Here is a 57,671-nt window from a genome sequence, read left to right on the forward strand (position 1 = left end):
ACTGTTTGGTTCTAAACCAATTCGTTTTAATCCATTGATGTAGTTGTCATGAAAAGCGGAAATTGTGTAAGGGTTACCGAGGGCGCTGTGATGAAAAGAAATGAATGCATAAGGGTGGTGACAGTCGATACTGGCGCGATACTTTTGATAGTTTTTCCAGAGTGACATAAACACTTTTCCATAGTCGGCAGGAAACCACTGAACCTGTAGGTAATTATCTTTATGATCAACCACGCGGTTCTTCCAGCCAAGTCGGGCAGTTCCTTTCATTCGTTGTCGTGGTATCCGGGCATATTGTTCTTTTAAATATGCCGCTCTGGTTGATGCACCAGAGCGATTACGCCAACCTTCAGGGGCCTTACCATCAGTCTCGTTATAGATCCTGACCACAGCACTGTCTGGGTTATACGGGTCTTCAAATACATCCGTCACCCAAAGTGTTAACGCCTCACTTTCGCGCACCCCACCACCGTGCATAAGCAGAAGAATTAATTTATCTCTTAGTGCCACTCGTGGATCGCCAGAGCCACCAACACCACACATATAGAATTTTTCCCAGTGCATTTCGGGAAATGCTATAGCATCATGTTCAGCTATTGTGAGAGGAGTACGGCCTTTGATCGTTCTCGCCTTACGGATGGTTTTGTTAACAGTTTTATCTTCAATATGACCTAAAAAATCGTTCTGATTTTTGCGATACCATGCGGCGTAATTTAACCTCTGTTCATGCCGGGTCGCTTCACACAACGGATTCACAGACTCTACACCTTGTTTGTGTGCCAGCCAGTCGGTGAAGGCAGTCAGTCGTTGAATATGTTTATTCACGTTACTGGTTGAGGCCGGCACCCAATACAAACCTGAAGGGTCAATCCCATTCTCGCCAATCGTTCCAGTATATAAACGCTTAGAAAAAGTCTGGAAGAGCAGCATTGGGTCGTCAAAGTCGCCTCTATTTGCCTCCATGTAATCCAGCAATAAGGACACAGCCTGGAGGACCCCATTCATTACCGAGTGGCTTACATCGTCGGCTTCTAACTTAAGCAGGTAATCTGTTACCACACTCAACTCTCCCTGCTCTGTCAGAAGGATAGGGATTTGGCTTTTGATACCAGTGTTATCTTCTACAATCGTTGCCCTGACTTTAACTGATGACAAATCATGTTTTCCTTTAAGTAGAATACACAATACACACTGTATACTTTGCTTAGTTTTGGGGTGAAAAAAAAGCAGATCCATCTGCTTTAGTACACTTTATACACATTTAAGTTAACTGTATATAAACAAAGGCTGGCCTGTTTAAGCAGCGGGTAGTCGATTACTTCAAACCGGCAGCTTCACGCAGCAGAGCGGCTTTGTCGGTTTTTTCCCATGGGAAATGTTCGCGACCAAAGTGACCGTATGCTGCGGTTTCTTTGTAGATTGGGTGCAGCAGATCCAGCATCTGAATCAGGCCGTATGGACGCAGGTCGAAGAACTCGCGCACCAGCAGGGTCAGCTGTTCTGAAGGCACTTTTTCAGTACCGAAGGTTTCAACCATGATGGAGGTTGGCTCTGCCACGCCGATGGCGTAGGAAACCTGGATCTCACAGCGGTCAGCCAGGCCTGCAGCAACGATGTTTTTCGCCACATAGCGTGCAGCGTAAGCAGCAGAACGGTCCACTTTTGATGGATCTTTACCGGAGAATGCACCGCCACCGTGACGCGCCATGCCGCCGTAGGTATCAACGATGATTTTACGACCGGTCAGACCGCAGTCACCCATTGGGCCGCCAATCACAAAGCGTCCGGTTGGGTTGATGAAGTATTTGGTTGCGCTGCTCAGCCATTCGGTTGGCAGAACAGGCTTGATGATCTCTTCCATCACTGCTTCCTGCAGGGATTTCTGATCGATATCTTCGGCATGCTGGGTAGACAGAACCACCGCGTCAATGCCGACGATTTTGCCGTCGTCGTACTGGAAGGTCACCTGGCTTTTTGCATCCGGGCGCAGCCATGGCAGGGTGCCGTTTTTACGCACTTCAGCCTGGCGCTGCACCAGACGGTGCGCGTAGGTCACCGGTGCTGGCATCAGCACGTCGGTTTCGTTGGTTGCATAGCCGAACATCAGACCCTGGTCGCCCGCGCCCTGTTCCAGCGGATCGGCACGGTCAACGCCCTGGTTGATGTCTGGAGACTGTTTACCAATTGCGCTCAGAACCGCGCAGGAATTGGCATCAAAGCCCATATCAGAATGTACATAACCGATCTCACGTACCGTGTTACGGGTGATCTCTTCGATATCAACCCATGCGCTGGTGGTGATCTCACCGCCAACCAGAACCATGCCGGTTTTGACATAGGTTTCACACGCTACGCGCGCTTTCGGATCCTGAGTCAGGATCGCATCCAGCACCGCATCGGAGATTTGGTCAGCAATTTTATCAGGATGTCCTTCTGATACGGACTCGGACGTAAACAGGTGTTTTGCCATGTTTTATTTCACCTAAGAGGAATTTGGTTAGCTCAAGCTGCTGTGTGGAATAGCCAAAGGAGATAATTCTACCAAGGCCGCAGGTTTTTTGACACTGGCAGTATGAGTGTTAATCAGTATAGATGGATTAACATCTGGATGGCTATTTTAGGTCACTTCTTCGCCCGATTTCCAGTTTTTTTTGACAACGCTCTCACTGAGTTGAATTCATTACTGGAAATTTTTCCTGACGCTCCTGGCAACCCGCGTATTTATCTTTTGCTTTTTACCCCTGTTCTCGGTATAAAACGCGGCGCGCGGCTCATACCAAAAAAGCGCTCGATGAACTCATCGTGTCGCCACTTCCAGCCGGGTTAAGCAGTGAACTTTTAGCTTTGGCTTGTGGTCCGTTTCAGCAGAGGCGGCCGTGGAGGTGATACGAGATAATGAACCATCGTTTTCCGCTAATTCAGCGCAGCCGTTCTGGCGCGCATTTGATTCCCGCAACCCGCATTTCTAGTCTGCAAACCTGCCGATGTTATACCCATCTCGGCGCTTCTCAGGATTCCAGGGCCGGTCACGCTTTGTGAAAACTGAACAAGGGCGCTCTTGTTAATACAAGAGTTTTCTCGTGGTTTCGCCGAACCTTGTCATACAGAGTTCGGATACGTGTTTTACAATGATATGAATAAGAAACCGGTCGCACGGTCTGGATTTCAGCATACTCTGCTGGGAAACGGAGCCGTTTATGGGTTGTTATCGCCGTATAACGCTGCGATAGTAGTCAACTGTTTTACACTTAATACAAAGAGTTGAGGTTCGCTATGTCTGACGACATGTCTTCTTTTTCGCCTTCGTCAGCGGGCGAACAGGGTGTACTACGTTCCATGCAGGAGGTTGCGATGAGCTCCCAGGAAGCCAGCAAGATGCTGCGCACTTACAATATTGCCTGGTGGGGCAATAACTACTACGACGTCAACGAGCTGGGCCACATCAGCGTCTGCCCGGACCCGGACGTCCCTGAAGCGCGCGTGGATCTCGCCAAACTGGTGAAAGCACGTGAGGCGCAGGGCCAGCGTTTGCCTGCACTGTTCTGCTTCCCGCAGATCCTGCAACACCGTCTGCGTTCTATTAACGCCGCGTTCAAACGCGCGCGTGAATCTTACGGTTACAAAGGCGACTACTTCCTGGTTTACCCCATCAAGGTGAACCAGCACCGCCGCGTCATTGAATCCCTGATCCACTCCGGCGAACCGCTGGGCCTGGAAGCGGGTTCAAAAGCAGAGCTGATGGCCGTACTGGCGCATGCGGGCATGACCCGTTCAGTGATCGTCTGTAACGGCTATAAAGACCGTGAATACATTCGTCTGGCGCTGATTGGCGAGAAAATGGGCCATAAGGTCTATCTGGTTATCGAGAAGATGACAGAAATCGCCATCGTGCTGGAAGAAGCCGAGCGCCTGAACGTGGTGCCACGTCTTGGCGTGCGTGCGCGTCTGGCCTCGCAGGGTTCCGGTAAATGGCAGTCCTCCGGCGGCGAAAAATCTAAATTCGGTCTGGCGGCAAACCAGGTACTGCAGCTGGTGGAAATTCTGCGCGAGCGCGGTCGTCTGGACAGCATTCAGCTGCTGCACTTCCACCTCGGTTCGCAGATGGCCAACATTCGTGATATCGCCACCGGCGTGCGTGAGTCAGCGCGTTTCTACGTTGAGCTGCACAAGCTCGGCGTCAATATTCAGTGCTTTGACGTGGGTGGCGGCCTGGGCGTGGACTATGAAGGTACCCGCTCGCAGTCCGACTGCTCCGTGAACTACGGCCTGAACGAATACGCGAACAACATTATCTGGGCGATTGGCGATGCCTGTGAAGAGCACGGCCTGCCGCACCCGACGGTGATCACCGAGTCTGGCCGCGCGGTGACCGCGCACCATACGGTGCTGGTCTCTAACATCATCGGCGTTGAGCGCAGCGAAATCACCGAAGCGACGCCTCCGCAAGACGATGCCCCGCGTTCGCTACAAAGCATGTGGGAAACCTGGCAGGAGATGCACGAGCCGGGCACGCGCCGTTCACTGCGCGAATGGCTGCACGACAGCCAGATGGACCTGCATGATATCCACGTCGGCTACTCTTCAGGCACCTTTAGCCTGCAGGAGCGCGCGTGGGCCGAGCAGCTTTATCTGAACATGTGCCATGAAGTGCAGAAACAGCTGGACCCGAGCAACCGTGCGCACCGTCCGATTATCGACGAATTGCAGGAACGTATGGCGGACAAGATTTACGTCAACTTCTCGCTGTTCCAGTCGATGCCGGATGCCTGGGGTATCGATCAGCTGTTCCCGGTTCTGCCGCTGGAAGGGCTGAATCACGCCCCGGAACGTCGTGCGGTGCTGCTGGACATCACCTGTGACTCCGACGGTGCCATCGACCACTATGTTGACGGCGACGGTATCGCAACGACCATGCCAATGCCGGAATACGACCCGGAGAACCCGCCAATGCTGGGCTTCTTTATGGTCGGCGCGTATCAGGAGATCCTTGGCAACATGCATAACCTGTTCGGTGATACCGAAGCGGTTGACGTGTTTGTCTTCCCTGACGGCAGCGTGGAAGTGGAGCTGTCTGACGAAGGTGACACCGTGGCGGACATGCTGGAATACGTGCAGCTGGATCCGAAAACCCTGCTGACGCAATTCCGCGATCAGGTGAAAAACACCGGTCTGGATGACGCGCTGCAGCAGCAGTTCCTGGAAGAGTTTGAAGCGGGTCTGTACGGGTACACGTACCTGGAAGACGAGTAGGTTGACCTCCCTCTCCCTGTGGGAGAGGGCCGGGGTGAGGGGCAAAGGCCGCACAATGCCCTATACTCACTTGAACCCGTATGAATTAACGGCGATAATTCGCCCCAATAAGCGATTTACGAATCAATCCCTTCCTCGTCGGGTTTAACGACGCGGAGGGGATTTTTTTTCATCTGTTTTTAACGCATCGACTTTAAAAGAGGTCAGGACATGAGCACTTTAGGTCATCAGTACGACAACTCTCTGGTATCTAACGCGTTTGGTTTTTTACGCCTTCCGATGAACTTCCAGCCGTACGACAGCGATGCTGACTGGGTGATCACCGGCGTGCCGTTTGATATGGCCACATCAGGCCGTGCGGGCGGTCGTCACGGCCCGGCGGCGATCCGTCAGGTTTCCACCAACCTGGCCTGGGAGCATAACCGCTTCCCGTGGAACTTCGACATGCGCGAACGCCTGAACGTGGTGGACTGCGGTGACCTGGTGTACGCCTTCGGTGACGCCCGTGAAATGAGCGAAAAGCTGCAGGCCCACGCCGAGAAACTGCTGGCTGCCGGTAAACGCATGCTCTCCTTCGGTGGCGACCACTTCGTGACCCTGCCGCTGCTGCGCGCCCACGCGAAACACTTCGGTAAAATGGCGCTGGTGCACTTCGATGCGCACACCGACACCTACGCGAACGGCTGCGAGTTCGACCACGGTACCATGTTCTACACCGCACCGAACGAAGGTCTGATCGATCCTAACCACTCCGTGCAGATCGGTATCCGTACCGAGTTTGACAAAGACAACGGCTTCACCGTGCTGGACGCCTGTCAGGTGAACGATCGCGGCGTGGATGACATCATCGCGCAGGTTAAGCAGATCGTCGGTGATATGCCGGTGTACCTGACCTTCGACATCGACTGTCTGGATCCGGCGTTTGCCCCGGGTACCGGTACGCCGGTGATCGGCGGGCTGACCTCAGACCGCGCCATCAAACTGGTTCGCGGCCTGAAGGATCTGAACATTGTCGGGATGGACGTGGTGGAAGTGGCGCCTGCCTATGACCAGTCCGAGATCACCGCGCTGGCCGCGGCGACCCTGGCACTGGAAATGCTCTATATCCAGGCTGCGAAAAAAGGCGAATAAGCCTTACGCGCTGAGTGCTGCTGCGCGACGCATGCGCAGCAGCAACATTCCCCCCGCCAGCAGGGTGATAATCTGCGACACCACCAGCACGGAAAAGCCAGAGCTGACCGACCCCACCGATCTCATCACCATCCCCATCAGCAGTGGAATAAAGGCGGCACAGATATTGCCGATCCCATTAATGATGCCGTACGCGCTTCCCACCGCCTCCCGCGGGGCGTGATGTTGGATCACCGCCGGAATGGCCGCGCCCTGAAGTCCCCAGAAGACGTTAGCCGACAGCATAAACAGCGCCAGCCAGGCAGGCTGATGGCTGAGCATCAGCGCGATCACGGATAACGCCGTCAGCGCCCCGCCCGCGACAAACAGCAGCGGTGCCTGTTCCGGTCGCATTTTATCGAGCAGTACCCCGCCAAGGAATTTTGAGCCCAGGCTCAACAGGAAGGGGATGGCCGCGAGCATGCCCGTGGCGTGCAGCGAGAAGTGATGTTCGTCGCGTAGCCACGCCGGGAGCCAGGCGCTGCTCCCCCAGAGATAGCTCAGCGTGGCGATTTCAACCAGCAGGATCCAGCCCAACAGCGGGGTTTGCCACGCAAGCATCACTGTCTCTGCGAGCCCCCGTTTGTGCATTTTTACTGTACCGCGCGGTGCCGGCAGGAAACGCCAGATCAGGCCGCCACCGAGCACCAGGTTGATTGCCGCCAGCGCATAAAACGATCCGGCCCAGCCCAGATGGGCCATCAGCCAGGTCACCAGCGGAAAGCCCACGGCCAGACCGAGTGAGACGCCCAGTGCGGTCACGGCGTTGGGTTTGCCAACCTCTTCCGCACGAAAGTTATCGCCGATAAAGCGGGTTTTCAGTGAAAAGAGCGGTCCCTCAGCGATCCCCAGAATCACACGGGCGATGAGCATTCCCATTAGCGATCCGAGTAAGGGAGAAATGGCGCAGACCAGAGCCCAAATCGCAATGCTGCTTAATAATCCATGTCGATAATGCAGTTTGCTTTCGATAACCGGTGTTAATAATAAAGCCGATAATCCATAACCCAGAAGAAAGCAGGTCATTAACATTCCCTGTAACATTCTGTTTTCATTTAACTGAAAATGTTCGGCAAATTCCGGGTTTAAAATCATCACCGAGATATTTACCCGGTCAATGTAGGAAATAATAATGAGAAATAACAGTGCAATTGTGCCTTGCCATCTTGCCGTCATATTGCCCGCCTTATGCGTTCTCGCATTTATATTTTTATCAATGTGATTGTCACGGATGTAAAATGGTTCACCAGTGAAACTTGTTGTTTTTAAAGATGTATTTTTAAATGAGTTTCATGGGTGAAACACGATGCTTTTTCAGTTGTTTATTTTTAAGGAAGAAAAAGAAAAGAAGTCAATGTTTTTTATTTGCGCTTTGAGTTCATCACTAAAACGTATTCATTCACGCCTTAATAATGAAAATTTCATATCGCTGCATTTTTTCGTGATCCCTTGCACACTTAGCTTATTAATTGTCGATTGATTAACAAATTCGTCACATTGACGCTTGACGAAACATTCATCGCTTTTATATTGACCGTATTAAATAAGAAACAGAGTTTCATATATGAAACAAAAGCCTGGAGGATCGTGATGAGCTGGATAGGCGTATGTGACGCAGAACAAGTACAGGAAGATTTCCCTTTTAGCGGCAACGTTGAAGGTAAAGAGATCGGCGTTTATTTAATCGACGGCGAATATTACGCGCTGGAAGACGTATGCCCGCACGCCTATGCGCTGCTGAGTCAGGGCTTTGTCGAGGACGGCAAAGTGGAATGCCCGCTGCACGAGGCGGTGTTCGACGTCAAAACCGGCCAGTGCCTGCACGGCCCCGGCGGCCGAAACCTCAACCGCTACCCGGTTCGGGTATTTGAAAACCAAATCCAGATTACTTTTGTCGAGGAGACCGTGGCATGAGCGACATCCTGAACTTCAACCCGGCGCTGCCCGAAAGCCGCCAGTTTACGCCCCCGGCAGAGGGCGGGAACGGCGCCATTCATAAACCGGGTGAGTATCAGAACCTGATCTGGCAGACCCGCAGCCGGGTGCCGGAAAACTGGGAAATGAGCCTTATCGCCACGCTGGAAGATCTCTTTGAGCAGGGCGTTGAAACCTTGCCGGAGCTGGTCAACGGGCTGAACGCGGTGCGCATGCATGACCAGCAGGGCGAGCCATGGAGCGACGCCAGCTTCCAGGCATTCTTACAGGTTAACGGCTACTGAGGACGACGTGATGACAACTACCGTACAAAACTATCTCGATAAAGGTCTGCGTGGCCTCTGGTATCCGGTGCTGGCGAGCTGGGAAGTGCAGTCTGCGCCCGTGGGCATTACTCGTCTGGGCGAACAGATTGTGGTCTGGCGCAATAAAGATGGTCAGGTGCAGGCGCTGGAAGACCGCTGTCCGCACCGCGGCGCGCGTCTGTCGATGGGCTGGAACCTTGGCGACCGCATCGCCTGCTGGTATCACGGCGTGGAAGTGGCGGGAAACGGTGAAGTGAAAGACGTGCCCGCCGTGGACAAATGTCCGCTGGTCGGCCAGCAGTGCGTGCGCAGCTATCAGGTGCAGGAGGCGCACGGTGCCATCTTCCTGTGGTTTGGCGTCACCGCCGATCAGCAGCCGGACGAGCTGACCTTCCCGGATGAACTCGCCGACACGGAACATTTCAGCAACTTCCTCTGCACCGCAGCCTGGAAATGTAACTACCAGTACGCGCTGGAAAACGTGATGGATCCAATGCACGGTACGTATCTCCACTCCTCCTCGCACTCGATGGCGGAAGGGGATCGCAAAGCCGACATGGTCCTGCAGCCGACGAAGACCGGCTTTATCTTCGAGAAAAAAGGGCAGAGCGGCGTCAACTTCGACTGGGTGGAGCTGGGCAATAGTGGCACCTGCTGGATGCGACTCTCCATTCCCTATAAGAAGCGTTTCGGACCGGGTGGCCACTTCTTCATCGTTGGCATGGTGGTGCCGGAAGATAACGACAACTGCCGCGTCTTCTTCTGGCGTATCCGCCGCGTACAGGGCTGGCAGCGCGATATGTGGCGCTTCATGTACCGCAACCGCCTGGAAAAGCTGCACTGGGAGGTGCTGGAGCAGGACCGCGTGGTGCTGGAAAGCCTGGCGCCAAACGCCCGCGACCATGAATACCTGTACCAGCACGATGTCGGCCTCTCGCGCCTGCGCCGCATGATGCAAAAGGCCGCTAAAGAGCAACTGGCGATGCGTGAAGCGCAGCAGGGAGCGGCCTGATGAATGCGCTGCTGAGCGGAAAACGCATTGTGGTGACCGGCGCCGCGCGCGGGCTGGGCTATCACTTCGCCAGCGCCTGCGCGGAGCAGGGTGCCGCGGTGGTGATGTGCGACATTCTTGAAGGCGAGCTGGCCGAAAGCGCACACGCTCTGCGGGCACAGGGTTTTACGATCGAATCGCACGTTATCGATCTCGCCGATCCGGCCTCCATTGAGCAGGTGTTCAATGCGATTGGCGAGCAGGGGCAGATTGACGGGCTGGTAAATAACGCGGCGATGGCGACCGGCGTGGGCGGCAAAAACATGCTCGATTACGACCCGGATCTGTGGGACCGGGTAATGCGCGTCAACGTCAAAGGCACCTGGCTGGTGACGCGCGCCGCCGTGCCGCTGCTGCGCGATGGCGCAGGGATCGTGAACGTGGCGTCCGACACAGCACTTTGGGGGGCGCCGCGCCTGATGGCCTACGTCGCCAGCAAAGGGGCCGTGATTGCCATGACCCGCTCAATGGCGCGCGAGCTTGGTGAAAAGCGTATTCGAATCAACGCCATCGCGCCGGGGCTGACTCGCGTCGAGGCAACGGAATATGTTCCCGCCGAACGACACCAACTCTACGAAAACGGCCGGGCGTTAACGGGGGCACAGCAGCCGGAAGATGTCACCGGCAGCGTGGTCTGGCTGTTAAGCGATCTGTCGCGGTTTATCACCGGGCAGCTGATCCCGGTCAACGGCGGTTTTGTCTTTAACTAAGGTAGGGCGATGATGGCAAACGATCAGGAAGTGAAGTATCTGGTACCGGGGCTGGAGCGTGGCCTGCAGCTGCTGTTAGCCTTTGGCGAGCAGCATCGCGAACTGACCTTTGCCGAGCTGCACCGGCTGGTGGATATGCCGAAGGCCACCGCCTACCGCGTGGTGCAGACCCTGGAGTATATGGGCTTTCTGGAGCGCAACACCCGTACCAATACCTTCTCGCTCGGCATGAACGTGCTGCGTCTGGGTTTTGAGTACATCGCCTCGCTGGATGTGGCGCAGGTGGGTCAGCCGGTGATTGAACAGCTGCGCGACGTAAGCCAGTGCAGCAGCCATCTGGCGATCCGCGACGGGCGCGACATCATCTACATCGCCCGCGTCAGCGCCGCCGGGTCACGCATCAACCAGGTCAGCATTGGTACCCGTTTGCCGGTGCACTGCACCTCGCTTGGCCGCATGCTGTTGACCGATATTTCCCGCGCCGATTTCGAACAGCTGTTCCCGCAGGAGCGCCTGCCGGGCAACACACCGGGTCAGCTTCACGACCGTGAAGCCCTGTGGCAGATGGTGCAGCAGGACAAAGCCCGCGGATACGTGATCGGTGAATCCTTCTTCCGCCACGGTATCTCCTCCATCGTTTATCCGGTGTTTGACCGAAGCCATCGCGTGGCGGCGGTAGTGAGCATTCTGGTGCCGTCGGAAGAGATCCCACAAGCCGACCGCGAGCGACTGCAAAACGAGGTTCGTCTGGCGGCGGACAAAATTTCTGGCTTCTTAGGGTATTTATCACAGGCCAGTTAAATCAATGAGTTAACGTCAGGCGCTTTGCTGCGTCGGGCATGTTTTACGCCCAATTTGGGCCAGATGAGGCAACGAAAGATGAGTGTAACCGGAATTGAAAAGCTGGAATTTGGCGTTGAAGACCTGACGCACTGCGCCAAATTTATGCGTGATTTTGGCCTGACGGGCGATGCCAGCGGCCAGCGTTTTACCACCCTGAGCGGCGCGCGCGTGGAACTTAACCCGATCGACAGCCCCGATCTGCCCCCGGCGTTTGAAGCGGGCAACACCCTGCGCCGCATGACGTGGGCGGTTGCCGCACAGTCAGATCTGGATGCGCTGCGCCCGAAGCTTGCGCAGCAGCCCGGCTTTCGCGAAGTGGGTGATGCCCTGGAGTGTCTTGACCCGAACGGCATGACGCTGCGTGTGCAGGTCAGCCAGCAGACCGAGGTGGAACTGAATGTTGAGCCGATCAACCAGTGGGGCGACGCTCGCCGTATCGATACCCCCAGCCCGGTTTACGATCGCGCCCAGCCCATTAACGTGGGGCACGTGGTGTTCTTCGTGGAGGAGCTCGCGGCGGTGGAGACATTTTACCGCGAGGTGCTCGGCTTTCAGGTCTCTGACCGCTACATCAACCGCGCCGTGTTTCTGCGCTGCGGCGTGCGTGGGGGTCATCACAACCTGTTCCTGCTGCAGCTGCCGAACCGCAAGCGCGGCCTGAACCACGTGGCCTTTACCGTGCGCGATATTCACGAAGTGATCGGCGGCGGGATTGCGATGAACAAAAACGCCTGGAGCACGTTTATCGGACCCGGCCGCCATCCGGTGTCGTCAGCCTACTTCTGGTACGTCAACAGCCCGACCGGCGGGGCGTTCGAGTATTACACCAATGACGACTACCTGACGGAAAACTGGCAGCCGCGCGAGCTGGAGCATTCGCTGGTCTCCTTTACCGAGTGGGCGGTGGAAGGCGGGATCGATCACGACACGCGCCGCCAGCAGAAAAAACCGGAGGCGGTATGACGTCGCGCATTGTCATTATTGGTGGTGGTCAGGCGGGAGGCTGGGCGGCGAAAACCCTGCGCGACGAGGGCTTTGACGGTGAGATCTGCGTGGTGGCGGAAGAGGCGTGGGATTTCTATGAACGTCCACCGCTGTCGAAGGCGGCTCTGCTGGAGACGGACGTGACGCTTCCGCGACTCTTTACTGAAGAGGCTCAGCAGGCGCTGAATCTGACCTGGTACCGTCCGCTGCGCGCGGAGCAGATTGACCGCAATGCGAAAACGGTGCGTTTGAGCAACGGCGAACATCTTAGTTACAACATACTTTTAATTGCCACCGGAGGGCGCGCGCGCTTGCCGGGCGAGGCATGGTCTGTGCATCCGCAGGTCTACACCCTCCGCCACTGGCAGGACGCGCAGCGCCTGAAACGTCGGCTTGTGGAAAGTCAAACGCTGGCGATTGTGGGCGGCGGCTGGATAGGCCTGGAGATTGCCGCTTCTGCGCGCAAAAGCGGCGTCGCGGTCACCCTGTTCGAGCAGCAGCCTGCGCTGTGCATGCGCTCGGTGAGCGGCGAGGTATCGCAGCGCTTAGAGACCATTCACCGTGAGCAGGACGTGGAGATCCGAACCGGCTGCGGCGCGCTGGAGCTGGAGGACGATAACGGCCTGCCGGTCATTCACTGTGATGGCAAACGTGAAACCTTTGATGCGGTGGTGGTAGGGATCGGCGTCGATCTCAATCTGGAACTGGCGCGTGACGCGGGGCTGCAAACCGAACGCGGGATCGTGGTGGATGCGCAGGGCCGCACGTCGGATCCGTCCATCTTCGCTGCCGGGGATGTGGCACAGCATCATCATTACGGCCTGTGTATTCAGTCCTGGGCCTTCGCCCAGAATCAGGCGGTGGCGGCGGCAACAGCGATGCTTAACCCCGATGCCGCAGGCTATGACGACGCGCCGTGGCTATGGTCGGATCAATACCAGCACAACATTCAGATCCTCGGCATTCCGCAGCCGGGCAGCCGCACCATAGTGCGTGAAGACGCGCTGTACTTCTCGCTGGACGAAAACGGGCGCCTGACGCAACTGGTGGCGTTCAACGATGCGCGCACCGTCAAGCTGGCGAAGCGCTGGATGGCGGCCGGGCGGGATTTATCAGACGTGCCGCTCGCCGACCCGACTTTTTCACTGATGTCATTGCGATAGCTAACCCGCACCCGTAGGGGGAGACATGACCACATTAGAGACTAACACCGCGCCCGTTGAGGTGAGCGGTGAGGGGACCCGCACGCCTGAAAAAGCGGTGCGCTGGGCCATCCCGCTGTCGCTGCTGGCCTGCGTGCTGCTGGCGTTTTTCGACAAAATCAGCATTGCCGCGCTGTTTTCTGACGGCCACTTCCAGCAGGCGATGGGCATCGATTTTGACACCACGCGCCTCGGCATTCTGATGAGCGCCTTCCTGTTGAGCTACGGCTTTTCATCGGTCTTTCTCAGTGGGCTGGGGGACAAAATCGCTCCGCTGCGCCTGCTCACCGGGATGATGGTGGTGTGGTGCGTGCTGATGGTGGCGATGGGCTTTACCCATAACTACACGCTGATGATCGTGCTGCGCATTCTGCTGGGCGTGGCGGAGGGGCCGCTGTTCCCGCTGGCCTTCGCCATTGTGCGCCACAACTTCCCACAGCATCTGCAGGCGCGCGCCACCATGCTGTGGCTGCTGGGCACGCCGGTAGGGGCGGCGATTGGCTTCCCGCTCTCACTCTGGCTGCTGAACACCTTCGGCTGGCAGAGCACCTTCTTCGTGATGGCGATGCTGACCGTACCGGTGCTGATCTTCGTGCGCGTCGGTCTGCGCGGGATCCGTCTGGAGGCGAAAAGCGGTACGTCACAGACCTCCCGGGACGAACGGCGTGCCGCACGGCGCGAGCTGTTTGTCAGCCCGCACTTCTGGATCATCTGCATCTTTAACATCGCTTTCCTGACCTACCTGTGGGGCATTAACGGCTGGCTGCCGGGCTACCTGATCAAGGGGAAGGGCATTCACCTGGAACATGCGGGCTGGCTGTCGTCGATGCCGTTCATCGCCATGCTGGCGGGGGAAGTGATTGGCGCATGGCTCTCTGACCGGGTCGATAAGCGCGCAGCGGCTTGCTTCATCTCCATGGCGGGGGCCGCTGTCGGGCTCACGGCCGTAATGCACCTCGATACCCCGCTGACCATCATTGCGGCGATGAGCTTCAGCACATTCATGTGGGGCACCGGGGCACCCAACATTTTCGCCCTGCTGGCAAAGGCTACCCATCCAAGGGTGAGCGCCACGGCGGGCGGCATTTTCAACGGGCTGGGAAACTTTGCGGGCGCGCTGTCGCCAGCGGTGATGGGCGCGCTTATCGCCTTCACCCACAGCATGGATTCCGGGCTGATTTTTCTGGCGGTGATGGCGGCGGTGGGCTGCGTCCTGTTACTGCCGCTGCTGAGACGTTACTGAGGAGAGTGTCATGACTGATTCAACCGTAACCAACCCATCTGGCATCAAACCTGACCACCTGACGATGGAAGAGTGGGTCGAGTCCCGTATTGCGCGCTTTGAGGGCCGCAAATACGACTGGAACGCGCTGAAGTTCCAGGCCGATTTTGACCCGAAATACCGCCGCGCGCAGATGCGCTATATCGGCACCGGTGCTACCGGCGTGGCGAGCGACACCAACACCGTACAGGCGGAGCATTTTACCTTTTCCACCATGGTACTGCCGTCGAAGTGCGAAGGGCCGCTGCACCTGCACGACGATGTGGAAGAGGTGTTCTTCATGCTCAAAGGGCAGATCACGCTGATGATCCAGGACGGCGATAACTACACCGAAACCGTGCTGCGCGAGCGTGACCTGATCTCCGTTCCGCCGGGGATCTATCGCGGGCTGTTTAACCACGGCGAAGAAGAGGCGCTGATGTGCGTCATGCTGGGCACCAACAAGCCGGAAATTCCGACCTACCCGGCGGACCATCCGCTCTCGAAAGTGAAGCGGAACTAAGGGGGCATGATGACGGGTTTTCGTGAACAGGGAAGCGGCATTCCGCTGATGCTGCTGCACGGGATCAGCTCTGGCGCAGCCTCCTGGCACAAGCAGATGGCGCTGAACGGTTTTCGCGTGCTGGCGTGGGACATGCCCGGTTATGGCGAAAGCCCGATGCTGGCCGCGGAACGGGCGAACGCGGGGGATTACGCCGATGCGCTGGCGGCGATGCTTGACCGGGCTGGCGTGTGGCAGGCGGTGCTGGTGGGCCATTCACTCGGGGCACTGGTTGCCAGCGCCTTTGCGGCGAAATATCCGGATCGTGTGCTGCATCTGGTGCTGGCGGACGCCGCGCAAGGTTACGGCCGCGACGCGCCGGAGCAGCGCGAGCAGGTCTGGCGCAGTCGCGAGCAGCAGATGGCACTCGGCGGCGAAATCCTCGCGCAGACCCGCGCCGCAAAACTGCTGCGTCCCGGCGCGCGTGAAGTGGATATCGCCACCGTGGCAGCGGGCATGCGCAGGCTTCGCCCCGAGGGCTACCTCGCCGCCGCGTGGATGCTGGCGCACGACGATATTCATGGCTGGCTGAAGCGCTATTCAGGCAACTTTGAAGTGTGGTGCGGCGAGCAGGATGCGATCACGCAACCCGAGCTGGTGCAGGGGCTGGCGCTGCGCTACGGCATGCCGTTTATCGCCATTGCCCAGGCGGGACATGCCAGCTATCTCGATAACGACGCGTTTTTTAACCAACAGCTTTTACGTATTAACGAAGAGGTGCGCGATGAATGCACAAATTGACGGACGCGTAGCGGTCGTCACCGGCGGTTCTTCTGGTATTGGCTTTGAAACGCTACGCCTGCTGCTGGGCGAGGGGGCAAAAGTGGCCTTCTGTGGCCGCGATCCGGATCGCCTCGCCAGCGCCCATGCCGCGCTGCATAACGAATACCCCGACGGGGAGGTTTTCTCTTATCGCTGCGACGTGCTGAACGCTGACGAGATGCAGGCCTTCGCGGATGCCGTTCAGGTGCGCTTTGGTGCCGTGGACATGCTGATCAACAACGCCGGGCAGGGATACGTGGCGCACTTCCATGACACCCCGCGCGAAGCGTGGCTGCATGAAGCTGAACTCAAACTGTTTGGCGTGATCAACCCGGTGCAGGCGTTTCAGCCTTTGCTGGAGCAGTCCGACATCGCTTCCATCACCTGCGTGAACTCCCTGCTGGCGCTGCAGCCGGAGGAGCACATGATTGCCACCTCTGCCGCCCGCGCTGCGCTGTTGAATATGACACTGACGCTCTCAAAAGAGCTGGTGGGCAAAGGCATCCGCGTGAATTCGATATTGCTGGGCATGGTGGAGTCCGGGCAGTGGCAGCGTCGCTTTGAAAACCGGACAGACAAAAGCCAGAGCTGGCCGGAGTGGACGGCGGAGATCGCCCGCAAACGCGGTATTCCGATGGCGCGTCTCGGCAAGCCGCAGGAGCCCGCGCAGGCGCTGCTGTTCCTCGCCTCGCCGCTGGCTTCGTTTACCACCGGTGCGGCACTGGACGTTTCCGGCGGCTTTTGCCGCCATCTGTAAGGACACATCATGAAAAAGATTATGTTGATTGGTTTTGGCGCCATGGCGCAGGCGGTGATTGAGCGCCTGCCCGCTGGCGTGGCTATCGGCTGGATTGTGGCGCGCGAGGCCCATCATGCGGCGATTCACGCGCAGCTTGGTGATGCGGTAGTGGCATTGACCTCACCGCTGGAATGCGCGCAAACGCCCGACCTGGTGCTGGAGTGCGCCAGCCAGCAGGCGGTAGCACAGTACGGTGAGGACATTTTACGTCGCGGCTGGCATCTGGCGGTTATTTCGACCGGCGCACTGGCGGACAGCGCGCTCGAACAGCGCCTGCTCAACGCCGGCGGCAGACTGACGCTGCTCTCCGGGGCGGTAGTCGGTATCGACGGGCTGGCGGCGGCAAAAGAGGGCGGGCTGGCGCGCGTGACCTACCAGTCGCGTAAAAGCCCGGCCAGCTGGCGCGGCAGCTATGCCGAGCAGCTTATCGATCTTAATTCGGTAACTGCTGCGCAGGTCTTTTTTGAAGGCAGCGCCCGCGAGGCGGCACGACTGTTTCCGGCCAACGCCAACGTGGCGGCCACCGTGGCGCTCGGCGGCGTGGGAATGGACGACACGCGCGTACAGCTGATGGTCGACCCGTCAACGAAACGTAACACCCACACGCTGCACGTTGAAGGCGCGTTTGGTGAATTCCATCTGGAGCTAAGCGGTCTGCCGCTTGCCTCTAACCCGAAAACCTCCACCCTGGCGGCACTCAGCGCGGTACGCGCCTGCCGCGAGCTGGCCATGAGCTGAGGAGTGACGATGGACGATCTGAAGATATTTATCGGCGGCCAGTGGCGACACGGTGGCGGCAACCCGATGCAGAGCTATTTCCCGGCAGACGGGTCGATCAACGCGACGTTGAATGCGGCCAGTCCCGACGATCTGCATGATGCGTTCGAGGCTGGCGAGCGCGCGTGGCGCGATCCCACCTGGCGCCACAGCCTGCCGCATATGCGGGCGAAGATCCTGCACAAGGTGGCAGATCTCATTGAATCCCGTGTCGACGAGCTGGCGCAGATGCAGAGCCGCGATAACGGCAAGCCGCTGGCGGAGGCCCGCGGGCTGGTAATGAGCGCGGCGGGAACGGCGCGCTATTTCGCCGCCGCCTGCGAGCTGCTGGAAGGGGAACTTCCGACGCCGCGCCAGCCGGATTTACTGACCCTGAGCCGCTATGAGCCGCTCGGCGTGGTGGCGGCCATCACGCCGTGGAACTCGCCGATTGCCAGCGAGATGCAGAAGGTCGCTCCGGCCATTGCCGCGGGTAACGCGGTGATCCTCAAGCCCGCCGAAGCCACGCCGCTGATGGCGCTGGAGCTGGCGCGGATATTTGAACAGGCCGGGCTGCCCGCCGGACTGCTGAGCGTGCTGCCGGGCAAAGGCTCGGTGATTGGCGATGCGCTGGCACGCCACCCTAAGGTACGCAAAATTTCCTTTACCGGCGGTACCACCACGGGCCGTCACCTGGCCCACGTGGCGGCGGAAAAACTGATCCCGGCATCGCTGGAGCTGGGCGGAAAATCGCCGACTATCGTGCTGGAGGATGCGGATATCGAGCAGGCCGCGCGCGGGATCTGCTACGGCATTTTCAGCTCGGCGGGGCAGGCGTGCATCGCCGGTTCACGGCTGTTTATCCACGAGAGCCTTTACGCCCCGCTGATGGCGCGGCTGCTGGAGTTAACCCGCGGTCTGCGCGTCGGACATCCGTTTACCGACGGTGTCCACGTTGGGCCGCTGATCAATGAAAAACATCGTCAGAGCGTACAGGCGTACGTTGAGCTGGCAAAGCGTGAAGGGGGCCGCGTGCTGTGCGGTGGGGAGATCCCGGCCGATCCCACGCTGGCAAGCGGCAGCTTCTTCCTGCCAACGATTATCGAAGGGCTGAGCAACAGCGCCCGTGTCTGCCAGGAGGAGATCTTTGGCCCGGTGCTGGTGGCGATGCCGTTTCGCGATGAAACCTCGCTTATCCGCGAGGCCAACGACTCGGTTTACGGCCTGGCCGCCGGGATCTGGACACGCGATACCGGGCGCGCACTGCGCTTAAGTGAGCAGCTTGAGGCCGGCACGGTGTGGATCAACACCTACAAAGTGTTTGCGATTTCGACCCCGTTCGGGGGCTTTAAAGAGAGCGGTCTGGGCCGCGAGAAGGGCATTCAGGGGCTGAAAGCCTGGATGCAGCAAAAGAGCATTTATCTGGCGACGGGTAACAGCGTCAACCACTGGTGCGACTGAGAAAGGGTGAGCAATGAGCGAAATGATAACCGTCGGCGACGCCATCGCCAGAACGCTGGAGCAGTATCAGGTTGAGGCCATCTACGGCGTCATCTCTATTCACAACCTGCCCATCGCGGATGCAGTAGGGCAGCGCGGCAACATCCGCTTTGTACCGGCACGCGGCGAAGCGGGGTCTGTCACCATGGCTGATGCCCACGGACGTTTTTCCGGCCTTGGCGTGGCGCTGACCAGCACCGGCGCGGGCGCGGGTAACGCCGTAGGCGCGCTGGTGGAGGCGATGAACGCCTGCACGCCGCTGCTGCACCTGACCGGGCAGGTAGAAAAAGCCTGGCTGGATGCCGACACCGGGTTTATCCATGAAACCCGCGACCAGCTGACTTTCCTGAAGGCCAGCTCAAAACGGGCGTATCGCATCAGCAATGCCAGTCAGGCGATAGCGATTTTGCATAAAGCGATTCAGGAGGCGCAGACACCGCCGTGCGGGCCGGTCTCCGTGGAGATCCCGATTGATATTCAGGGGGCGAAAATTCCGCTGTCGCTGGTGACCGCTCCGGTGAAACCGGCGTCGGTTTCGCCGGTAGATGTCGGGAGTGTTAATGCGCTTTGGGCGCAACTCAAGCAGGCGAAACAGCCGCTGCTGTGGCTGGGCGGCGGTGCGCTGGGCTGCGCGGACGCAGTGAAAAAGCTGGCGGATGCAGGTATCACCGTGATCTCCAGTACTCACGCGCGCGGCGTACTGCCGGACAGCCATCGCGCCAGCCTGCGGGCATTCCACAACTCGCCATCGGTTGAAGCGCTGATCGCGCAGTGTGACTTTACGCTGATCGCCGGTTCACGTCTGCGCAGCAATGAGACCCGTTCATGGACGCTCGAACTGCCTTCTCCGCGCGTACAGATCGATATCGACCCGGCGGCGGCAAGCCGTAACTATCTGATGGATAACACGCTGGTAGCCGACTGCTCAGCGTTGCTGAGCGCGCTGGCTGAAAAAGCACAGGGGCGTGAATGGGGGAATGCTCAGTGGGATGGTCTGGTTCAGGAGGCGGTGACACAGGCAGAACGTGGGCTGCGTGAACAGTGCGGCGCCTATGCGCAACTCAACGATGCCATAGAGAAAGCGCTACCTGAAGATGGCCTGCTGGTGCGCGATATTACCGTTTCCGGCAGCCTGTGGGGCAGCCGACTGTTCCGCGCCAGGGGGCCGCTGATGAATATTCACTCTCTGGCCGGGGCAATTGGCATGGGCCTGCCGATGGCGATTGGCACCGCGATTGCCAACCCACAACGCAAAGTGGTGGGGTTGGTGGGGGACGGCGGTCTGAGCCTGAATCTGGGCGAACTGGCGACGCTGGCGCAGGAGAAGGCCAACGTGACGTTGCTTATCATGAATGACGGCGGCTACGGCGTGATGCGCGGTATACAGGACAAGTATTTCGGTGGCCGTCAGTACTATAACGAGCTGCATACGCCGGACTTTACCCTGTTGGCACAGGCGATTGGCCTGCAGGCATGGAGCGTTGAGCGGGCAGAGGATTTTGATGCGGTGATGACGGAAGCGCTGGCTATGCCGGGACCGTCGGTAGTGGAAGTGCGGATGGGACAAATTGGCGCGCTGAAGTTTGCCGGGCCGCCGCAGAAGACGCTTTACTAGCTGTCGTGCCCGGTGGCGCTGCGCTTACCGGGCCTACGTTTCGGGTAGTAGGCCGGGTAAGGCGAAGCCGCCACCCGGCTTGTTTTATCAGAACACGTTAAACGGGTATTCCACGTAAGCGCGGATCTCATCCCCGCCCACGTTGTAATCGCTGGCGTTGCTGGAGACGCGCAGTACGGAATAACGCAGTTTCAGCTTCAGATCTTTCGCCGGGCCGTCCTGCACCTGATACTGGATCTGGTTAAACCATTCATGCTCTTTGCCGTTACTGGTTTCAGCGGTTTTAATGTTGTCGCCACGCACGTAGGCGGTGGTCCAGCTCAGACCCGGCAAACCGAGACCGCCAAAGTCCAGCCCGTAAGACGCCTGCCATGAACGTTCGTCTTCACCATTAAAATCAGACCAGTAGGAGTTCGCCAGCCAGATGGTGTTGCCGCCGTCACCAACACCGCCCTGGTCGCGGTAGCCGCCATAGTTGTAGCCGGTGCTTCCGCTGCTCTGCTGGTACGCCACTTTGAACGTATGGATATCCCAGATGTAGCTCGCCGCCAGGCTCCAGATGGTGTTGCTGCGGCCCGTGTCGAGGCTGTCTGCGTAGCCCTGATCCAGACGCGAGTTGTAGCCGTTAAAATCGAGTACCAGCTGCTGGCCAGTGCTGAACGGCTGTTTGAAATTCATGCCCAGATATTGCTTGTTCATCACCTCTTCATTATGGGAGGCGTACAGCGCGCCGCTGAACTGGTCATTAAACTGGTAGCTCGCCCCGCCGAAGGAGAAACCCTTGAGGCCGCTGTCGTGGCGATCGTCACTTTTACGCTGCTCGTCGGTGAAATAACCGGCGTTGATTTCCAGACCGTCGATCTCCTTAGAGGTCAGCATGGTGCCGGTGTAGCTTTCAAACAGCAGGCGGGAACTGTCGGCGTTAATGATTGGCAGCTCGGGACGCTGATTACCGTAGCTGAGTACGGTATTCGAGATGCGCATTTTGGCGGTCGCGCCAAATTTCGCCAGATCGGATTTTGCGCGTCCGTCGTCTTCCTGTTTAAAGAAGTCAATGCCACCTGCGCCGCTCTTACCGCGGCCACCGTCCAGACGCACGCCATACTGCGCAATGCCGTCCACGCCAAAGCCAACCACTCCTTCGGTATAACCTGATTCAAAGGTGGCGATGATACCCTGACCCCATTCTGCTTTATCCTGCTGGCCCTGATTATAATCACGGCTGATATACGCATTGCGTAAAAACAGATCTAAATGGCTGTCATTAATAAAACCCTGGCTGTCTGATTGTTGGCTTGCAACGGCAGGTAATGTGACAAATATGCTTAACGCAACTAACGATAATTCTTTTTTCACGGAGGGAACGTCTCTGTCTTAATATATTAATTTGAATTACTGCGGATTCGATAATTACCCGAAAAGTAACCGATTGCAATAATTATGTGACCAGACATTTCAATGGTGAAGGGCAGGTGTGACGGGGCTTTTGTGGGTATTACCGATATGTGCGGTTAAGTTAGCAATTCATGCGAAATAAAAAGGAGGCAAATTTGCCTCCTTCCAAAATTATTTAATTCCGTCTGCGGCCATACGGTCGCGAATATGTTGTGCACGCGCTTCTGAGGTCGGGTGATCATCAAACATGGAGCTTTGACGTCCGGCTTCCAGTTTAGCCAGCTTTTCAAAACTGGTGGCTAAACCTGCTGGATTGATACCGCGTTTGCGCAACAGATCGTAGGAGTAGTCATCCGCTTCGGATTCCTGACGTTGAGAGAACTGGGAGTTAACCAGCTTTTCGCCCACATCGCCAAGCTGTGACTGGGACAGGCTGCCCACAATACCGCCCGCAGAAGCCGCCGCCGCGCGGATGGCGTTAGTGCCTAAGGCGACCTGCATCCCTTTCTTCACGTGGCCGAGGGCAACGTGGCCCATTTCATGGCCGATCACCGCTTCCACTTCGTTGTCGGTCATCATGTCCATTAACCCGCTGTAAACGCGGATACAGCCGTTCGCCATGGCAAAGGCGTTCACGTCTTTCGCGACGTACACTTTATAGTTCACCGGCTGACCGTTAATGTTATCGCCAAGCGCAGAGGCAATTTTATTCAGACGCTGCGTGTAGGGACTGTTGGCCGGGGCAATCGTAGCCTTTCCATCCATATCTTTACAGGCCTGGTCGCTCAGGGCTTTAACCTGCGCGTCGCTCAGGGAATAGGCCTGAAAAGCTTCTGCGCCTGAGGACATCAGGCCGTTAGAATCCATATTCTGACAACCGCTCAGCAGGAACGTTGTACCCAGGGCCAGCACTAATGCACGCATTTTCATGAGGTTGCTTCCGTACTCGTTAATCTGAATAAAATCCGAAAAGTACACCGACAGCGAAGCCGGGGTCGGGCTAAGTATAAGGAATATCGACGGGCCCGGGCGAGCAGATTGCGCAACATGCGAGCATGATCCAGAGATTTCTTAAGCGGCAAAAGAATGCTCCATGTACATGGCATGCCGCTTGGGTTACATTGTTGGCACTTTTTTCCGGCGTAGCCCAAAACGCGCTGTCGTCAAGGGCATGGCCTTTAACAGTCCGATCTGGAGTTAAAATGTCCTCACGTAAAGAGCTTGCTAATGCTATTCGTGCGCTGAGCATGGACGCAGTACAGAAAGCCAAATCTGGCCACCCAGGGGCCCCTATGGGTATGGCTGATATCGCCGAAGTCCTGTGGCGTGATTTCCTGAACCACAACCCGCAGAACCCGGCATGGGCTGACCGCGACCGTTTCGTGCTGTCTAACGGCCACGGCTCAATGCTGATCTACAGCCTGCTGCACCTCACTGGCTACGATCTGCCTATCGAAGAGCTGAAAAACTTCCGTCAGCTGCACTCCAAAACTCCGGGTCACCCGGAAGTGGGTTACACCGCAGGTGTTGAAACCACGACCGGCCCACTGGGTCAGGGTATTGCGAACGCGGTGGGTATGGCGATTGCTGAGAAGACTCTGGCGGCGCAGTTCAACCGTCCTGGTCACGACATTGTTGACCACTTCACCTACGCGTTCATGGGCGACGGCTGCATGATGGAAGGCATTTCTCACGAAGTGTGCTCCCTGGCAGGTACCCTGAAGCTGGGCAAACTGGTTGCGTTCTACGACGACAACGGTATCTCCATCGACGGTCATGTTGAAGGCTGGTTCACTGATGACACTGCGGCACGTTTCGAAGCCTACGGCTGGCACGTTGTGCGTGGCGTTGATGGCCACGATGCTGACTCGATTAAACGTGCAGTAGAAGAAGCGCGTGCGGTCACTGACAAACCATCCCTGCTGATGTGCAAAACCATCATCGGCTTCGGTTCGCCGAACAAAGCAGGCACCCACGATTCCCACGGTGCGCCACTGGGCGACGCGGAAATCGCGCTGACCCGTGAAGCGTTGGGCTGGAAACACCCTGCATTCGAAATCCCATCTGAAATCTATGCCCAGTGGGATGCCAAAGAAGCGGGTCAGGCGAAAGAAGCGGCCTGGAACGAGAAGTTCGCGGCTTACGCTAAAGCCTTCCCACAGGAAGCGGCTGAATTCACCCGTCGTATGAAAGGTGAAATGCCGTCTGACTTTGACGCGAAAGCGAACGAGTTCATCGCTAAGCTGCAGGCGAACCCATCTAAAATCGCCAGCCGTAAAGCGTCTCAGAATGCGATCGAAGCGTTCGGTCCATGGCTTCCAGAATTCCTCGGCGGCTCCGCTGACCTGGCACCGTCTAACCTGACCCTGTGGTCTGGCTCTAAGCCAATCAACGAAGATGCGGCTGGTAACTACATCCATTATGGTGTACGTGAATTCGGTATGACCGCTATCGCGAACGGTATCTCCCTGCACGGTGGTTTCCTGCCGTACACCTCTACCTTCCTGATGTTCGTGGAATATGCCCGTAACGCCGTGCGTATGGCTGCGCTGATGAAACAGCGTCAGGTGATGGTTTATACCCACGACTCCATTGGTCTGGGCGAAGATGGTCCAACTCACCAGCCGGTAGAGCAGGTTGCTTCTCTGCGTGTCACCCCGAACATGAGCACATGGCGTCCATGTGACCAGGTGGAATCTGCAGTGGCATGGAAATATGGCGTTGAGCGTCAGGACGGTCCAACCGCGCTGATCCTCTCCCGTCAGAACCTGGCGCAGCAAGATCGTACCGAAGAGCAGCTGGCGAACATCGCCCGCGGTGGCTACGTGCTGAAGGATTGCGCGGGACAGCCAGAGCTGATCTTCATCGCAACCGGTTCTGAAGTTGAGCTGGCTGTTGCAGCCTGGGACAAACTGACTGCCGAAGGCGTTAAAGCGCGTGTGGTTTCCATGCCGTCTACCGATGCGTTCGACAAGCAGGATGCTGCTTACCGTGAATCCGTACTGCCTAAAGCCGTTTCCGCACGCGTGGCGGTTGAAGCGGGTATCGCTGACTACTGGTTCAAATACGTGGGCCTGAACGGCGCTATCGTCGGTATGACCACCTTCGGTGAATCTGCTCCGGCAGAGCAGCTGTTCGAAGAGTTCGGCTTCACCGTTGAGAACGTTGTCGCTAAGGCTAAAGAACTGCTGTAATTGCCGTTTTGCCCGGTGGCGCTTACGCTTACCGGGCCTACAAATGGCTCGAAAGTAGGCCGGGTAAGCGCTAGCGCGCCACCCGGCTTTTTTGTAAGCATTATTCCACCTAAAATGTGACGCAAGTCATATAGCTCGCTTATTCATCTGGACAGACATTCCTTTTATTCCCCGATTCGCTTATTCTTGCTGAAGCGTTTCAGTCGATTAAATGTTCGACAATTGACCAATCAATCGCAGTTTGTGATAGCAAAGATTCCCCTTCGGGCGTAGCTGGATTACTCTTTCAGCCACCTCGAACTCAGGGATAGCTTTGCAGGAGATCTATGACCGTACGCGTAGCGATTAATGGCTTCGGTCGCATCGGGCGCAACGTGGTTCGTGCTTTATATGAATCCGGGCGTCGGGCGGAAATTACCGTGGTGGCAATCAATGAACTGGCGGATGCTGCGGGCATGGCGCATTTATTGAAATATGACACCAGCCACGGACGCTTTGCCTGGGACGTGCGCCAGGAAAGGGATCAGCTGTTTGTCGGTGACGATACGATCCGCGTACTGCATGAGCGCAGTATTGCCGCGCTACCGTGGCGTGAACTGGGTGTGGATGTGGTGCTTGACTGTACCGGCGTATATGGCAACCGCGAACACGGCGAAGCGCATCTCACCGCCGGCGCGAAAAAAGTCCTGTTCTCTCATCCCGGCAGTAACGACCTCGACGCAACGGTCGTTTTCGGCGTCAATCAGCATGAGCTACAAGCCGAACACCGTATTGTCTCCAACGCCTCCTGCACCACCAACTGCATTATTCCGGTCATTAAACTGTTAGACGATGCATATGGCATTGAATCCGGCACCGTGACCACGATTCATTCCGCCATGCACGATCAGCAGGTCATCGACGCCTACCACCCGGATTTACGACGCACGCGTGCTGCGAGCCAGTCAATCATCCCGGTGGACACAAAACTGGCTGCCGGGATCACCCGAATTTTCCCGCAGTTTAATGACCGTTTTGAAGCGATTGCCGTGCGTGTACCGACGATAAACGTCACCGCAATTGACCTCAGTGTGACGGTAAAAAAACCGGTAAAAGCCTGTGAAGTCAACCTGTTGCTGCAAAAAGCGGCACAGGGGGCATTTCATGGTATAGTTGACTATACGGAATTACCGTTGGTCTCAGTGGATTTTAACCACGACCCGCACAGCGCCATTGTTGATGGCACGCAAACGCGCGTCAGTGGCGCACACCTTATCAAGACGCTGGTCTGGTGTGATAACGAATGGGGCTTTGCTAACCGAATGCTCGACACCACGTTAGCAATGGCTGCCAAAGGTTTCAGGTAAGACGCATCGTGCGTCTGCAAAACTTTAAGAATCAACGAGAGGATTCACCATGTCTGTAATTAAGATGACCGATCTGGATCTGGCTGGTAAACGCGTTTTCATCCGTGCGGATCTGAACGTGCCAGTTAAAGATGGCAAAGTGACCAGTGACGCGCGTATCCGTGCATCTCTGCCAACCATCGAACTGGCTCTGAAGCAGGGTGCGAAAGTGATGGTGACCTCCCACCTGGGTCGTCCAACTGAAGGCGAGTACAACGAAGAGTTCTCTCTGCTGCCGGTTGTTAATTACCTGAAAGACAAACTGTCCAGCCCGGTTCGCCTGGTAAAAGATTACCTGGATGGCGTGGAAGTGGCTGCCGGTGAGCTGGTGGTGCTGGAAAACGTTCGCTTCAACAAAGGCGAGAAGAAAGACGACGAAGCACTCTCCAAAAAATACGCGGCGCTGTGCGACGTATTCGTAATGGATGCATTCGGTACTGCGCACCGTGCGCAGGCGTCTACCCACGGTATCGGTAAATTCGCAGACGTTGCGTGCGCTGGTCCTCTGCTGGCTGCGGAACTGGATGCGCTGGGTAAAGCACTGAAAGAGCCTGCTCGTCCAATGGTTGCCATCGTGGGTGGTTCTAAAGTTTCTACCAAACTGACCGTTCTGGATTCCCTGTCTAAAATCGCTGACCAGCTGATCGTTGGCGGTGGTATCGCGAACACCTTCGTTGCCGCTCAGGGCCACAACGTTGGTAAATCCCTGTATGAAGCAGACCTGGTTGACGAAGCCAAACGCCTGCTGGGTACCTGTGATATCCCGGTTCCAACCGATGTTCGCGTTGCCACTGAGTTCTCCGAAACGGCGACTGCTACCCTGAAATCTGTAAACGACATCAAAGATGAAGAGCAGATTCTGGACCTGGGCGACGTTTCTGCACAGAAACTGGCTGAAATCCTGAAAAACGCAAAAACTATCCTGTGGAACGGTCCTGTTGGCGTGTTCGAATTCCCGAACTTCCGTAAAGGGACTGAAATTGTTGCTAACGCTATCGCAGACAGCGAAGCGTTCTCTATCGCAGGCGGTGGTGACACCCTGGCAGCAATCGACCTGTTCGGTATCGCTGACAAAATCTCCTACATCTCCACTGGTGGCGGCGCATTCCTCGAATTCGTGGAAGGCAAAGTTCTGCCAGCAGTAGCAATGCTCGAAGAGCGCGCTAAGAAGTAAGCCATTCAAGGGCAGGGAAACCTGCCCAATTTTCAGCGCGCTTTAAAAGCTCGCACCTTTTCTAACGGCCGAAGATACAGGACTAAGCAACATGTCTAAAATTTTTGATTTCGTAAAACCTGGCGTGATCACTGGTGATGACGTTCAGAAAGTGTTCCAGGTAGCTAAAGAAAACAACTTTGCTCTGCCAGCAGTTAACTGCGTGGGTACTGACTCCATCAACGCCGTACTGGAAACCGCTGCAAAAGTTAAAGCACCGGTTATCGTACAGTTCTCTAACGGCGGCGCTGCGTTCATCGCAGGTAAAGGCGTGAAAACTGACATTCCTCAGGGTGCTGCAATCCTGGGCGCTATCTCTGGTGCGCACCACGTACACCAGATGGCTGAACACTACGGTGTTCCAGTTATCCTGCACACTGACCACTGCGCGAAGAAACTGCTGCCGTGGATCGACGGTCTGCTGGACGCGGGTGAAAAACATTTCGCGGCTACCGGTAAGCCACTGTTCTCTTCTCACATGATCGACCTGTCTGAAGAGTCTCTGGAAGAGAACATCGAGATCTGCTCCAAATACCTGGCGCGCATGTCCAAAATGGGCATGACCCTGGAAATCGAACTGGGTTGCACCGGCGGTGAAGAAGACGGCGTGGACAACAGCCACATGGACGCTTCTGCTCTGTACACTCAGCCAGAAGACGTTGATTACGCTTACACCGAGCTGAGCAAAATCAGCCCACGCTTCACCATTGCAGCGTCCTTCGGTAACGTACACGGCGTTTACAAACCAGGTAACGTGGTTCTGACCCCAACCATCCTGCGTGACTCTCAGGAATACGTGTCCAAGAAACACAACCTGCCGCACAACAGCCTGAACTTCGTCTTCCACGGCGGTTCCGGTTCTTCTGCTCAGGAAATCAAAGACTCCGTAAGCTACGGCGTAGTGAAAATGAACATCGATACCGACACCCAGTGGGCAACCTGGGACGGTATCCTGCAGTACTACAAAGCGAACGAAGCTTACCTGCAGGGCCAGCTGGGCAACCCGAAAGGCGAAGACCAGCCGAACAAGAAATACTACGATCCACGCGTATGGCTGCGCGCAGCGCAGACGTCCATGGTGACCCGTCTGGAGCAGGCATTCAAAGAGCTGAACGCGATCGACGTTCTGTAATTTGAGCTGCTGACAGCATCAGGAGGCCCGCAAACGCGGGCCTTTTTTTATGCTTTTTCAATACCCTGTCAGAGCGGTTTTTGTGATCTGTTTGGCAAAACTTGCGCTTTTTGTTTACCCTTTACGGACCTGCCTGTCTCCATGGGGGATGGATTTGTGTTTTGGTTTAACAAAAGGAAGAATAAATGGAACAACTCGATGTTGTAGACAGCATCAATAACGCCGGTAACTGGCTGGTGCGCAACCAGGCGCTGCTGCTGAGCTACGCCGTGAATATCGTCGCGGCGATTGCCATCATCATCGTCGGGATGATCGTGGCGCGTATTGTATCGAATGCGGTCAACCGGGTGATGGTAGCGCGACACATTGACGCTACGGTGGCTGACTTTCTCTCTGCGCTGGTGCGCTATGGCATCATCGCGTTTACGCTGATTGCTGCACTGGGGCGCGTGGGGGTACAGACGGCATCCGTCATCGCCGTGCTTGGTGCCGCGGGTCTGGCTATTGGTCTGGCGTTACAGGGCTCGCTCTCAAACCTGGCTGCAGGCGTTCTGCTGGTCACCTTCCGTCCATTCCGTTCCGGTGAGTATGTTGATCTGGGCGGCATTGCCGGTACCGTACTGCAGGTACAAATTTTCTCTACCACTCTGCGTACCGTTGACGGGCGTATCGTTGTGGTCCCGAACGGGAAAATCATCGCGGGCAACATTATTAACTTTTCTCGCGAGCCGGTGCGCCGTAACGAGTTAATTATCAGCGTGGCGTATGATTCCGATATTGATCAGGTGAAATCGCTGATTGCTAACATCATCGCCTCCGACGATCGCATTCTGAAGGACAAAGAGCAGACCGTGCGCCTGCACGAGCTGGGTGCTTCCTCTATTAACTTCGTGGTGCGTATCTGGAGCAAAAGCAGCGATCTGCAAAACGTGTACTGGGACGTGCTGGAGCGAATCAAACGTGAGTTTGACGCCAACGGCATCAGCTTCCCGTATCCGCAGATGGACGTAAACGTCAAAAAAGTAAAAGAAGCCGAATAACGTCACCCGTAGGCCCGGTAAGCGCTAGCGCCACCGGGCTTTTATTTTATTAGCTATGCTAATACCCAATTAATATTATCAATTTCCTCTAATGTTCTTCTCGCAGTATAGTCTGCTCCAAAGACAACTCAGCGAGATTAATGTCATGTTATCGTATTATTTTCAGGGTCTTGCGTTAGGCGCAGCCATGATCCTTCCCCTCGGTCCGCAAAATGCGTTTGTCATGAACCAGGGGATTCGCCGCCAGTATCATCTGATGATTGCTCTGCTGTGCGCGGTAAGCGATTTACTGCTGATTTGTGCCGGGATTTTTGGCGGGAGTGCGCTGCTGATGCAGTCACCCTGGCTGCTGACGCTGGTGACCTGGGGCGGGGTCGCCTTCCTGCTGTGGTACGGATTCGGTGCGTTAAAAACGGCAATGAGTAGTAACCTGGAGCTGGCCAGCGCCGAAGTGATGAAGCAGGGGCGCTGGAAGATCATCGTCACCATGCTGGCGGTAACGTGGCTTAATCCGCACGTCTATCTCGACACGTTTGTGGTGCTCGGGAGCCTGGGTGGGCAACTGGACGTTGAGCCGAAGCGCTGGTTTGCCCTGGGCACGGTGAGCGCCTCCTTCCTCTGGTTCTTTGGCCTCGCCATTCTGGCGGCGTGGCTGGCACCCCGTTTGCGTACCGCTAAAGCCCAGCGGATCATCAACACGCTGGTGGGCGTGGTGATGTGGGTCATTGCCTTTCAGCTGGCGAAAGAGGGGATTCATCATGTTCAGGGATTGTTCAACTAAGCGTTGTCTTATGGACAACTGAGCAGGACCCGCTAAGCTTGCTGGCATGCGCCCTGTTGTTAGGGCACTCTTCGCAACATGGAGGAATGACAGTGAAGTTTAACGTGATGGCCCTGGCGGCATTAGTAAGTTTGGGTGCGGTGTCTGTTCAGGCGAATGAATTGCCAAATGGTCCGCACATCGTCACTTCCGGCACCGCCAGCGTGGATGCGGTACCGGATGTTGCGACGCTGGCAATTGAAGTCAACGTGGCCGCGAAGGATGCCGCTTCCGCCAAGAAGCAGGCTGACGATCGTGTTGCGCAATATCTCTCTTTCCTGGAGCAGAACGGTGTTGCCAAAAAAGACATCAGCTCTGCGAACCTGCGTACTCAGCCTGATTACGACTACCAGAACGGCAAAAGTATCCTGAAAGGCTATCGCGCGGTGCGTAGCGTTGAAGTGACCGTTCGCCAGCTGGATAAGCTGAACTCCCTTCTGGATGGCGCGCTGAAGGCGGGTCTGAACGAAATTCGTTCCGTCTCACTGGGCGTTGCGCAACCGGAGAAATACAAAGACGAAGCGCGTAAAGCGGCAATTGACGATGCGATGCATCAGGCGCAGCAGCTGGCCGCTGGATTTAAGAGTAAGCTCGGCCCGGTGTATAGCGTGCGTTACCACGTCTCTAACTATCAGCCAAGCCCGATGGTACGGATGATGAAAGCCGATGCGGCGCCGGCATCTGCTCAGGAAAGTTATGAGCAGCCGACCATTCAGTTCGACGATCAGGTTGATGTGGTGTTCCAGCTGGAGCCGACGCAAACTCAGCAAACTGAGACGGCTAAGGCGCAGTAATTTGCCCTGACCCTAACCCTCTCCCTGTGGGAGAGGGAATTCAAGCGATTAATCCTGTCTCAACACCTTGTGCCCGTATGCCAGCAGCGCGTCGGTGACGTTGCGCATCATGCGGCTTTCCGGCGCAAAACGGTGCCAGTAAAGCATCCGGCGCTGATACAGCCCCGGCGTCAAATCAATCAGCTCACCGCTTTTCAACTCCTTTTCAATCTGCAGGTGCGGGATCATGCAGCAGGTGGTTCCCTGACGCGCAAGCTGCACGAAGGCCTCAGACGAGTTCACGATGTGGCACGGCACGCTGCCCGGTGGCAGGTCAAAGTTTTGTTGCAGGAAAGCCTGATGCATATCGTCCAGATGGTCGAACGCCACGGCAGGCGCCTTAAGCAGCGCGGCGCGGGTGACGCCATTGGGGAAGTAGCGCTCCGCAAAGGCTTTTGAACCGACAAACAGGTAATCCAGCGCGCCCAGTTGATCCACCAGGCAGCTTGGCAGTGCCTGAGGCTGAATACTGACTGCCCCGACCACTTCACCGCGACGCAGGCGTTCCTGGGTGCGGGTTTCATCTTCAACCTGCAGATTAAGACGGATAGGGGAATCGGCCAGGACCGGGGCGAGGGCGGGCAGCAGCCAGGTTGCCAGACTGTCGGCGTTCACCGCCAGCGACAGCAACAACGGCGTAGAACCCGTTTGTTCATCACCCAGCCATTCGTCTTCCAGCAGTTCAACCTGACGCAGCAGGGCGAGGAGCTTTTGTCCTTGCTCTGTTGGACGCGGTGGCACGGTACGCACCAGCAGTGGCTGCCCGAACATGTTTTCAAGCTGTTTGATACGCTGTGATACGGCGGACTGAGTAATACACAGCTTTTGCGCTGCGCGCTCAAAACCGCGTTCACGAATAACTGCATCAAGTGCCTGTAGTGTTCTGTAGTCCGGACGTTTCATTGCTCTGGCTTACTCCTTAATTTTGCTTAATCTGCACTATGACACAATTTTCCCTTTGTGGCAGACGAATTCCACCTCACGTGTTCTATAATGCGCCCTAAGTTTTCATACCACAGGCAAAACGATCATGACGCAGGATGAACTGAAAAAAGCAGTAGGATGGGCCGCGCTCCAGTACGTGCAACCGGGTACTATCGTCGGTGTAGGTACGGGGTCGACGGCGGCACACTTTATCGATGCGCTGGGCACGATGAAGGGGCAGATCGAGGGCGCGGTTTCGAGCTCCGATGCTTCCACGGAAAAGCTGAAAAGCCTCGGCATTACCGTTTTCGATCTGAACGAAGTGGACCGTCTGGGGATCTACGTTGATGGCGCGGATGAAATCAACGGGCATATGCAGATGATCAAAGGCGGCGGCGCAGCGCTGACGCGTGAAAAGATCATCGCCTCCGTGGCCGATAAATTCATCTGTATCGCGGACGCCTCCAAGCAGGTCGACATTCTGGGTAAATTCCCGTTGCCGGTTGAAGTGATCCCAATGGCGCGCAGCGCCGTGGCACGTGAGCTGGTAAAACTCGGCGGACGTCCTGAATACCGTCAGGGTGTGGTCACCGATAACGGCAACGTGATCCTCGACGTTCATGGCCTGGAAATTCTCGACGCGATCGCGCTCGAAAACGCCATCAACGGCATTCCGGGCGTGGTAACAGTAGGGTTATTCGCCAACCGTGGCGCGGATGTTGCGCTGATCGGCACGGCTGATGGCGTGAAAACCATCGTAAAATGATCTGACGGGGGGAGTCCTCCCCCCGCTAAAAAAATTTTGAAAAGCTAAATTCGGTGACTTGTGTCACGTTTTTTGCCCCTCTCTTGCTGAACCTTCCGCATTCACAAATATTTACAGCATTTTACTCTGCTATTTTGCGCTGTATGACTTTTCTTCAGAGTGCCGACGCAAACGTTCATATTGCTGCAATAGTTTTTTTTGATATGTTGGCTAAGCGGATTTCAATCCAGCACAACATCAGTTCAGACAAAAAAACAGGGTCGGGTAAATGGCAAAGGTATCACTGGAGAAAGACAAGATTAAATTCCTGCTAGTAGAAGGCGTGCATCAAAAAGCACTCGATAGCCTTCGCGCGGCAGGTTACACCAACATCGAATTTCACAAAGGCGCGCTGGATACTGAAGAGCTGAAAGCGTCCATCCGTGATGCCCATTTCATCGGCCTGCGATCCCGTACTCACCTGACTGAAGATGTTATTGCTGCGGCGGAAAAGCTGGTCGCTATCGGCTGTTTCTGCATCGGTACCAACCAGGTTGACCTGAATGCTGCCGCAAAACGCGGTATCCCGGTCTTCAACGCCCCGTTCTCCAACACCCGTTCCGTGGCGGAGCTGGTGATTGGCGAACTGCTGCTGCTGCTGCGTGGTATTCCGGAAGCCAACGCCAAAGCCCACCGCGGCGTGTGGAACAAACTGGCCGCGGGCTCTTATGAAGCGCGCGGTAAAAAGCTGGGTATCATCGGTTACGGCCACATTGGTACCCAACTGGGTATCCTGGCTGAATCCCTGGGCATGCATGTTTACTTCTACGACATTGAAAGCAAACTGCCGCTGGGGAACGCCACTCAGGTTCAACATCTTTCTGACCTGCTGAACATGAGCGACGTGGTAAGCCTGCATGTGCCGGAAAACGCCTCAACCAAAAATATGATGGGCGCGGAAGAGCTGGCGCTGATGAAGCCAGGTTCCCTGCTGATCAACGCCGCACGCGGTACGGTTGTCGACATTCCTGCGCTGTGCGATGCCCTGAAGCGTAAGCATCTGGCGGGGGCAGCTATCGACGTCTTCCCGACGGAGCCTGCAACCAACAGCGATCCATTTAACTCTCCGCTGTGCGAGTTCGACAACGTGATCCTTACGCCACACATCGGTGGCTCTACTCAGGAAGCGCAGGAGAACATCGGCCTGGAAGTGGCGGGTAAACTGAGCAAATACTCCGATAACGGTTCAACGCTCTCTGCCGTTAACTTCCCGGAAGTGTCGCTGCCGCTGCACGGTGGCCGTCGTCTGCTGCACATTCACGAAAACCGTCCGGGCGTGCTGACCGCCATCAACCAGATCTTTGCTGAGCAGAGTGTCAACATTGCCGCGCAGTATCTGCAAACCAACTCGCAGATGGGCTATGTGGTTATTGATATCGAAGCAGATGAAGATGTGGCCGAGAAAGCGCTGCAGAGCATGAAGGCCATTCCGGGGACGATTCGCGCGCGTCTGCTGTACTGAGGGTGAGGTTTGTAGTGTCGGGTGGCGGCTACGCCTTACCCGACCTACGTCGACGTTTTGTAGGCCGGGTAAGCGTAAGCGCCACCCGGCTTTATTCTACCAGGTCCAGGTTTTACTGGGTGTTATCACCGCCGGCAACGGTACATCCCACTTCTCGACCGGCAAGGCTTCTACCGCCTGGCAATCATGCGCATAACCCACCGGCTGCAACCCGTACTGCTGCCAGTTTTGCAACGTTCTGTCATAGAACCCCCCGCCCATTCCTAAACGCTGGCCCTGTTCATCAAACGCCACCAGCGGCGTAATCAGCACGTCCAGCTGTGACAGCGGCAGCACGTCGCGCACATCCAGCTTCGGCTCGGTGATTTTCAGACGATTCACAACCAGTTCGCTGTGCGGGTGGTAGTGCAGAAACAGCAGGTTCCCTGCGCTAAACGGATGCAGCACCGGCAAATAGACCCGCTTTCCGGCTCGCCAGAGTTGTTCGATGAGTGGCTGCGTATCCAGCTCACCATCAAAAGAGAGAAACAGCGCGACGGTATGCGCCATCACTACAGGCGGATACGCCATCATGCGTGCCGCGGCCTGCAGGGCAAAATGCGCTTGCTGTTCAGGGGTTAACGCCCGGCGACGCTGTCGAATGAGTTGACGAATATCCTGGCGTGAGGCAGAAACTTCAGGGAATTGAGTCATGGTAGTGGTAGAAGAGTGAGGGAATCTCCGAGATGCCGCCGCAGGCTGTAACCCTTGAACCCTTGGTTCAAGGTGAATGTGTCGTCATAGTTTTAAGGCTTCTCGGGCGAACCGAGCATGCTCACCAACCATGGAGCGCCACATTCTTGTGGTATGAAATATCGGCTCAGGGGACTGGCCCGCTTGCGAACATCTCAGAGAAATTTTGTCTTCACAGTTACTCTACCATAGTCAACTGAGAAGTGTTATTCAAACTTTGGTCCCGGTCTTTCGGGATTGCGACCTTGATCAAGCAACGCCTGTTCTATGGTCTGCTGGAGCATTTTAATGCGCTGCTCCATGCTTGCCGCGTAGTCGCGGGTCTTCGCTTTTTCCTGAGTCAGTTCATAGCTGATGTTCAACGCGGCGATAAAAACCAGCTGCTCAGTATTTGTGACTCTAGTGCGTTCTTTGAGATCTTGCAACCGCTGATTCAAATCGTCCGCAGCCTGATTCAAAGCATCCCTTTGTTCAGGAGGACAATTCACTCGCAGTGAACGGCCAAAAATCTGGAGATCGACGGGTTGTGCAGACATGCCACCTTCCTGCTGATTGACTGCGCTGCCTTCGCTTACTGCCCCGGGGGCTGCGAAGGGGCGACACTATAGCTACCCTGATGTGAAGATACAAGCCCTTTTCTGGTATCACCAGGGTCCAAAGTGGTAGCATATCATGAATATTCCTCCCTTTGATGACGAAAGCTCATGTCTATACAGAACGAAATGCCTGGTTACAACGATTTAAACCAGTTACTGAACCAGCAGGGTGTGGGTTTAACCCCTGCCGAAATGCACGGTCTGATCAGTGGCATGCTATGCGGCGGAAACAGCGACAGCTCATGGCAGCCGCTGATCCACGACCTGACGAACGAAGGGCTGGCGTTTGGTCATGAACTGGCGGAAGCGCTGCGAAAAATGCACTCGGCAATCAGCGATTCGCTGGAGGACGATGGCTTCCTTTTTCAGCTTTATCTGCCTGAAGGCGACGATGTCAGCGTGTTCGATCGCGCCGATGCGCTGGCCGGTTGGGTAAACCACTATCTGTTGGGGCTGGGCGTAACGCAGCCTAAGCTTGATAAAGTGACCGGCGAAGCGGGTGAAGCGATCGACGATCTGCGTAACATCGCGCAGCTGGGTTACGACGAAGAAGAAGATCAGGAAGAGCTGGAGATGTCTCTCGAAGAGATTATCGAGTACGTTCGCGTGGCGGCACTGCTGTGCCACGATAACTTCACCCGCTCGCAGCCAACCGCACCGGAAGTTCGTAAGCCAACCTTACATTAAGAAAAATAACGCACAGGAGGGTGTCATGGTTATCTCGCATCAAGAGTATTCCCGTCGTCGTCAGGCGCTGCTGGCAAAAATGCAGCCCGGAAGCGCTGCGCTGATTTTTGCCGCGCCCGAAGTGACGCGCAGTGCCGACAGTGAATACCCCTATCGCCAGAACAGCGATTTCTGGTACTTCACCGGGTTCAATGAACCGGAGGCGGTACTGGTGCTGATCAAGAGCAATGACACCCACAACCACAGCGTGATTTTCAACCGCGTACGGGATCTCACCGCGGAGATCTGGTTTGGTCGCCGCCTGGGGCAAGAGGCCGCGCCCGCGAAACTGGGTGTGGACCGTGCGCTGGCGTTCAGCGAAATCAACCAGCAGCTCTATCAGTTGCTGAACGGGCTGGATGTGCTTTACCACGCGCAGGGTGAGTATGCGTACGCCGATGAGATAGTCTTCACCGCGCTGGATAAGCTGCGTAAAGGTTCCCGGCAGAATCTCTCCGCCCCGGCCACGCTGACGGACTGGCGCCCGGTTGTCCACGAGATGCGCCTGTTTAAATCGCAGGAAGAGCTGGACGTGATGCGTCGTGCAGGCGAAATCAGCGCGCTGGCACACACAAGGGCGATGGAGAAGTGCCATCCCGGCCTGTTTGAATATCAGCTGGAAGGCGAGATTCACCACGAGTTCAACCGCCACGGCGCGCGTTATCCCTCTTACAACACCATTGTCGGTGGCGGTGAAAACGGCTGCATTCTGCATTACACCGAAAACGAAAGTGAACTGCGTGACGGCGATCTGGTGCTGATTGATGCAGGCTGTGAATATCAGGGCTATGCGGGCGACATTACCCGTACCTTCCCGGTGAACGGTAAGTTCACCCCCGCGCAGCGCGAAATTTATGACATCGTTCTTGAATCTCTTGAAACCGCGCTGAAGCTCTATCGCCCCGGCACCTCCATCCAGGAAGTAACCGGCGAAGTGGTGCGCATCATGATTACCGGCCTCGTAAGGCTCAGGATTCTGAACGGTGATGTGGATACCCTGATTGCTGAAAATGCGCATCGCCCCTACTTTATGCACGGCCTGAGCCACTGGCTGGGGCTGGATGTGCATGATGTGGGCGCGTATGGTTCAGAACGTTCTCGCGTGCTGGAGCCGGGTATGGTACTGACCGTTGAACCGGGGCTCTACATTGCGCCGGATGCCGACGTGCCGGAAGCGTACCGTGGAATTGGTATTCGCATCGAAGATGACATTGTCATCACCGAAACCGGTAACGAAAACCTGACCGCGGGCGTGGTGAAAAACGCCGATGACATTGAGGCGCTGATGGCAGCGGCACGCCCATGAGCGTGATTATCGTTGGTGGGGGGATGACGGGAGCTACGCTGGCGCTGGCCATCTCGCATTTGACGAAAGGGCAACTTCCGGTCCATCTGGTGGAGGCCGTGGCGCCAGAGGCGTCCGACCATCCCGGGTTTGATGCCCGCGCCATTGCCCTGGCTCAGGGGACCTGCCAGCAGCTCGCTCGAATTGGCATCTGGCAGGCGATTGCGGATTGTGCGACGGCAATCAACACCGTTCACGTCAGCGATCGTGGCCATGCCGGGTTTGTGACGCTGGACGCGCAGGATTACCGCATTGATGCCCTGGGTCGGGTGGTTGAACTTCACGACGTCGGGCTGCGTCTGTTCCGTTTATTGCAGGATGCCCCGGGTGTGACGCTCCATTGCCCGGCACGCGTCGCCAGCTTCAGCCGCAGCGAAGCGGCGGTCAGCGTGACGCTGGAAAACGGTACGGTTCTGGATGGCCAGCTTCTGGTCGCCGCCGATGGTTCACGTTCTGCGCTTGGCACCCAGTGCGGCGTGGAATGGCGCGCTCAGCCTTACGGACAGGTCGCCGTTATTGCTAACGTTTCTACGGCGGGAGAACACAACGGCAGGGCGTTTGAACGTTTCACTCAGCACGGCCCGCTGGCCATGCTGCCGATGTCAAACGGACGCTGCTCGCTGGTGTGGTGCCATCCTCAGGATAAAGCGGCTGACGTTGAGGCCTGGTCCGACGACCGTTTCTGTACCGAACTGCAAAAAGCCTTTGGCTGGCGGCTGGGGCGTATTACCCATGCGGGAAAACGCGCTGTTTACCCGCTGTCGCTGACCACGGCATCTCAGTCCATCTCCCATCGCGTGGCGCTGGTCGGCAATGCCGCGCAGACGTTGCACCCAATCGCCGGGCAAGGCTTCAACCTTGGGCTACGCGACGTGATGAGCCTGGCAGAGACTCTGTCCCAGGCGTGGCATGAGCAAAAAGATTGCGGCGCGTATCCGGTGCTCAGCCATTATCAGAAGCGACGCCGGGCCGATAAAGAAGCGACTATCGGCGTCACCGATGGCCTGGTGCATCTGTTTGCCAATCGCTGGGCACCGCTGGTTGCAGGCCGCAACCTTGGGCTGATGGCGATGGAATTATTCATTCCGGCACGTGACGTGCTGGCGCAGCGGACCCTTGGTTGGGTCGCGCGTTAAGGAGTTATCATCGTGCAAAATGTTGATGTCGCCATTGTAGGCGGCGGAATGGTAGGGCTGGCGCTGGCCTGTGGTTTACAGGGCAGTGGTCTGCGCGTGGCCGTGCTGGAGCAAAATCTGCCTCAGCCCGTTGCGCACGATGCGCCGCCGGAACTGCGCGTCTCGGCAATCAATGCCGCCAGCGAAAAACTACTGACGCGCCTTGGCGTCTGGTCAGATATCGTGGCGCAGCGTGCCAGCTGCTATCACGGAATGGAAGTGTGGGACAAAGACAGCTTTGGTCATATCGCGTTTGATGATGAAAGCATGGGCTATAGCCATCTGGGTCATATCATCGAAAATGCCGTCATTCACCATGCGTTATGGCAAAAAGCGCAATCCTGCAGCGACATCAACCTGATGGCGCCCGCGCAAATCCAGCAGGTGGCATGGGGCGAAAACGAAGCGTTTCTCACCCTGCAGAGCGGCGACATGCTCACCGCGCGGCTGGTGGTAGGCGCGGATGGCGCAAACTCGTGGCTGCGTAACAAGGCGGATATTCCCCTGACCTTCTGGGATTATCGTCATCATTCGCTGGTAGCAACCATCCGTACTGAAGAGCCGCACGGCGGCGTTGCGCGCCAGATTTTCCATAACGACGGTATTCTGGCATTTCTGCCGCTGAGCGATCCGCACCTGTGCTCGATCGTCTGGTCTCTGGTGCCGGAAAAAGCACAGCTGATGCGCGAGGCGACGCCAGAGGCGTTTAATCAGGCGCTGTGCATGGCGTTTGATAACCGTCTTGGTCTGTGCACCCTTGAGAGCGAACGCCTGGTATTCCCGTTGACCGGCCGTTACGCGCGCCAGTTTGCGGCGCACCGTCTCGCGCTGGTGGGTGACGCGGCGCATACCATTCATCCGCTGGCCGGACAGGGAGTTAACCTTGGCTTTATGGATGCAGCAGAGCTGGTGAATGAGCTGCGCCGTCTGCACCGCGAAGGTAAAGATATCGGCCAGCATCTCTACCTGCGTCGCTACGAACGCAGCCGCAAGCACAGCGCGGCGGTGATGCTGGCAGGCATGCAGGGCTTCCGCGAGCTGTTTGCCGGGGCAAATCCGGCGAAAAAACTGCTGCGCGACATCGGCCTGAAACTGGCCGACACCCTTCCGGGCGTAAAACCTCAACTCCTTCGTCAGGCGATGGGTCTTAACGATCTTCCCGACTGGTTACGTTAATCTCGATCCCCGTCACACTTTATTTACCCGGCCTCTGCGCCGGGTAAATATCCTCGTTTGAAATAATCTAATTTCACGCCATTTTTCGCATTAGATAATCTAATCTGGCTATTTTTACGTTACGGAAATTTTGCCCGTTTTTCCGCATGAAATATCACCATGTGCTAAATATTGTTAGATCGTTGTTAATTTTATGCGGGTTGAATCGCATTTTACCAGTGAATAACTCTGTAGGCTTTTCAGCGTTTTTTGGTCATAAGCTAATGTGATGACCTGTTTTACCTTATGGTTAACCGTCGGTTTCGGTGGTAAGTTCAGGTAAAAGAGAACGTTTGCGTCGGCGCCGGATGACGGGGCCGATACCGGGATTCACGGTGAATTTTTCAACGAGGAAAAGATGGCTCAACAGACTCCTTTGTACGAACAACACGTGTTATGCGGTGCACGTATGGTGGACTTTCATGGCTGGATGATGCCGCTGCATTACGGCTCCCAGATTGATGAACACCACGCAGTGCGTACCGATGCCGGTATGTTCGACGTCTCCCACATGACAATTGTCGACCTGCGCGGTAGCCGCACCCGGGAGTTTTTGCGTTATCTGCTGGCAAACGACGTCGCAAAACTGAAGACGCCAGGTAAAGCGCTCTATACCGGCATGCTAAATGCCTCTGGCGGCGTGATTGACGACCTTATCGTCTACTACTTCACTGAAGATTTCTTCCGCCTCGTTGTAAACTCCGCCACCCGCGAAAAAGACCTCTCCTGGATTACCCAACACGCTGAACCGTATGCCATCGACATCACCGTCCGTGATGATCTGTCGCTGATCGCCGTGCAGGGGCCGAACGCGCAGGCGAAAGCCGCCACGCTGTTCAACAACGAGCAGCGTGAAGCCACCGCTGGCATGAAGCCGTTCTTCGGCGTGCAGGCGGGCGATCTGTTTATCGCCACCACCGGCTATACCGGTGAAGCGGGCTATGAAATTGCCATGCCGAATGAAAAAGCCGCCGACTTCTGGCGTGCGCTGGTGGAAGCGGGCGTCAAGCCAGCAGGACTGGGCGCGCGCGATACGCTGCGTCTGGAAGCGGGCATGAACCTTTATGGTCAGGAGATGGACGAAAGCGTCTCTCCACTGGCCGCTAACATGGGCTGGACCATCGCGTGGGAACCGGCTGACCGCGAATTTATTGGCCGTGAAGCGCTGGAGATGCAGCGCGAAAAGGGCACTGAACAGCTGGTTGGCCTGGTAATGAAGGAAAAAGGCGTGCTGCGCGGCGAACTGCCGGTACGTTTTACCGATGCAGACGGCAATCCGCGTGAAGGCGTGATCACCAGCGGTACCTTCTCCCCGACGCTGGGCTACAGTATTGCACTGGCACGCGTGCCGGCCGGCATTGGCGAAACGGCGGTAGTACAGATCCGCAACCGCGAAATGCCGGTCCACGTGACCAAACCGATTTTTGTTCGCGCCGGTAAGCCGGTCGCCTAATCATTTTTATCAGGAGAACTTCAATGAGCAATGTGCCAGCAGAACTGAAATACAGCAAAGAACACGAGTGGCTGCGCAAAGAGGCGGACGGCTCTTATACCGTTGGGATCACCGAGCACGCGCAAGAGCTGCTGGGCGACATGGTGTTTGTTGACCTGCCGGAAGTGGGCGCGACCGTTAGCGCGGGCGATGACTGCGCTGTCGCGGAATCTGTTAAGGCGGCATCCGATATCTATGCACCGGTGAGCGGCGAAATCATTGCCGTCAACGACGCGCTGAGCGACTCCCCGGAACTGGTCAACAGCGAACCGTATGAAGGCGGCTGGATCTTCAAGATCAAAGCCAGCGACGAATCACAGGTTGCTGCGCTGCTGGATGCCACCGCATACGAAGCCCTGTTAGAAGACGAGTAAGCCATTATCCCTCTCCCTTCGGGAGAGGACAGGGGTGAGGGTGCCCATCTTCCCCTCACCCTAACCCTCTCCCACAGGGAGAGGGAACTTATATTCACTGCACGTTTCAGGAACCATCGCTCATGACACAGACTTTAAGCCAGCTTGAAAACCGTGGCGCCTTCATTGAACGTCACATAGGGCCGGATGCTCAGCAACAGCAGGAGATGCTGAAGACAGTTGGCGCGGATTCATTAGACGCACTGATCGGCCAGATCGTGCCAAAAGACATCCAGCTTGCCACACCACCACAGGTGGGCGAGGCGACGACTGAATTTGCTGCGCTGGCAGAATTAAAGGCCATTGCAGCCCTTAACAAGCGCTATAAGTCTTACATTGGCATGGGTTATACCAACGTGCAGTTACCGCCGGTGATCCTGCGCAACATGCTGGAAAACCCGGGCTGGTATACCGCGTATACACCCTATCAGCCGGAAGTGTCCCAGGGCCGTCTGGAAGCGCTGTTGAACTTCCAGCAGGTGACCTTGGATCTGACCGGTCTCGACATCGCCTCTGCGTCTCTGCTGGATGAAGCGACCGCCGCGGCAGAAGCCATGGCAATGGCGAAACGCGTGAGCAAGCTGAAAAACGCCAACCGCTTCTTCGTGGCGGCGGATGTTCATCCGCAGACGCTGGACGTGGTACGCACTCGTGCGGAAACCTTTGGCTTCGACGTGATTGTCGATGATGCCGACAAAGTACTGGATCACCAGGATGTCTTTGGCGTGCTGCTACAGCAGGTGGGCACCACCGGCGAAGTGCATGACTACAGCGCGCTGATGACCGAACTCAAATCCCGCAAAGTCGTTGTCAGCGTCGCCGCTGATTTTATGGCACTGGTACTGTTGACGGCGCCTGGCAAACAGGGTGCGGATATCGTCTTCGGCTCTGCGCAGCGCTTCGGCGTGCCGATGGGCTACGGCGGCCCGCACGCGGCATTCTTTGCGGCAAAAGATGAATTCAAACGCTCCATGCCTGGCCGTATTATCGGTGTGTCAAAAGACGCTGCCGGTAACACTGCGCTGCGCATGGCGATGCAGACGCGTGAGCAGCATATCCGCCGCGAGAAAGCGAACTCCAACATTTGTACCTCGCAGGTTCTGCTGGCTAACATTGCCAGCCTGTATGCGGTGTTCCATGGTCCGGTTGGCCTGAAACGCATCGCCAGCCGCATTCACCGTCTGGCCGATATTCTGGCCTGCGGTCTGCAGCAGAAAGGCCTCAAACTGCGTCACGCTCACTACTTCGACACCCTGTGCGTTGAAGTGGCGGACAAAGCGGCGGTGCTGGCGCGTGCTGATGCGGCGCAAATCAACCTGCGCAGCGACATCCATAACGCGGTCGGCATCACCCTCGATGAATCCACCACCCGTGTAGATATCGTCAACCTGTTTAACGTGTTGCTGGGCGACGCGCACGGTCTGGATATTGATACGCTGGACAAAGAGGTCGCGCTCGACAGCCGCTCAATTCAGGAAAGCATGCTGCGTAACGATGCGATCCTGACGCACCCGGTCTTTAACCGCTACCACAGCGAAACCGAGATGATGCGTTACATGCACTCTCTGGAGCGCAAGGATCTGGCGCTGAACCAGGCGATGATCCCGCTGGGTTCCTGCACCATGAAGCTGAACGCGGCGGCGGAGATGATCCCTATCACCTGGCCTGAGTTTGCCGAGCTGCACCCGTTCTGCCCTGCCGAACAGGCGGAAGGGTATCACCTGATGATCAACCAGCTCTCCGACTGGCTGGTGAAACTGACGGGTTACGATGCGCTCTGCATGCAGCCAAACTCTGGCGCGCAGGGTGAGTACGCCGGTCTGCTGGCGATCCGCCACTATCACGAGAGCCGTAACGAAGGCCACCGTGATATCTGCCTGATCCCAAGCTCTGCCCACGGCACCAACCCGGCCTCCGCCCAGATGGCGGGAATGGAAGTGGTCGTGGTGGCGTGCGATAAGAACGGCAACATTGACCTCGCTGACCTGCGTGCGAAAGCCGAACAGGCGGGCGATAAGCTCTCCTGCATCATGGTGACCTACCCGTCGACTCACGGCGTGTACGAAGAGACCATCCGTGAAGTGTGTGAAGTGGTGCATCAGTTTGGCGGCCAGGTCTATCTCGACGGTGCGAACATGAATGCGCAGGTGGGCATCACCTCGCCGGGCTTCATCGGTGCGGACGTTTCGCACCTGAACCTGCATAAAACCTTCTGCATTCCGCACGGCGGTGGCGGCCCGGGTATGGGGCCAATCGGCGTGAAAGCACACCTGGCACCGTTTGTTCCAGGCCATAGCGTGGTGCAGATCGAAGGGATGCTGACCCGTCAGGGCGCGGTGTCAGCGGCACCGTTTGGTAGCGCCTCTATCCTGCCAATCAGCTGGATGTACATCCGCATGATGGGCGCGGAAGGGCTGAAGAAGGCAAGCCAGGTGGCGATCCTGAACGCTAACTACATCGCGACCCGCCTCAAGTCAGCCTTTCCGGTGCTCTACACCGGTCGTGATGGCCGCGTGGCGCACGAGTGCATTCTGGATATTCGTCCGCTGAAAGAGCAGACCGGCATTAGCGAGCTGGATATTGCCAAACGTCTTATCGACTATGGATTCCATGCGCCAACCATGTCGTTCCCGGTTGCGGGTACGCTGATGGTGGAGCCAACGGAGTCCGAGAGCAAAGCCGAGCTGGACCGCTTTATTGATGCGATGCTGGCCATCCGCATGGAGATCGACCGCGTGCAGGACGGCGAATGGACGCTGGAAGACAACCCGCTGGTCAATGCGCCGCACACGCAGCATGAAATGGTGGCGGAGTGGAATCACGGTTACAGCCGTGAACTGGCGGTCTTCCCGGCCGGTGTGGCAAACAAATACTGGCCAACCGTGAAACGTCTTGATGACGTCTATGGTGACCGTAATCTGTTCTGCTCCTGTGTACCGATGAGCGAATACCAGTAATCGTGTTGATGTAGTAACGTAGGCCGGGTATGGCGAAGCCGCCATACCCGGCTTTTTTATTGGGAGAAAAGAATGGGTATTGCACTTGTAACAGGCGCCAGCCGCGGTATCGGTAAAGCCACCGCGCTGCAGCTGGCAAACGAAGGCTACACCGTGGCGGTGAATTATCACCACAATATCAAGGCTGCGACGGACGTTATCAACCAGATCGTTGGGGCAGGCGGTAAAGCCTTTGCCCTGCGCGCGGATATCAGCGATGAAGCGCAGGTACTGGCGATGTTCGACAGTCTTGACCGAGAAGCTGAGCCGCTGACCGCGCTGGTGAATAACGCCGGGATCCTGTTTGAGCAATCCACCATCGAAAATCTTTCGGCTGAACGCATTAATTGCGTGCTGGCAACCAACGTCACGGGATATTTCCTTTGCTGCCGTGAAGCGGTAAAGCGTATGTCGCACAAACATGGCGGCAAAGGTGGGGCGATTGTGAATGTCTCCTCCGCGGCGTCACGACTGGGCGCACCGGGTGAGTATGTGGATTACGCGGCGTCCAAAGGGGCGGTGGATTCACTGACAACCGGGTTAGCGCTGGAAGTGGCGGCGCAAGGTATCCGCGTTAACTGCGTGCGTCCTGGGCTTATCTATACCGACATCCATGCCGACGGTGGAGAGCCGGGACGTGTGGATCGCGTTAAGTCGTTGCTGCCGATGCAGCGCGGTGGCCAGCCTGAAGAGGTAGCCCAGGCGATTGTCTGGCTGCTGAGCGAGAAAGCGTCGTACGTGACGGGCAGTTTTATTGAGTTAGCGGGCGGGAAGTAAACCCCTCACCCTAACCCTCTCCCCAAAAGGGAGAGGGGATCAAGCGTAGCGCCGCCCGGCGTTACAGAGTTAAAGCGTCTCACCGTTACTGGCAATCACACCTTTATACCACTCGAAGCTTTTCTTACGGGAGCGCGACATGTCGCCCGTGCCGTCGTCGTGCTTGTTCACATAGATAAAACCATAGCGCTTGCTGTACTGGCCGGTGGTGAACGACACGCAGTCGATACAGCCCCAAGGCGTATAACCCATCAGGTCCACGCCATCGTGCGTCACGGCTTTGATCATCTCTTCCACGTGAGCGCGCAGATAGTCGATGCGGTAGTCGTCGTTAATGCTGCCATCTTCTTCCACTTTATCGTAGGCGCCAAAACCGTTCTCGACGATAAACAGCGGTTTCTGATAACGCTCGTATAGCTCACACAGAGAGTAGCGCAGACCCACAGGGTCAATCTGCCAGCCCCAGTCAGAGGCTTTCACATGCGGGTTGGGCACGCTGCCTTCAAAGCCTGAAATTGCATCGCCGGTACCGCCTTCTGCTTTGACGGCGTTAGTCATGTAATAGCTGAAACCTAAGTAGTCGCAGGTACCTTCACGCAGGATCTGTTCATCACCCGGCTCCATGTTAATGGTAAAACCACGGCGCTCCCACTCATTCAGTACATAAGACGGGTAATAACCGCGCAGCTGAACGTCGGTAAAGACATAGCGTTCACGCATGGATTCCTGGGCAAACATCACGTCCTCCGGTTTACAGGAGAACGGATAGAGCGCCACCATCGCCAGCATACAGCCGACCTTCATTTCCGGGTTAATACGACGCGCAGCTTTCACTGCCAGGGCGCTTGCCACAAACTGATGATGCAGCACCTGGTACATGGTCTCTTCCGGGTTGTCGTGCTCGGTATAGACCACACCGGAGCAGCAGTAACCGAACAGCGGGGCACGCCAGTTACGCTGGTTGTTGATTTCGTTGAAGGTCATCCAGTATTTGACCTTGTTTTTGTAACGCTCGAAGACCACTTCCGCGAAACGGACAAAGAAATCGACCACTTTACGGTTGGTCCAGGCACCATATTCCTGCACCAGGTGCAGCGGCATTTCGAAGTGGGAGAGGGTGATCACCGGCTCGATGTTGTACTTCAGCAATTCATCGAACAGATCGTCGTAAAACTTCAGCCCTTCTTCATTGGGCTGCGTTTCGTCACCTTTCGGGAAGATGCGCGTCCAGGCGATAGAGGTGCGGAAACATTTGAAGCCCATCTCGGCAAACAGCTTGATGTCTTCTTTGTAGTGGCCGTGAAAGTCGATGGCCTCGTGGTTTGGGTAGTATTTACCCGGTACCACTTCCTGGGTGATTTCACGGGGAACGCCATGCGCGCCACCGGTCAGCACGTCACAGATGCTCGGCCCTTTGCCGCCTTTGTTCCAGCCGCCTTCCACCTGGTGAGCAGCAACCGCGCCGCCCCATAAAAAATCTTTTGGTAAGGTTAATTTTTTCATCGTTGCTATTCTCAATTCATGACTTATTGGAATCGAGTCTAGCAAAGCGACATTAAATGTCACGATATAACAATTTGCCTGAATTGTAATTTGTTACATGCAAAAAACAGGATGTTTTATTTTGTTAATTTCTTCGCCAGTTTACGCCCGAGCGACTCCAGAATATAAATAACGGGGATTTGGGTGGTGATATCATACACGCCTGCAATACGCGTCTGGGGAACATGCCAGGAGAGATTAAAATCGGCCAGTTTTGCCAGCCGCGAGTGCTCATGGCTGGTAATGGAGAGTACCTTGCAGTGATGCAGGCTGAACTGGCTGGCGAAGCGCAGGATCTCTTCCGTTTCACCGGATACCGACAGGACAATCGCCAGCGCATTTTTGGCCATATCATTGGTCACCGGGAAATAAGGATCGTCGATATGGTTGCTGAATTTACCGATATTAGAAAAGAAGCGTGCACCATATTTTGCCAGCGAGCCTGAGGTCCCTGCGCCGACAAAGATAATTCGCTCGGACGATAATATTATCTCCACCGCTTCATCTAATAATGTATCGAACTCTTCATTATTAACGCTTTTAAAGAAGCTGATAATTTCACTGGCACCAAAATTTATCTGCTGAGGCTCATTCTGCTCCAGATAGAGCTTAAAGCGTACGCGGAATTCAGAGTAGCCTTCGCAGTTGAGTTTGCGGCAAAAGCGCAGGATAGTGGTGGTGGAGACACCTGCCGCGTCCGCCAGTTCGCGGATAGTCATGTACATTACTTTGTCACGATTTTTAATGACATAGTTGTAGACCATCATCTCCAGATTATTGAGACTGGCAATGGCGGCGTGGGTGAACATACTCACAGTGGCATAACTCTCATTCAGACCTCATTGACCCATCATAACATGCAGCCAGAGGGCAGGATCCATTTTTATGCCTTTGATTCATAATGATTAAATTTTAATGTGAACAAATGTAAGGTGAAACTGTTTTTTATATCTATGATTTTTATATATAAATTATGGATTGAAATTATTTTAGCTAACAGGTGTTCACTGGAATCATTCTCAGTTAGCATAGTCATGCGATGAATAATCATCTTTCGTTTTCCCGGAGTTTTGTATGGTGAGCAGACCATTAATCGCACAGGGATATTCACTGGCTGAGGAAGTAGCCAACAGCATCAGCCACGGCATTGGCCTGGTGTTTGGGATTGTCGGTTTAGTGTTATTACTGGTGCAGGCGGTGGACACCAACGCCAGTGCCATGGCCATTACCAGCTACAGCCTGTATGGCGGGAGTATGATCCTGCTGTTTCTGGCGTCGACGCTGTATCACGCCATTCCGTATCAGCGGGCAAAGATATGGCTCAAAAAATTTGACCACTGCGCTATCTATCTTCTTATTGCAGGCACCTACACGCCATTCCTGCTGGTGGGGTTGAACTCACCGCTGTCGCGTGGCCTGATGATTGTGATCTGGAGCCTGGCACTGCTGGGGATCCTCTTTAAGCTGACCATTGCGCACCGGTTTAAGGTGCTGTCGCTGGTGACCTACCTGACGATGGGCTGGCTGTCGCTGATAGTGGTTTATCAGCTGGCGATTAAGCTGGCGGTAGGGGGCGTGACCCTGCTTGCCGTAGGCGGCGTGGTCTACTCGTTGGGCGTCATTTTCTATGTCTGCAAGCGCATCCCTTATAACCATGCCATCTGGCACGGCTTTGTACTTGGGGGCAGCGTGTGTCACTTCCTGGCCATTTATTTGTATGTGGGGCAGGTGTAGTTTTTACATCTTGCGGCCTGTTGCCCTCACCCTAACCCTCTCCCACAGCGAGAGGGAGAACACCAAAACCGTAGGCCCGGTAAGCGCAGCGCCACCGGGCGATACAGCATCACTCTTCCAGTGAATACGGCAGCGGCTCAATACTCAAGGTATTGGCATCATCACGCACGCGGAACACGCTGTCGGCTTCCATGTCGTTGTTCATCACTGCCTGCACCAGCAGACGGCCATCATCCAGCTGAACGGCGGCTAACACGGTGCCGGTACGGCGCCAGTTTTCACCCATCTTCAGTTCTAAATCTTCACCCGCTTCCGGTACACGGCTGGCGTGACCCGCCAGTGTCCACAGCGCGCGCTTATTCGCGCCGCGGAATTTTGCCCGCGCGACCATCTCCTGGCCGGTGTAACAGCCTTTTTTAAAGCTGATGCCGCCCAGCGCCTGCAGGTTAGTCGCCTGCGGAATAAACTGCGCGCTGTTGGCCGCGTCAATCACCGGCAGACCCGCTTCAATGTTCAGTGCCAGCCACTGCTGGCTGTTATTGAACTGGGCTTCACCGCGCAGGGCCTCAGTAACGCGCTCGGCGGTCGCGGCGTCGGTCACCAGCAGGAAACGCTCTGCAGGGTGTTCAAACCACAGGATGGAGGTCTCACCTTCGCTAACCAGCTGTTTTTCTGCATCCGGCAGTTCGTTGAACAGGTTTTTCAGCGCGGCACGCGCCTGGAAACCGGCCACGCCCAGCAGCACGTGCTCGTCATCTGGCGCAATGGTGACTTTGGAAAAGACCGCGTATTTCTTTAGCTCTTTAAGCTGGTCATCACGCAGGCTGCGGCGCTCAATAAAGGCAAAGCCATCCTGACGGCGGAACAGACGCAGGTTGCTCCACATTTTGCCTTTTGGATCGCAATGCGCAGCCAGCAGGTGCTGATGTTCGGTCATCTGGCTCACGTCTGCCGTGACCTGGCCCTGAAGGTATTTTTCGGCGTCGGCACCAACGAGTGTGGCCAGTGCCCAGTCATCAAGAGAAATAAGCGTCAGCGGCAGACGCGCAGAGGCGGCGGGCTGGCGAGGAGAAAATGGTGTAAATGCCATAACGGTATCCTGAATTGCTTAACGCTTTGATAATGCCTAATGGTAAAAGAGACTACAGCCATTGCAAGCGCTTTCAGCAGGCCATTCGTGCCATAACGCAGCAATGCGTAGCGCCACGCAAAATAGTGTAATCCGCTGTCTTTATAGGGGTTATTCTGGAAGCCCGCTTCAGCTTCGCAATATTCCAGTAAAGAAACGGTCAAAAACACGTTACACTAGCGAGTGTCCCCGCAGAGAAATAAAGAAGACTGAACGGGGTACCGACTGTGCCAAACGTAATGCAGGAAACAGAACATGGATATTAACAACAAGGCCCGTATTCACTGGGCATGCCGACGCGGCATGCGTGAACTTGATATCTCCATCATGCCTTTCTTCGAATATGAGTATGACAGCTTAAGCGATGAGGATAAGCGTCTGTTTGTTCGCCTGCTTGAGTCTGACGATCCCGATTTATTCAACTGGCTGATGAACCACGGCAAGCCCGCCGACACCGAGTTGCAACGGATGGTGCAATTAATTCAAACACGGAATCGGGAACGTGGTCCTGTGGCAATCTGATCTTCGCGTCTCGTGGCGCTCGCAGTGGATGTCGTTATTGCTCCACGGCCTGGTCGCGGCATTTGTTTTACTGATGCCGTGGCCGCTTAGCTATACGCCGCTGTGGCTGTTGTTGCTGTCGTTCGTCGTTTTTGACAGCGTGCGCAGCCAGCGCCGGATCAATGCCCGCCAGGGTGAGATCAAATTACTGATGGACTCCCGCCTGCGCTGGCAGGGTAAAGAGTGGGATATCCTCGGTATGCCCTGGATGCTCAGTTCCGGCATGATGCTACGGTTACGCCAGGTGGGCGGCGGTAAGTGCCAGCATCTGTGGCTGGCCGCCGACAGTATGGATATTGCGGAGTGGCGGGAACTGCGCCGGATGCTACTGCAGCAGCAACCGACGCAGGAATAATACGCGTTAACTGAACTTCTCGGCCATTTCGCCCAGAATCTGTTCGCACCAGGTTTGCAGACGCTCGTCGCTCAGATCGTACTGGTTGGTTTCATCCAGCGCGAGCCCGACAAACAGTTGGCCGTCTGCGATAATCGGTTTTTTACTGGTAAATTCGTAACCTTCCGTTGGCCAGTAGCCGATAAACGTGACGCCCTTCGGTGCCAGCTTATCGTGCAGCATGCCGAGAGCATCCAGGAACCATTCCCCGTAACCGAACTGGTCGCCCATACCGTACATGGCAATGATTTTGCCGTCGAGGTTGAGCGTATCGAGCTGATCCCAGATGGCTTCCCAGTCTTCCTGTATCTCACCGAAATCCCAGGTCGGGATGCCGAGGATCAATACGTCGTACTGCTCCATCAGCGTGAGCGCATCGTCCTTCAGGTTATGCAACGTCACCAGTTCCGGGCCAATGATGTCGCGAATTTTCTCTGCCGCCATTTCGGTGTAGCAGGTGCTGGAACCATAAAACAGACCAATATTCATCGCGTATCTATCTCAATTCTTGCTATGACTTTGCGCGTAGTGTACCAGAAACCGCTCGCAATCAGGCATAATGCCCGGATTGCAGAATCAAAGGGGCTGATGTGGAAAAGGATCTCGCACTCATCGAACAGTTTCTCGACGCGCTGTGGCTGGAGAAAAACCTGGCCCAAAATACGCTGAGCGCCTATCGGCGGGACCTCACCATGCTGGTGGAGTGGCTGGCACACCGGGGACTGTCGCTGGAGAGCGCACAAAGCGACGACCTGCAAGCGCTGCTGGGCGAGCGTATGGAGGGGGGCTACAAAGCCACCAGCTCTGCGCGTCTGCTCAGTGCAATGCGTCGACTGTTCCAGCATCTCTACCGTGAGAAAATTCGCGCGGACGATCCCAGCGCCCTCCTGGCATCGCCTAAACTCCCGCAGCGGCTACCGAAAGATCTCAGCGAAGCACAAGTTGAGAGATTATTACAATCACCGGCTGTTGACCTGCCGCTGGAGTTACGCGATAAAGCCATGCTTGAGCTATTGTATGCTACCGGCTTGCGCGTTTCGGAACTGGTTGGCCTGACGATGAGCGACATCAGCTTACGTCAGGGCGTGGTTCGTGTGATCGGTAAAGGGAACAAGGAACGGCTGGTCCCGCTGGGAGAAGAGGCGGTGTACTGGCTGGAAACGTATCTGGAGCACGGTCGTCCGTGGTTGCTGAACGGCGTTTCTATCGATGTTTTGTTCCCCAGCCAGCGTGCGCAGCAGATGACGCGGCAAACGTTCTGGCATCGCATCAAGCATTACGCCACACTGGCGGGCATTGACAGCGAAAAGCTGTCGCCGCACGTGTTGCGGCATGCCTTTGCGACACATCTGCTGAACCACGGCGCCGATCTGCGCGTGGTGCAGATGCTGCTGGGACACAGCGATCTTTCCACGACGCAAATTTACACCCATGTCGCGACGGAACGCCTGCGGCAGCTACACCAACAGCACCACCCTCGCGCGTGAGTGCCGACGAATTGTTACAGGATCTTATATGAAAAAGTCTTTTGCGCTGTTCACCCTGCTGGCAGCCTCTTTTACCGGTTTTGCCCATGCGGATGACGCCGCTATCAAACAGTCGCTGACGAAACTCGGCGTAACCAGCAGCGATATTCAGCCTGCGCCGGTGGCGGGGATGAAAACCGTTTTAACCAACAGCGGCGTGCTGTACGTGACCGAAGACGGCAAACACATTATTCAGGGGCCGATGTACGACGTAAGCGGCGCGCAGCCGGTGAACGTGACCAACCAGCTGCTGATGAAAAACCTGAATGCGCTTGAAAAAGAGATGATCGTTTATAAGGCGGCGCAGGAAAAACACGTTATAACCGTCTTTACCGACATCACCTGTGGCTACTGCCACAAGCTGCATGAAGAGATGAAAGATTACAACGCACTGGGTATTACCGTGCGTTACCTGGCTTTCCCTCGCGCGGGTGTGCAGAGCCAGCCTGAGCAGGATATGAAGGCCATCTGGTGTGCAAAAGATCGTAACAAAGCGTTTGATGACGCGATGAACGGTAAGGGTGTGCAGCCGGCTTCCTGTGATATTGATATTGCCAACCACTACGCACTGGGCGTGCAGTTTGGCGTGACCGGTACGCCAGCCATTGTCTTAAGCAACGGCTACGTTGTCCCGGGCTATCAGGGGCCAAAAGAGATGAAAGAGTTCCTCGACGCGCACCAGAAACAGTTTGGTGGTAAATAATCCGCGTGAAAGCCCCAATAAAATTGCGCCGCCGCGACGCGGTTGAACAGGTTGATTTGCCAGCCGATCTTCCGCCGCTGTTAAAGCGGCTCTATGCCAGCCGCGGCGTGCGGAGTGCAGGCGATCTTGAGCGCAGCGTCAAAGGGATGCTGCCCTGGCAGCAGCTGAACGGCATCGAAAAAGCCACTGAAATACTTTACAACGCGCTTCGTGAAGGCACGCGCATTGTGGTGGTGGGGGATTTCGATGCCGACGGCGCCACCAGCACCGCGCTGAGCGTGCTCAGTCTGCGCGCGCTGGGCTGCGAAAACGTCACCTATCTGGTGCCTAACCGCTTTGAAGATGGTTATGGCCTTAGCCCGGAAGTGGTCGATCAGGCACATGCCCGCGGCGCGCAGATGATCCTGACTGTAGATAACGGGATCTCCTCCCATGCGGGGGTCGATCACGCGCATCAGTTGGGGATCCCGGTGCTGGTTACCGATCACCACCTGCCGGGTGAAACGCTGCCGGCCGCTGAGGCCATTATTAACCCGAACCTGCGCGACTGCGATTTCCCATCGAAATCACTGGCGGGCGTGGGGGTGGCGTTTTATCTGATGCTGGCGCTGCGCACCCTGCTGCGGGATAAAGGCTGGTTCGAGTCCCGCGGGATCGCCGTGCCCAATCTGGCCGAGTATCTCGATCTTGTTGCGCTCGGCACCGTGGCGGACGTGGTACCGCTCGATACCAATAACCGTATCCTCACCTGGCAAGGGTTAAGCCGCATTCGTGCGGGCAAGTGTCGTCCGGGTATTAAGGCGCTGCTGGAGATTGCGAACCGCGATCCGCTCAAGCTCGCCGCCAGCGATTTGGGCTTTGCCCTCGGCCCGCGCCTGAACGCGGCTGGCAGGCTGGACGATATGTCCGTCGGCGTCGCGCTGCTGCTGTGCGATAACATTGGTGAAGCGCGCGTGCTGGCGAATGAACTGGATGCGCTGAACCAGACCCGCAAAGAGATCGAACAGGGAATGCAGGCTGAAGCACTAACCCTGTGTGAAAAGCTTGAACGCAGCGGTGAAACATTGCCAGGCGGGCTGGCGATGTACCACCCTGAGTGGCATCAGGGGGTGGTGGGCATTCTGGCGTCGCGTATTAAAGAGCGTTTCCACCGTCCGGTGATTGCATTTGCGCCCGCAGGCGATGGCACGCTGAAGGGCTCCGGTCGTTCGATTCAGGGGCTGCACATGCGCGATGCGCTGGAGCGTCTGGATACGCTCTACCCGGGCCTGATGCTCAAATTCGGTGGTCACGCGATGGCGGCAGGCTTGTCGCTGGAAGAGGCGAAATTCGACGAGTTTCAGCGTCTTTTTGGCGAACTGGTGACTGACTGGATCGACCCCGCTCTGCTGCAGGGTGAAGTGATTTCCGACGGTGAGCTCGCACCGATGGAGATGACCATGGAAGTGGCGCAAATGCTACGCGATGCAGGCCCGTGGGGGCAGATGTTCCCGGAGCCGCTGTTCGATGGCCGCTTCCGTCTGCTGCAACAGCGCATCGTGGGCGAACGTCACTTGAAAGTGATGGTGGAACCGGTGGGCGGCGGCCCGCTGTTGGATGGTATTGCCTTTAACGTCGATACCGCTGTCTGGCCGGACAATGGCGTACGCGAGGTCGAACTGGCCTACAAACTGGATATCAACGAGTTTCGCGGTAACCGCTCCCTTCAAATCATCATCGACAATATCTGGCCAATTTAGCGGCAGTAATCTCTATAAAAAAGGGCGTGGATTCGGTACAATCCCGCTCTTATCACCGCATTTTGACAAGTCCATAAAAGAAAACAGACCATGTTTGAAATTAATCCGGTAAAAAACCGTATTCAGGACCTCACGGAGCGCTCTGACGTTCTTAGGGGGTATCTTTGACTACGATGCCAAGAAAGAGCGTCTTGAAGAAGTAAACGCCGAGCTGGAACAGCCGGACGTCTGGAACGAGCCTGAACGCGCGCAGGCGCTGGGTAAAGAGCGTTCCTCTCTCGAAGCTATCGTAGATACGCTGGATCAAATGGCTCAGGGGCTGGAAGACGTTTCCGGTTTGCTGGAGCTGGCTGTAGAAGCCGACGACGAAGAAACCTTTAACGAAGCCGTGGCAGAGCTCGACGTGCTGGAAGAGAAGCTGGCGCAGCTTGAGTTCCGTCGTATGTTCTCCGGCGAATACGATAGCGCTGACTGCTATCTCGATATCCAGGCGGGTTCTGGCGGTACTGAAGCGCAGGACTGGGCCAGCATGCTGATGCGCATGTATCTGCGCTGGGCTGAAGCGCGTGGCTTCAAAACCGAGATTATCGAAGAGTCTGAAGGCGAAGTGGCTGGCATTAAGTCCGTCACCATCAAGATCATTGGTGACTACGCCTACGGCTGGCTGCGTACCGAAACCGGCGTTCACCGCCTGGTACGTAAGAGCCCGTTCGACTCCGGTGGTCGTCGTCATACCTCCTTCAGCTCCGCGTTTGTTTACCCCGAAGTTGACGAAGATATCGATATCGAAATCAACCCGGCAGATCTGCGTATCGACGTTTACCGCGCATCTGGCGCGGGTGGACAGCACGTTAACCGTACGGAATCAGCGGTACGTATTACCCACATTCCAACCGGGCTGGTAACACAGTGCCAGAACGACCGTTCCCAGCATAAGAACAAAGACCAGGCCATGAAGCAGATGAAAGCGAAGCTTTATGAGCTGGAGATGCAGAAGAAAAATGCTGAGAAACAGGCGATGGAAGACAACAAGTCTGATATCGGCTGGGGCAGCCAGATCCGTTCTTACGTCCTTGATGACTCCCGCATCAAAGACCTGCGTACCGGGGTTGAAACCCGTAACACGCAGGCGGTGCTGGACGGCAGCCTGGACCAATTTATCGAAGCAAGTTTGAAAGCAGGGTTATGAGGAACCAACATGTCTGAACAACAAGCACAGGGCGCTGACGCGGTAGTCGATCTTAACAACGAACTGAAAACCCGCCGCGAGAAGCTGGCAGCGCTGCGTGAGCAGGGCGTGCCGTTCCCGAACGATTTTCGTCGTGACCACACCTCAGACCAACTGCACGCTGACTTCGACGCTAAAGAAAACGAAGAGCTGGAAGCGCTGAACATCGAAGTGGCCGTTGCGGGCCGTATGATGACCCGTCGTATCATGGGTAAAGCCTCTTTCGTTACCCTGCAGGACGTGGGCGGCCGCATTCAGCTGTACGTTTCCCGTGACGATCTGCCAGAAGGCATCTACAACGAGCAGTTCAAGAAGTGGGACCTGGGCGATATCCTGGGCGCGAAAGGTAAACTGTTCAAAACCAAGACCGGTGAACTGTCTATCCACTGCACCGAACTGCGTCTGTTGACCAAAGCCCTGCGCCCGCTGCCGGACAAATTCCACGGCCTGCAGGATCAGGAAGCGCGCTACCGCCAGCGTTATCTGGACCTCATCTCTAACGATGAGTCCCGCAAGACTTTCAAAATTCGCTCCCAGATCATGGCCGGTATCCGCCAGTTCATGGTTAACCGCGACTTTATGGAAGTGGAAACCCCAATGATGCAGGTGATCCCGGGCGGTGCTTCTGCACGTCCGTTCATCACCCATCACAATGCCCTGGACCTGGACATGTACCTGCGTATCGCGCCGGAACTGTACCTGAAGCGTCTGGTGGTAGGTGGGTTCGATCGCGTGTTCGA

The 57,671-nt window shown here is 56.2% G+C and carries 55 protein-coding genes and 1 other RNA gene (1 of these 56 running past the window's edge); 43 read left to right on the top strand and 13 right to left on the bottom strand.

Annotated features, from left to right (window positions below):
• The coding region (gene gmtY, locus M8370_RS14760) for a gamma-mobile-trio recombinase GmtY (protein ID WP_250021243.1) at positions 1-1,155 on the bottom strand (1,155 nt) is incomplete at its 3' end.
• Positions 1,156-1,315: 160 nt separating this feature from the next.
• On the bottom strand, positions 1,316-2,470 hold the full coding sequence (metK, locus tag M8370_RS14765; RefSeq protein WP_013098658.1) for a methionine adenosyltransferase: 1,155 nt from the start codon (positions 2,468-2,470) through the stop codon (positions 1,316-1,318).
• A 425-nt stretch (positions 2,471-2,895) separates the two neighbouring features.
• Here metK and yqgG point away from each other — a divergent pair, with 425 nt between their 5' ends.
• The 4 genes from yqgG (at position 2,896) to speB (ending at position 6,381) form a co-directional block, all read left to right on the top strand.
• Complete coding sequence (yqgG, locus tag M8370_RS23640) at positions 2,896-3,039, top strand: small protein YqgG (protein ID WP_418250466.1); 144 nt, start codon at positions 2,896-2,898, stop codon at positions 3,037-3,039.
• Positions 3,040-3,133: 94 nt separating this feature from the next.
• Positions 3,134-3,265 (top strand): acid stress response protein YqgB, encoded by a 132-nt coding sequence (yqgB, locus tag M8370_RS14770; protein ID WP_127312443.1) that lies wholly within the window; start codon positions 3,134-3,136, stop codon positions 3,263-3,265.
• An 8-nt stretch (positions 3,266-3,273) separates the two neighbouring features.
• Entirely contained in the window at positions 3,274-5,250 is a 1,977-nt protein-coding gene (gene speA / locus M8370_RS14775; RefSeq protein WP_014833212.1) for a biosynthetic arginine decarboxylase, read from the top strand.
• A gap of 210 nt (positions 5,251-5,460) precedes the next feature.
• Positions 5,461-6,381 carry an agmatinase gene (gene speB, locus M8370_RS14780; protein WP_002434404.1) on the top strand — a complete coding sequence of 307 codons (921 nt, stop codon included), beginning with the start codon at positions 5,461-5,463 and terminating at the stop codon, positions 6,379-6,381.
• Between the two features lie 3 nt (positions 6,382-6,384).
• Here the strand turns inward: speB and M8370_RS14785 are convergent, their stop codons facing one another.
• Complete coding sequence (locus tag M8370_RS14785; RefSeq protein WP_250021244.1) at positions 6,385-7,596, bottom strand: MFS transporter; 1,212 nt, start codon at positions 7,594-7,596, stop codon at positions 6,385-6,387.
• A gap of 414 nt (positions 7,597-8,010) precedes the next feature.
• Between M8370_RS14785 and M8370_RS14790 the strand changes: the two genes are divergently transcribed.
• From M8370_RS14790 to M8370_RS14855, 14 genes are all read left to right on the top strand, one after another.
• A complete protein-coding gene (locus M8370_RS14790) occupies positions 8,011-8,334 on the top strand; it encodes a Rieske (2Fe-2S) protein (protein WP_013098654.1) in 324 nt (107 codons plus the stop codon).
• Positions 8,331-8,639 (top strand): recombinase-like helix-turn-helix domain-containing protein, encoded by a 309-nt coding sequence (locus M8370_RS14795; RefSeq protein WP_020687064.1) that lies wholly within the window; start codon positions 8,331-8,333, stop codon positions 8,637-8,639. Before M8370_RS14790 ends, M8370_RS14795 begins: the two co-directional genes overlap by 4 nt.
• Before the next feature lie 10 nt (positions 8,640-8,649).
• Positions 8,650-9,672, top strand: a complete 1,023-nt coding sequence (locus M8370_RS14800; protein ID WP_013098652.1) for a Rieske 2Fe-2S domain-containing protein — start codon at positions 8,650-8,652, stop codon at positions 9,670-9,672.
• Entirely contained in the window at positions 9,672-10,421 is a 750-nt protein-coding gene (locus M8370_RS14805) for an SDR family oxidoreductase (RefSeq protein WP_013098651.1), read from the top strand. The genes M8370_RS14800 and M8370_RS14805 overlap by 1 nt, the downstream gene beginning before the upstream one ends.
• A 12-nt stretch (positions 10,422-10,433) precedes the next feature.
• Positions 10,434-11,222, top strand: a complete 789-nt coding sequence (locus tag M8370_RS14810) for an IclR family transcriptional regulator (RefSeq protein ID WP_028028063.1) — start codon at positions 10,434-10,436, stop codon at positions 11,220-11,222.
• A 78-nt stretch (positions 11,223-11,300) separates the two neighbouring features.
• Positions 11,301-12,227, top strand: a complete 927-nt coding sequence (locus M8370_RS14815) for a VOC family protein (protein ID WP_020687066.1) — start codon at positions 11,301-11,303, stop codon at positions 12,225-12,227.
• The gene (locus tag M8370_RS14820; RefSeq protein WP_250021245.1) at positions 12,224-13,411 is read left to right on the top strand and encodes an NAD(P)/FAD-dependent oxidoreductase; all 1,188 of its coding nucleotides are present in this window, start codon (positions 12,224-12,226) and stop codon (positions 13,409-13,411) included. Before M8370_RS14815 ends, M8370_RS14820 begins: the two co-directional genes overlap by 4 nt.
• 25 nt (positions 13,412-13,436) lie before the next feature.
• Positions 13,437-14,693 carry an MFS transporter gene (locus tag M8370_RS14825; protein WP_250021246.1) on the top strand — a complete coding sequence of 419 codons (1,257 nt, stop codon included), beginning with the start codon at positions 13,437-13,439 and terminating at the stop codon, positions 14,691-14,693.
• 10 nt (positions 14,694-14,703) lie between these two features.
• The gene (locus M8370_RS14830) at positions 14,704-15,234 is read left to right on the top strand and encodes a cupin domain-containing protein (RefSeq protein WP_013098646.1); all 531 of its coding nucleotides are present in this window, start codon (positions 14,704-14,706) and stop codon (positions 15,232-15,234) included.
• Between the two features lie 9 nt (positions 15,235-15,243).
• On the top strand, positions 15,244-16,014 hold the full coding sequence (locus M8370_RS14835) for an alpha/beta fold hydrolase (RefSeq protein WP_250021252.1): 771 nt from the start codon (positions 15,244-15,246) through the stop codon (positions 16,012-16,014).
• Positions 15,998-16,792, top strand: a complete 795-nt coding sequence (locus tag M8370_RS14840) for an SDR family oxidoreductase (RefSeq protein WP_020687070.1) — start codon at positions 15,998-16,000, stop codon at positions 16,790-16,792. Before M8370_RS14835 ends, M8370_RS14840 begins: the two co-directional genes overlap by 17 nt.
• Before the next feature lie 9 nt (positions 16,793-16,801).
• Positions 16,802-17,572 carry an aspartate dehydrogenase gene (locus M8370_RS14845; RefSeq protein ID WP_250021247.1) on the top strand — a complete coding sequence of 257 codons (771 nt, stop codon included), beginning with the start codon at positions 16,802-16,804 and terminating at the stop codon, positions 17,570-17,572.
• A gap of 9 nt (positions 17,573-17,581) precedes the next feature.
• Positions 17,582-19,051, top strand: coding sequence for an aldehyde dehydrogenase (locus M8370_RS14850; RefSeq protein ID WP_250021248.1), 1,470 nt, complete (start codon positions 17,582-17,584; stop codon positions 19,049-19,051).
• Positions 19,052-19,064: 13 nt separating this feature from the next.
• Positions 19,065-20,705, top strand: coding sequence for a thiamine pyrophosphate-binding protein (locus M8370_RS14855; RefSeq protein ID WP_045293234.1), 1,641 nt, complete (start codon positions 19,065-19,067; stop codon positions 20,703-20,705).
• Between the two features lie 87 nt (positions 20,706-20,792).
• On the opposite strand, the gene M8370_RS14860 is transcribed toward M8370_RS14855, so the two are convergent.
• Complete coding sequence (locus M8370_RS14860) at positions 20,793-22,061, bottom strand: OprD family outer membrane porin (RefSeq protein ID WP_250021249.1); 1,269 nt, start codon at positions 22,059-22,061, stop codon at positions 20,793-20,795.
• Between the two features lie 210 nt (positions 22,062-22,271).
• Complete coding sequence (loiP, locus tag M8370_RS14865) at positions 22,272-23,030, bottom strand: metalloprotease LoiP (protein WP_045293231.1); 759 nt, start codon at positions 23,028-23,030, stop codon at positions 22,272-22,274.
• A gap of 272 nt (positions 23,031-23,302) precedes the next feature.
• Here loiP and tkt point away from each other — a divergent pair, with 272 nt between their 5' ends.
• The 7 genes from tkt (at position 23,303) to M8370_RS14900 (ending at position 31,678) form a co-directional block, all read left to right on the top strand.
• Complete coding sequence (gene tkt, locus M8370_RS14870; protein WP_038420542.1) at positions 23,303-25,294, top strand: transketolase; 1,992 nt, start codon at positions 23,303-23,305, stop codon at positions 25,292-25,294.
• A 326-nt stretch (positions 25,295-25,620) separates the two neighbouring features.
• A complete protein-coding gene (gene epd / locus M8370_RS14875; protein WP_014833195.1) occupies positions 25,621-26,640 on the top strand; it encodes an erythrose-4-phosphate dehydrogenase in 1,020 nt (339 codons plus the stop codon).
• A gap of 49 nt (positions 26,641-26,689) precedes the next feature.
• Positions 26,690-27,853, top strand: a complete 1,164-nt coding sequence (gene pgk, locus M8370_RS14880; RefSeq protein ID WP_013098635.1) for a phosphoglycerate kinase — start codon at positions 26,690-26,692, stop codon at positions 27,851-27,853.
• A gap of 91 nt (positions 27,854-27,944) precedes the next feature.
• Positions 27,945-29,024 (top strand): class II fructose-bisphosphate aldolase, encoded by a 1,080-nt coding sequence (gene fbaA, locus M8370_RS14885; protein WP_013098634.1) that lies wholly within the window; start codon positions 27,945-27,947, stop codon positions 29,022-29,024.
• 185 nt (positions 29,025-29,209) lie between these two features.
• Positions 29,210-30,064, top strand: a complete 855-nt coding sequence (locus M8370_RS14890; protein WP_013098633.1) for a small-conductance mechanosensitive channel MscS — start codon at positions 29,210-29,212, stop codon at positions 30,062-30,064.
• A gap of 145 nt (positions 30,065-30,209) precedes the next feature.
• A complete protein-coding gene (gene argO / locus M8370_RS14895; protein ID WP_045902713.1) occupies positions 30,210-30,845 on the top strand; it encodes an arginine exporter ArgO in 636 nt (211 codons plus the stop codon).
• Positions 30,846-30,937: 92 nt separating this feature from the next.
• Positions 30,938-31,678, top strand: coding sequence for an oxidative stress defense protein (locus tag M8370_RS14900; protein WP_045902714.1), 741 nt, complete (start codon positions 30,938-30,940; stop codon positions 31,676-31,678).
• A 48-nt stretch (positions 31,679-31,726) separates the two neighbouring features.
• Here the strand turns inward: M8370_RS14900 and argP are convergent, their stop codons facing one another.
• A complete protein-coding gene (gene argP / locus M8370_RS14905) occupies positions 31,727-32,620 on the bottom strand; it encodes a DNA-binding transcriptional regulator ArgP (protein WP_008499727.1) in 894 nt (297 codons plus the stop codon).
• Between the two features lie 127 nt (positions 32,621-32,747).
• Between argP and rpiA the strand changes: the two genes are divergently transcribed.
• Both rpiA and serA read left to right on the top strand, forming a co-directional pair.
• Positions 32,748-33,407 (top strand): ribose-5-phosphate isomerase RpiA, encoded by a 660-nt coding sequence (gene rpiA, locus M8370_RS14910; protein ID WP_013098630.1) that lies wholly within the window; start codon positions 32,748-32,750, stop codon positions 33,405-33,407.
• Between the two features lie 268 nt (positions 33,408-33,675).
• Positions 33,676-34,908 carry a phosphoglycerate dehydrogenase gene (serA, locus tag M8370_RS14915; RefSeq protein ID WP_013098629.1) on the top strand — a complete coding sequence of 411 codons (1,233 nt, stop codon included), beginning with the start codon at positions 33,676-33,678 and terminating at the stop codon, positions 34,906-34,908.
• Between the two features lie 96 nt (positions 34,909-35,004).
• Here the strand turns inward: serA and M8370_RS14920 are convergent, their stop codons facing one another.
• The 3 genes from M8370_RS14920 to zapA form a co-directional block, all read right to left on the bottom strand.
• Positions 35,005-35,601 (bottom strand): 5-formyltetrahydrofolate cyclo-ligase, encoded by a 597-nt coding sequence (locus M8370_RS14920; RefSeq protein WP_250021250.1) that lies wholly within the window; start codon positions 35,599-35,601, stop codon positions 35,005-35,007.
• A gap of 20 nt (positions 35,602-35,621) precedes the next feature.
• A non-coding RNA gene (gene ssrS, locus M8370_RS14925) (6S RNA) lies at positions 35,622-35,805 on the bottom strand.
• A 41-nt stretch (positions 35,806-35,846) separates the two neighbouring features.
• On the bottom strand, positions 35,847-36,176 hold the full coding sequence (gene zapA / locus M8370_RS14930) for a cell division protein ZapA (RefSeq protein WP_006811891.1): 330 nt from the start codon (positions 36,174-36,176) through the stop codon (positions 35,847-35,849).
• Positions 36,177-36,344: 168 nt separating this feature from the next.
• On the opposite strand from zapA, the gene M8370_RS14935 reads away from it, so the two are divergent.
• The 8 genes from M8370_RS14935 (at position 36,345) to M8370_RS14970 (ending at position 46,375) form a co-directional block, all read left to right on the top strand.
• Positions 36,345-36,923, top strand: coding sequence for a YecA/YgfB family protein (locus M8370_RS14935; protein ID WP_013098627.1), 579 nt, complete (start codon positions 36,345-36,347; stop codon positions 36,921-36,923).
• A gap of 31 nt (positions 36,924-36,954) precedes the next feature.
• Entirely contained in the window at positions 36,955-38,268 is a 1,314-nt protein-coding gene (pepP, locus tag M8370_RS14940) for a Xaa-Pro aminopeptidase (RefSeq protein WP_250021253.1), read from the top strand.
• Complete coding sequence (gene ubiH, locus M8370_RS14945; protein WP_020687080.1) at positions 38,265-39,443, top strand: 2-octaprenyl-6-methoxyphenyl hydroxylase; 1,179 nt, start codon at positions 38,265-38,267, stop codon at positions 39,441-39,443. Before pepP ends, ubiH begins: the two co-directional genes overlap by 4 nt.
• Positions 39,444-39,455: 12 nt before the next feature.
• Positions 39,456-40,658 (top strand): FAD-dependent 2-octaprenylphenol hydroxylase, encoded by a 1,203-nt coding sequence (gene ubiI / locus M8370_RS14950; RefSeq protein WP_250021251.1) that lies wholly within the window; start codon positions 39,456-39,458, stop codon positions 40,656-40,658.
• A gap of 397 nt (positions 40,659-41,055) precedes the next feature.
• Positions 41,056-42,150 (top strand): glycine cleavage system aminomethyltransferase GcvT, encoded by a 1,095-nt coding sequence (gene gcvT, locus M8370_RS14955; RefSeq protein WP_028028158.1) that lies wholly within the window; start codon positions 41,056-41,058, stop codon positions 42,148-42,150.
• A 23-nt stretch (positions 42,151-42,173) separates the two neighbouring features.
• Positions 42,174-42,563 (top strand): glycine cleavage system protein GcvH, encoded by a 390-nt coding sequence (gene gcvH / locus M8370_RS14960; RefSeq protein WP_013098622.1) that lies wholly within the window; start codon positions 42,174-42,176, stop codon positions 42,561-42,563.
• A 122-nt stretch (positions 42,564-42,685) separates the two neighbouring features.
• Positions 42,686-45,559, top strand: a complete 2,874-nt coding sequence (gene gcvP / locus M8370_RS14965) for an aminomethyl-transferring glycine dehydrogenase (RefSeq protein ID WP_038983907.1) — start codon at positions 42,686-42,688, stop codon at positions 45,557-45,559.
• A gap of 72 nt (positions 45,560-45,631) precedes the next feature.
• Positions 45,632-46,375, top strand: coding sequence for an SDR family oxidoreductase (locus tag M8370_RS14970; protein ID WP_062730111.1), 744 nt, complete (start codon positions 45,632-45,634; stop codon positions 46,373-46,375).
• Positions 46,376-46,444: 69 nt separating this feature from the next.
• Here the strand turns inward: M8370_RS14970 and M8370_RS14975 are convergent, their stop codons facing one another.
• On the bottom strand, positions 46,445-47,878 hold the full coding sequence (locus tag M8370_RS14975) for a 6-phospho-beta-glucosidase (protein WP_020687084.1): 1,434 nt from the start codon (positions 47,876-47,878) through the stop codon (positions 46,445-46,447).
• 116 nt (positions 47,879-47,994) lie between these two features.
• Positions 47,995-48,726: a MurR/RpiR family transcriptional regulator gene (locus M8370_RS14980; RefSeq protein WP_250021254.1), complete on the bottom strand. Its 732-nt coding sequence runs from the start codon at positions 48,724-48,726 to the stop codon at positions 47,995-47,997.
• 265 nt (positions 48,727-48,991) lie between these two features.
• Here M8370_RS14980 and trhA point away from each other — a divergent pair, with 265 nt between their 5' ends.
• Positions 48,992-49,651, top strand: a complete 660-nt coding sequence (gene trhA / locus M8370_RS14985) for a PAQR family membrane homeostasis protein TrhA (protein WP_048970648.1) — start codon at positions 48,992-48,994, stop codon at positions 49,649-49,651.
• Positions 49,652-49,760: 109 nt separating this feature from the next.
• On the opposite strand, the gene ygfZ is transcribed toward trhA, so the two are convergent.
• On the bottom strand, positions 49,761-50,741 hold the full coding sequence (gene ygfZ / locus M8370_RS14990) for a tRNA-modifying protein YgfZ (protein ID WP_023620448.1): 981 nt from the start codon (positions 50,739-50,741) through the stop codon (positions 49,761-49,763).
• Positions 50,742-51,035: 294 nt separating this feature from the next.
• On the opposite strand from ygfZ, the gene sdhE reads away from it, so the two are divergent.
• Positions 51,036-51,302 (top strand): FAD assembly factor SdhE, encoded by a 267-nt coding sequence (gene sdhE / locus M8370_RS14995; RefSeq protein ID WP_013098615.1) that lies wholly within the window; start codon positions 51,036-51,038, stop codon positions 51,300-51,302.
• Positions 51,283-51,696, top strand: a complete 414-nt coding sequence (locus M8370_RS15000; RefSeq protein ID WP_023620447.1) for a protein YgfX — start codon at positions 51,283-51,285, stop codon at positions 51,694-51,696. Before sdhE ends, M8370_RS15000 begins: the two co-directional genes overlap by 20 nt.
• 6 nt (positions 51,697-51,702) lie before the next feature.
• Here M8370_RS15000 and fldB read toward each other — a convergent pair whose 3' ends face one another.
• A complete protein-coding gene (gene fldB / locus M8370_RS15005) occupies positions 51,703-52,224 on the bottom strand; it encodes a flavodoxin FldB (protein WP_013098613.1) in 522 nt (173 codons plus the stop codon).
• Between the two features lie 101 nt (positions 52,225-52,325).
• Between fldB and xerD the strand changes: the two genes are divergently transcribed.
• The 5 genes from xerD to lysS form a co-directional block, all read left to right on the top strand.
• Complete coding sequence (gene xerD / locus M8370_RS15010; RefSeq protein ID WP_013098612.1) at positions 52,326-53,222, top strand: site-specific tyrosine recombinase XerD; 897 nt, start codon at positions 52,326-52,328, stop codon at positions 53,220-53,222.
• 28 nt (positions 53,223-53,250) lie between these two features.
• Positions 53,251-53,964 carry a bifunctional protein-disulfide isomerase/oxidoreductase DsbC gene (gene dsbC / locus M8370_RS15015; protein WP_013098611.1) on the top strand — a complete coding sequence of 238 codons (714 nt, stop codon included), beginning with the start codon at positions 53,251-53,253 and terminating at the stop codon, positions 53,962-53,964.
• 5 nt (positions 53,965-53,969) lie between these two features.
• Positions 53,970-55,703 carry a single-stranded-DNA-specific exonuclease RecJ gene (gene recJ / locus M8370_RS15020; RefSeq protein WP_248057731.1) on the top strand — a complete coding sequence of 578 codons (1,734 nt, stop codon included), beginning with the start codon at positions 53,970-53,972 and terminating at the stop codon, positions 55,701-55,703.
• 90 nt (positions 55,704-55,793) lie between these two features.
• Positions 55,794-56,892 (top strand): peptide chain release factor 2 gene (prfB, locus tag M8370_RS15025; protein WP_095908218.1). Its coding sequence is split into 2 segments (ribosomal slippage): positions 55,794-55,868 and positions 55,870-56,892, totalling 1,098 coding nucleotides; the frame shifts between segments, so codons are not numbered across the junction.
• 9 nt (positions 56,893-56,901) lie between these two features.
• Positions 56,902-57,671: the 5' portion of a lysine--tRNA ligase gene (gene lysS, locus M8370_RS15030; protein WP_013098608.1), read on the top strand. Its footprint extends 748 nt past the window's final position; the window shows 770 of its 1,518 coding nt (coding positions 1-770); it begins with the start codon at positions 56,902-56,904; the stop codon falls past the right edge of the window.

Origin of the sequence: Enterobacter cloacae complex sp. OE43NF, from assembly GCF_023544405.1 — a bacterium.
GTDB lineage: Bacteria > Pseudomonadota > Gammaproteobacteria > Enterobacterales > Enterobacteriaceae > Enterobacter > Enterobacter cloacae.

Bases quoted from the DNA above. Each gene is read 5' to 3' on its own strand.
- serA (WP_013098629.1), top strand. From the start codon at position 33,676: ATGGCAAAGGTATCACTGGAGAAAGACAAGATTAAATTCCTGCTAGTA.
- M8370_RS14815 (WP_020687066.1), top strand. From the start codon at position 11,301: ATGAGTGTAACCGGAATTGAAAAGCTGGAATTTGGCGTTGAAGACCTG.
- fldB (WP_013098613.1), bottom strand. From the start codon at position 52,224: ATGAATATTGGTCTGTTTTATGGTTCCAGCACCTGCTACACCGAAATG.
- M8370_RS14975 (WP_020687084.1), bottom strand. From the start codon at position 47,878: ATGAAAAAATTAACCTTACCAAAAGATTTTTTATGGGGCGGCGCGGTT.
- M8370_RS14845 (WP_250021247.1), top strand. From the start codon at position 16,802: ATGAAAAAGATTATGTTGATTGGTTTTGGCGCCATGGCGCAGGCGGTG.
- argP (WP_008499727.1), bottom strand. From the start codon at position 32,620: ATGAAACGTCCGGACTACAGAACACTACAGGCACTTGATGCAGTTATT.
- gcvP (WP_038983907.1), top strand. From the start codon at position 42,686: ATGACACAGACTTTAAGCCAGCTTGAAAACCGTGGCGCCTTCATTGAA.
- M8370_RS14890 (WP_013098633.1), top strand. From the start codon at position 29,210: ATGGAACAACTCGATGTTGTAGACAGCATCAATAACGCCGGTAACTGG.
- pgk (WP_013098635.1), top strand. From the start codon at position 26,690: ATGTCTGTAATTAAGATGACCGATCTGGATCTGGCTGGTAAACGCGTT.
- dsbC (WP_013098611.1), top strand. From the start codon at position 53,251: ATGAAAAAGTCTTTTGCGCTGTTCACCCTGCTGGCAGCCTCTTTTACC.
- trhA (WP_048970648.1), top strand. From the start codon at position 48,992: ATGGTGAGCAGACCATTAATCGCACAGGGATATTCACTGGCTGAGGAA.
- rpiA (WP_013098630.1), top strand. From the start codon at position 32,748: ATGACGCAGGATGAACTGAAAAAAGCAGTAGGATGGGCCGCGCTCCAG.
- speA (WP_014833212.1), top strand. From the start codon at position 3,274: ATGTCTGACGACATGTCTTCTTTTTCGCCTTCGTCAGCGGGCGAACAG.
- argO (WP_045902713.1), top strand. From the start codon at position 30,210: ATGTTATCGTATTATTTTCAGGGTCTTGCGTTAGGCGCAGCCATGATC.
- ubiH (WP_020687080.1), top strand. From the start codon at position 38,265: ATGAGCGTGATTATCGTTGGTGGGGGGATGACGGGAGCTACGCTGGCG.
- speB (WP_002434404.1), top strand. From the start codon at position 5,461: ATGAGCACTTTAGGTCATCAGTACGACAACTCTCTGGTATCTAACGCG.
- M8370_RS14820 (WP_250021245.1), top strand. From the start codon at position 12,224: ATGACGTCGCGCATTGTCATTATTGGTGGTGGTCAGGCGGGAGGCTGG.
- M8370_RS14790 (WP_013098654.1), top strand. From the start codon at position 8,011: ATGAGCTGGATAGGCGTATGTGACGCAGAACAAGTACAGGAAGATTTC.
- M8370_RS14825 (WP_250021246.1), top strand. From the start codon at position 13,437: ATGACCACATTAGAGACTAACACCGCGCCCGTTGAGGTGAGCGGTGAG.
- epd (WP_014833195.1), top strand. From the start codon at position 25,621: ATGACCGTACGCGTAGCGATTAATGGCTTCGGTCGCATCGGGCGCAAC.
- loiP (WP_045293231.1), bottom strand. From the start codon at position 23,030: ATGAAAATGCGTGCATTAGTGCTGGCCCTGGGTACAACGTTCCTGCTG.
- M8370_RS14935 (WP_013098627.1), top strand. From the start codon at position 36,345: ATGTCTATACAGAACGAAATGCCTGGTTACAACGATTTAAACCAGTTA.
- zapA (WP_006811891.1), bottom strand. From the start codon at position 36,176: ATGTCTGCACAACCCGTCGATCTCCAGATTTTTGGCCGTTCACTGCGA.
- tkt (WP_038420542.1), top strand. From the start codon at position 23,303: ATGTCCTCACGTAAAGAGCTTGCTAATGCTATTCGTGCGCTGAGCATG.
- M8370_RS14835 (WP_250021252.1), top strand. From the start codon at position 15,244: ATGACGGGTTTTCGTGAACAGGGAAGCGGCATTCCGCTGATGCTGCTG.
- M8370_RS14850 (WP_250021248.1), top strand. From the start codon at position 17,582: ATGGACGATCTGAAGATATTTATCGGCGGCCAGTGGCGACACGGTGGC.
- M8370_RS14830 (WP_013098646.1), top strand. From the start codon at position 14,704: ATGACTGATTCAACCGTAACCAACCCATCTGGCATCAAACCTGACCAC.
- M8370_RS14970 (WP_062730111.1), top strand. From the start codon at position 45,632: ATGGGTATTGCACTTGTAACAGGCGCCAGCCGCGGTATCGGTAAAGCC.
- M8370_RS14980 (WP_250021254.1), bottom strand. From the start codon at position 48,726: ATGTTCACCCACGCCGCCATTGCCAGTCTCAATAATCTGGAGATGATG.
- M8370_RS14810 (WP_028028063.1), top strand. From the start codon at position 10,434: ATGGCAAACGATCAGGAAGTGAAGTATCTGGTACCGGGGCTGGAGCGT.
- M8370_RS14920 (WP_250021250.1), bottom strand. From the start codon at position 35,601: ATGACTCAATTCCCTGAAGTTTCTGCCTCACGCCAGGATATTCGTCAA.
- yqgG (WP_418250466.1), top strand. From the start codon at position 2,896: ATGAACCATCGTTTTCCGCTAATTCAGCGCAGCCGTTCTGGCGCGCAT.
- M8370_RS14800 (WP_013098652.1), top strand. From the start codon at position 8,650: ATGACAACTACCGTACAAAACTATCTCGATAAAGGTCTGCGTGGCCTC.
- metK (WP_013098658.1), bottom strand. From the start codon at position 2,470: ATGGCAAAACACCTGTTTACGTCCGAGTCCGTATCAGAAGGACATCCT.
- yqgB (WP_127312443.1), top strand. From the start codon at position 3,134: ATGAATAAGAAACCGGTCGCACGGTCTGGATTTCAGCATACTCTGCTG.
- M8370_RS14805 (WP_013098651.1), top strand. From the start codon at position 9,672: ATGAATGCGCTGCTGAGCGGAAAACGCATTGTGGTGACCGGCGCCGCG.
- sdhE (WP_013098615.1), top strand. From the start codon at position 51,036: ATGGATATTAACAACAAGGCCCGTATTCACTGGGCATGCCGACGCGGC.
- gcvT (WP_028028158.1), top strand. From the start codon at position 41,056: ATGGCTCAACAGACTCCTTTGTACGAACAACACGTGTTATGCGGTGCA.
- M8370_RS14785 (WP_250021244.1), bottom strand. From the start codon at position 7,596: ATGACGGCAAGATGGCAAGGCACAATTGCACTGTTATTTCTCATTATT.
- M8370_RS14840 (WP_020687070.1), top strand. From the start codon at position 15,998: ATGAATGCACAAATTGACGGACGCGTAGCGGTCGTCACCGGCGGTTCT.
- M8370_RS14795 (WP_020687064.1), top strand. From the start codon at position 8,331: ATGAGCGACATCCTGAACTTCAACCCGGCGCTGCCCGAAAGCCGCCAG.
- gcvH (WP_013098622.1), top strand. From the start codon at position 42,174: ATGAGCAATGTGCCAGCAGAACTGAAATACAGCAAAGAACACGAGTGG.
- fbaA (WP_013098634.1), top strand. From the start codon at position 27,945: ATGTCTAAAATTTTTGATTTCGTAAAACCTGGCGTGATCACTGGTGAT.
- ygfZ (WP_023620448.1), bottom strand. From the start codon at position 50,741: ATGGCATTTACACCATTTTCTCCTCGCCAGCCCGCCGCCTCTGCGCGT.
- M8370_RS14855 (WP_045293234.1), top strand. From the start codon at position 19,065: ATGAGCGAAATGATAACCGTCGGCGACGCCATCGCCAGAACGCTGGAG.